General features: G+C 71.4%; 50 protein-coding genes and 1 tRNA gene. 14 read left to right on the forward strand and 37 right to left on the reverse strand.

Going from position 1 to position 52,483, the window contains the following annotated elements:
* Nucleotides 1-244 precede the first annotated feature (244 nt).
* The gene (locus CF8_RS23245) at nt 245-355 is read right to left on the reverse strand and encodes a DUF1905 domain-containing protein (protein ID WP_232211522.1); all 111 of its coding nucleotides are present in this window, start codon (nt 353-355) and stop codon (nt 245-247) included.
* Between the two features lie 222 nt (nt 356-577).
* On the opposite strand from CF8_RS23245, the gene CF8_RS15105 reads away from it, so the two are divergent.
* Nucleotides 578-1,897: an ABC1 kinase family protein gene (locus tag CF8_RS15105; protein ID WP_010833975.1), complete on the forward strand. Its 1,320-nt coding sequence runs from the start codon at nt 578-580 to the stop codon at nt 1,895-1,897.
* Nucleotides 1,898-2,033: 136 nt separating this feature from the next.
* Here the strand turns inward: CF8_RS15105 and CF8_RS15110 are convergent, their stop codons facing one another.
* Both CF8_RS15110 and CF8_RS15115 read right to left on the reverse strand, forming a co-directional pair.
* Nucleotides 2,034-4,067, reverse strand: coding sequence for a vWA domain-containing protein (locus CF8_RS15110; RefSeq protein ID WP_010833976.1), 2,034 nt, complete (start codon nt 4,065-4,067; stop codon nt 2,034-2,036).
* A 12-nt stretch (nt 4,068-4,079) separates the two neighbouring features.
* A complete protein-coding gene (locus CF8_RS15115; RefSeq protein WP_010833977.1) occupies nt 4,080-5,492 on the reverse strand; it encodes a putative magnesium chelatase subunit ChlI in 1,413 nt (470 codons plus the stop codon).
* Nucleotides 5,493-5,578: 86 nt separating this feature from the next.
* Between CF8_RS15115 and CF8_RS15120 the strand changes: the two genes are divergently transcribed.
* Nucleotides 5,579-6,988, forward strand: a complete 1,410-nt coding sequence (locus tag CF8_RS15120) for a WS/DGAT/MGAT family O-acyltransferase (RefSeq protein WP_010833978.1) — start codon at nt 5,579-5,581, stop codon at nt 6,986-6,988.
* Nucleotides 6,989-6,999: 11 nt separating this feature from the next.
* Here CF8_RS15120 and CF8_RS15125 read toward each other — a convergent pair whose 3' ends face one another.
* Nucleotides 7,000-7,896, reverse strand: coding sequence for a hypothetical protein (locus tag CF8_RS15125; protein WP_156887233.1), 897 nt, complete (start codon nt 7,894-7,896; stop codon nt 7,000-7,002).
* Nucleotides 7,897-8,047: 151 nt separating this feature from the next.
* Between CF8_RS15125 and CF8_RS15130 the strand changes: the two genes are divergently transcribed.
* A complete protein-coding gene (locus CF8_RS15130) occupies nt 8,048-8,305 on the forward strand; it encodes a hypothetical protein (RefSeq protein ID WP_010833980.1) in 258 nt (85 codons plus the stop codon).
* Nucleotides 8,306-8,365: 60 nt separating this feature from the next.
* Here CF8_RS15130 and CF8_RS15135 read toward each other — a convergent pair whose 3' ends face one another.
* Entirely contained in the window at nt 8,366-9,064 is a 699-nt protein-coding gene (locus tag CF8_RS15135; RefSeq protein WP_010833981.1) for an Ig-like domain repeat protein, read from the reverse strand.
* Between the two features lie 85 nt (nt 9,065-9,149).
* On the opposite strand from CF8_RS15135, the gene CF8_RS15140 reads away from it, so the two are divergent.
* Entirely contained in the window at nt 9,150-9,536 is a 387-nt protein-coding gene (locus CF8_RS15140; RefSeq protein WP_010833982.1) for a YchJ family protein, read from the forward strand.
* On the opposite strand, the gene CF8_RS15145 is transcribed toward CF8_RS15140, so the two are convergent.
* Genes CF8_RS15145 through CF8_RS15170 form a run of 6 tightly spaced genes read right to left on the reverse strand, consistent with a single transcriptional unit; the run spans nt 9,506 to nt 14,472 of the window.
* Complete coding sequence (locus CF8_RS15145; protein ID WP_036493312.1) at nt 9,506-10,213, reverse strand: VOC family protein; 708 nt, start codon at nt 10,211-10,213, stop codon at nt 9,506-9,508. The two genes, CF8_RS15140 and CF8_RS15145, sit on opposite strands and share 31 nt — an antisense overlap.
* Nucleotides 10,214-10,246: 33 nt before the next feature.
* Entirely contained in the window at nt 10,247-10,867 is a 621-nt protein-coding gene (locus CF8_RS15150; protein WP_010833984.1) for a YigZ family protein, read from the reverse strand.
* A complete protein-coding gene (locus CF8_RS15155; RefSeq protein WP_010833985.1) occupies nt 10,864-11,826 on the reverse strand; it encodes a YihY/virulence factor BrkB family protein in 963 nt (320 codons plus the stop codon). The genes CF8_RS15150 and CF8_RS15155 overlap by 4 nt, the downstream gene beginning before the upstream one ends.
* Nucleotides 11,827-11,862: 36 nt before the next feature.
* Nucleotides 11,863-12,639: a sulfite exporter TauE/SafE family protein gene (locus CF8_RS15160; protein WP_010833986.1), complete on the reverse strand. Its 777-nt coding sequence runs from the start codon at nt 12,637-12,639 to the stop codon at nt 11,863-11,865.
* A 7-nt stretch (nt 12,640-12,646) separates the two neighbouring features.
* Complete coding sequence (locus CF8_RS15165; protein WP_156887234.1) at nt 12,647-13,069, reverse strand: hypothetical protein; 423 nt, start codon at nt 13,067-13,069, stop codon at nt 12,647-12,649.
* Between the two features lie 11 nt (nt 13,070-13,080).
* Nucleotides 13,081-14,472, reverse strand: coding sequence for a cystathionine beta-synthase (locus tag CF8_RS15170; protein WP_036491161.1), 1,392 nt, complete (start codon nt 14,470-14,472; stop codon nt 13,081-13,083).
* Nucleotides 14,473-14,512: 40 nt separating this feature from the next.
* On the opposite strand from CF8_RS15170, the gene CF8_RS15175 reads away from it, so the two are divergent.
* Nucleotides 14,513-15,541 (forward strand): SGNH/GDSL hydrolase family protein, encoded by a 1,029-nt coding sequence (locus tag CF8_RS15175; RefSeq protein WP_036491163.1) that lies wholly within the window; start codon nt 14,513-14,515, stop codon nt 15,539-15,541.
* A gap of 90 nt (nt 15,542-15,631) precedes the next feature.
* Here CF8_RS15175 and CF8_RS15180 read toward each other — a convergent pair whose 3' ends face one another.
* The 7 genes from CF8_RS15180 to CF8_RS15210 all read right to left on the reverse strand — a co-directional run bounded on the left by CF8_RS15180 (nt 15,632) and on the right by CF8_RS15210 (nt 20,190).
* Nucleotides 15,632-16,522: a Bax inhibitor-1/YccA family protein gene (locus CF8_RS15180; RefSeq protein ID WP_036491166.1), complete on the reverse strand. Its 891-nt coding sequence runs from the start codon at nt 16,520-16,522 to the stop codon at nt 15,632-15,634.
* 98 nt (nt 16,523-16,620) lie between these two features.
* Nucleotides 16,621-16,693, reverse strand: a tRNA-Leu gene (locus CF8_RS15185).
* 6 nt (nt 16,694-16,699) lie between these two features.
* Nucleotides 16,700-17,254: a peptide deformylase gene (gene def / locus CF8_RS15190; protein ID WP_010833991.1), complete on the reverse strand. Its 555-nt coding sequence runs from the start codon at nt 17,252-17,254 to the stop codon at nt 16,700-16,702.
* The gene (locus CF8_RS15195; protein WP_156887235.1) at nt 17,251-17,769 is read right to left on the reverse strand and encodes a glycine cleavage system protein R; all 519 of its coding nucleotides are present in this window, start codon (nt 17,767-17,769) and stop codon (nt 17,251-17,253) included. The genes def and CF8_RS15195 overlap by 4 nt, the downstream gene beginning before the upstream one ends.
* Before the next feature lie 13 nt (nt 17,770-17,782).
* Entirely contained in the window at nt 17,783-18,412 is a 630-nt protein-coding gene (locus CF8_RS15200; protein WP_010833993.1) for a hypothetical protein, read from the reverse strand.
* Between the two features lie 36 nt (nt 18,413-18,448).
* The gene (locus CF8_RS15205; RefSeq protein WP_010833994.1) at nt 18,449-19,279 is read right to left on the reverse strand and encodes a uracil-DNA glycosylase; all 831 of its coding nucleotides are present in this window, start codon (nt 19,277-19,279) and stop codon (nt 18,449-18,451) included.
* On the reverse strand, nt 19,276-20,190 hold the full coding sequence (locus CF8_RS15210) for a Ppx/GppA phosphatase family protein (RefSeq protein ID WP_036491170.1): 915 nt from the start codon (nt 20,188-20,190) through the stop codon (nt 19,276-19,278). The genes CF8_RS15205 and CF8_RS15210 overlap by 4 nt, the downstream gene beginning before the upstream one ends.
* Nucleotides 20,191-20,618: 428 nt before the next feature.
* Here CF8_RS15210 and CF8_RS22075 point away from each other — a divergent pair, with 428 nt between their 5' ends.
* Nucleotides 20,619-20,903 (forward strand): hypothetical protein, encoded by a 285-nt coding sequence (locus CF8_RS22075; protein ID WP_156887236.1) that lies wholly within the window; start codon nt 20,619-20,621, stop codon nt 20,901-20,903.
* 52 nt (nt 20,904-20,955) lie between these two features.
* On the opposite strand, the gene CF8_RS15220 is transcribed toward CF8_RS22075, so the two are convergent.
* The 6 genes from CF8_RS15220 to mfd all read right to left on the reverse strand — a co-directional run bounded on the left by CF8_RS15220 (nt 20,956) and on the right by mfd (nt 28,373).
* A complete protein-coding gene (locus CF8_RS15220; protein ID WP_036491172.1) occupies nt 20,956-21,492 on the reverse strand; it encodes a DUF501 domain-containing protein in 537 nt (178 codons plus the stop codon).
* Complete coding sequence (locus tag CF8_RS15225; protein ID WP_084622894.1) at nt 21,489-21,965, reverse strand: septum formation initiator family protein; 477 nt, start codon at nt 21,963-21,965, stop codon at nt 21,489-21,491. Before CF8_RS15225 ends, CF8_RS15220 begins: the two co-directional genes overlap by 4 nt.
* A 193-nt stretch (nt 21,966-22,158) precedes the next feature.
* Nucleotides 22,159-23,436, reverse strand: coding sequence for a phosphopyruvate hydratase (gene eno / locus CF8_RS15230; protein ID WP_010834000.1), 1,278 nt, complete (start codon nt 23,434-23,436; stop codon nt 22,159-22,161).
* 110 nt (nt 23,437-23,546) lie between these two features.
* A complete protein-coding gene (locus CF8_RS15235; RefSeq protein ID WP_010834001.1) occupies nt 23,547-24,155 on the reverse strand; it encodes a MazG family protein in 609 nt (202 codons plus the stop codon).
* 12 nt (nt 24,156-24,167) lie between these two features.
* A complete protein-coding gene (locus CF8_RS15240) occupies nt 24,168-24,866 on the reverse strand; it encodes a hypothetical protein (RefSeq protein WP_156887237.1) in 699 nt (232 codons plus the stop codon).
* A gap of 27 nt (nt 24,867-24,893) precedes the next feature.
* A complete protein-coding gene (mfd, locus tag CF8_RS15245; RefSeq protein WP_232211645.1) occupies nt 24,894-28,373 on the reverse strand; it encodes a transcription-repair coupling factor in 3,480 nt (1,159 codons plus the stop codon).
* Nucleotides 28,374-28,651: 278 nt separating this feature from the next.
* Between mfd and CF8_RS15250 the strand changes: the two genes are divergently transcribed.
* Both CF8_RS15250 and CF8_RS15255 read left to right on the forward strand, forming a co-directional pair.
* Nucleotides 28,652-29,305 carry a hypothetical protein gene (locus CF8_RS15250; RefSeq protein ID WP_010834004.1) on the forward strand — a complete coding sequence of 218 codons (654 nt, stop codon included), beginning with the start codon at nt 28,652-28,654 and terminating at the stop codon, nt 29,303-29,305.
* Between the two features lie 82 nt (nt 29,306-29,387).
* Entirely contained in the window at nt 29,388-30,323 is a 936-nt protein-coding gene (locus CF8_RS15255; protein ID WP_010834005.1) for a lytic transglycosylase domain-containing protein, read from the forward strand.
* Between the two features lie 6 nt (nt 30,324-30,329).
* Here the strand turns inward: CF8_RS15255 and CF8_RS15260 are convergent, their stop codons facing one another.
* Both CF8_RS15260 and CF8_RS15265 read right to left on the reverse strand, forming a co-directional pair.
* Entirely contained in the window at nt 30,330-31,115 is a 786-nt protein-coding gene (locus CF8_RS15260) for a 3'(2'),5'-bisphosphate nucleotidase CysQ (RefSeq protein ID WP_010834006.1), read from the reverse strand.
* Nucleotides 31,116-31,172: 57 nt separating this feature from the next.
* A complete protein-coding gene (locus CF8_RS15265) occupies nt 31,173-31,886 on the reverse strand; it encodes a helix-turn-helix transcriptional regulator (protein ID WP_157953096.1) in 714 nt (237 codons plus the stop codon).
* A 351-nt stretch (nt 31,887-32,237) separates the two neighbouring features.
* Here CF8_RS15265 and CF8_RS15270 point away from each other — a divergent pair, with 351 nt between their 5' ends.
* The 3 genes from CF8_RS15270 to CF8_RS15280 all read left to right on the forward strand — a co-directional run bounded on the left by CF8_RS15270 (nt 32,238) and on the right by CF8_RS15280 (nt 35,933).
* The gene (locus tag CF8_RS15270; RefSeq protein ID WP_036491177.1) at nt 32,238-33,701 is read left to right on the forward strand and encodes a sensor histidine kinase; all 1,464 of its coding nucleotides are present in this window, start codon (nt 32,238-32,240) and stop codon (nt 33,699-33,701) included.
* On the forward strand, nt 33,685-34,374 hold the full coding sequence (locus tag CF8_RS15275; RefSeq protein WP_010834009.1) for a response regulator transcription factor: 690 nt from the start codon (nt 33,685-33,687) through the stop codon (nt 34,372-34,374). The genes CF8_RS15270 and CF8_RS15275 overlap by 17 nt, the downstream gene beginning before the upstream one ends.
* 116 nt (nt 34,375-34,490) lie before the next feature.
* Nucleotides 34,491-35,933 (forward strand): exopolysaccharide biosynthesis polyprenyl glycosylphosphotransferase, encoded by a 1,443-nt coding sequence (locus tag CF8_RS15280; RefSeq protein ID WP_051204232.1) that lies wholly within the window; start codon nt 34,491-34,493, stop codon nt 35,931-35,933.
* 4 nt (nt 35,934-35,937) lie between these two features.
* Here the strand turns inward: CF8_RS15280 and CF8_RS15285 are convergent, their stop codons facing one another.
* Genes CF8_RS15285 through CF8_RS15295 form a run of 3 tightly spaced genes read right to left on the reverse strand, consistent with a single transcriptional unit; the run spans nt 35,938 to nt 38,905 of the window.
* On the reverse strand, nt 35,938-37,233 hold the full coding sequence (locus CF8_RS15285) for a DUF4910 domain-containing protein (protein WP_010834011.1): 1,296 nt from the start codon (nt 37,231-37,233) through the stop codon (nt 35,938-35,940).
* Entirely contained in the window at nt 37,230-38,249 is a 1,020-nt protein-coding gene (locus CF8_RS15290) for an NAD-dependent epimerase/dehydratase family protein (RefSeq protein WP_010834012.1), read from the reverse strand. The genes CF8_RS15285 and CF8_RS15290 overlap by 4 nt, the downstream gene beginning before the upstream one ends.
* A complete protein-coding gene (locus CF8_RS15295; protein WP_010834013.1) occupies nt 38,249-38,905 on the reverse strand; it encodes a PIG-L deacetylase family protein in 657 nt (218 codons plus the stop codon). The genes CF8_RS15290 and CF8_RS15295 overlap by 1 nt, the downstream gene beginning before the upstream one ends.
* Nucleotides 38,906-39,137: 232 nt before the next feature.
* Here CF8_RS15295 and CF8_RS15300 point away from each other — a divergent pair, with 232 nt between their 5' ends.
* Both CF8_RS15300 and asnB read left to right on the forward strand, forming a co-directional pair.
* Nucleotides 39,138-41,156 carry a glycosyltransferase gene (locus tag CF8_RS15300; RefSeq protein ID WP_010834014.1) on the forward strand — a complete coding sequence of 673 codons (2,019 nt, stop codon included), beginning with the start codon at nt 39,138-39,140 and terminating at the stop codon, nt 41,154-41,156.
* A complete protein-coding gene (asnB, locus tag CF8_RS15305; RefSeq protein WP_010834015.1) occupies nt 41,156-43,000 on the forward strand; it encodes an asparagine synthase (glutamine-hydrolyzing) in 1,845 nt (614 codons plus the stop codon). The genes CF8_RS15300 and asnB overlap by 1 nt, the downstream gene beginning before the upstream one ends.
* Here asnB and CF8_RS15310 read toward each other — a convergent pair.
* The 8 genes from CF8_RS15310 to CF8_RS15345 form a co-directional block, all read right to left on the reverse strand.
* A complete protein-coding gene (locus tag CF8_RS15310) occupies nt 42,997-44,481 on the reverse strand; it encodes an O-antigen ligase family protein (RefSeq protein ID WP_010834016.1) in 1,485 nt (494 codons plus the stop codon). The genes asnB and CF8_RS15310 overlap by 4 nt on opposite strands.
* On the reverse strand, nt 44,481-45,308 hold the full coding sequence (locus tag CF8_RS15315; RefSeq protein ID WP_010834017.1) for a hypothetical protein: 828 nt from the start codon (nt 45,306-45,308) through the stop codon (nt 44,481-44,483). The genes CF8_RS15310 and CF8_RS15315 overlap by 1 nt, the downstream gene beginning before the upstream one ends.
* Before the next feature lie 88 nt (nt 45,309-45,396).
* Nucleotides 45,397-46,269, reverse strand: a complete 873-nt coding sequence (locus CF8_RS15320; RefSeq protein WP_010834018.1) for a right-handed parallel beta-helix repeat-containing protein — start codon at nt 46,267-46,269, stop codon at nt 45,397-45,399.
* Nucleotides 46,270-46,353: 84 nt separating this feature from the next.
* Nucleotides 46,354-47,925, reverse strand: a complete 1,572-nt coding sequence (locus CF8_RS15325) for a lipopolysaccharide biosynthesis protein (RefSeq protein ID WP_084622896.1) — start codon at nt 47,923-47,925, stop codon at nt 46,354-46,356.
* Entirely contained in the window at nt 47,922-48,926 is a 1,005-nt protein-coding gene (locus CF8_RS15330) for a glycosyltransferase (protein ID WP_010834020.1), read from the reverse strand. The genes CF8_RS15325 and CF8_RS15330 overlap by 4 nt, the downstream gene beginning before the upstream one ends.
* 3 nt (nt 48,927-48,929) lie before the next feature.
* Nucleotides 48,930-49,763, reverse strand: a complete 834-nt coding sequence (locus CF8_RS15335; protein ID WP_010834021.1) for a sugar phosphate nucleotidyltransferase — start codon at nt 49,761-49,763, stop codon at nt 48,930-48,932.
* A 26-nt stretch (nt 49,764-49,789) separates the two neighbouring features.
* On the reverse strand, nt 49,790-51,019 hold the full coding sequence (locus CF8_RS15340) for a class I SAM-dependent methyltransferase (protein ID WP_036491183.1): 1,230 nt from the start codon (nt 51,017-51,019) through the stop codon (nt 49,790-49,792).
* A gap of 121 nt (nt 51,020-51,140) precedes the next feature.
* Nucleotides 51,141-51,974 carry a glycosyltransferase family 2 protein gene (locus CF8_RS15345; RefSeq protein WP_010834023.1) on the reverse strand — a complete coding sequence of 278 codons (834 nt, stop codon included), beginning with the start codon at nt 51,972-51,974 and terminating at the stop codon, nt 51,141-51,143.
* 130 nt (nt 51,975-52,104) lie between these two features.
* On the opposite strand from CF8_RS15345, the gene CF8_RS22600 reads away from it, so the two are divergent.
* A partial coding sequence (locus tag CF8_RS22600; protein ID WP_198016854.1) for a hypothetical protein occupies nt 52,105-52,483 on the forward strand: 379 nt, incomplete at its 3' end.

Consider the following 52,483-nt stretch of genomic DNA (forward strand, 5'->3'; position numbering starts at 1 on the left):
CGGCTGTCATGAACCTGTCAGCCGAGTACAACTAGCCGGGCTGCGGCTGCGCGACCGCTTCGGCGGCTGGCAGGGCGAGCCCTTCACCGCCCGCAGCGAGCGGCACATCAGCGTCTACGCCCGATGACGCCGACCTCGGCTAAGACAGCGGTATCTGACAGCCACCCCGTGGCTGGGGAATACCGCTGTCCTGGGTTCCCGGGATTTCCACCGACCGGCTGACCGCCCTCGGGCATCGACTGGCCTAGCGACCGACGCTGAGCCGGACCTCGACGACGTCGCCGGGCCCGACGCCCTCGGCTCGCCGGACGGCGTCCTTGAGCGGCAGGAAGTAGGTCCCCTCGCTCGGGAACATCGCGGTGGTGAAGGTGGTCTCCCCAGCGACGCGGTCACGGGGATCACGCCCCAGTAGGCGACCTCCGCCTTCACCTCGTCGACCAGGTCGGCCTCGTCGGGCGGGAGCGGCACGAAGTGGAAGGGCGCTGGTCCGCGCCACTCGACGACCTCACCGGCGAACTCGAGCTCCATGGCGATCACGATAGGACGCGCCAACCGGGCATCGGCGACACTGACTTCCATGACCGAACTTCCCCGCAAGGGCATCGCACGCGGCGCACGCCTGGCGGCGCTGCCCCTCGGCTATGCAGGGCGTACGGCGGTGGGTTTCGGCAGGCGCCTGGGCGGTGCGCCGGCGGAGATGGTGCTCAACGAGGTGCAGCAGCGCACGGCCGAGCAGCTGTTCAGGACGCTGGGTGAGCTCAAGGGTGGAGCGATGAAGTTCGGGCAGGCGCTGAGCGTGCTCGAGGCCGCACTGCCCGACGAGCTGGTGGCGCCGTACCGCGCCAACCTGACCAAGCTGCAGGACGATGCGCCGCCGATGCCGACCCAGACGGTGCGCGACCAGCTCGAGAACGACCTCGGGCCGACCTGGAAGAAGCAGCTCGTCTGGCTCGACGGCGGGCCGACCGCCGCGGCGAGCATCGGGCAGGTGCACAAGGGGCGGTGGTCCGACGGTCGCGACGTGGCCGTGAAGGTGCAATATCCCGGCGCCGGCGAGGCGTTGATGAGCGACCTGCGCCAGCTCGCCCGCCTGGCCAAGGGCATCGCCCCGGTCTTCCCCGGCATCGACATCAAGCCCCTCGTCGCCGAGCTGCAGGCGCGCGCCGCCGACGAGCTCGACTACTCCCTGGAGGCCGAGGCCCAGCGTGTCTTCGCCGCCGCGTTCCGCGACGACCCGGACTTCGTCATCCCCGACGTCGTGGCCAGCGGGGAGAAGGTGCTGGTCACCGAGTGGCTCGAGTCGCCGTACAGCCTCGCCCACGTCATCCGGGAGGGGACGCAGACCGAACGCGACCACTACGGCGAGCTGCTCGCCCGCTTCCTCTTCTCCGGGCCCGTCCGCACCGGCATGCTGCACGCCGACCCGCACCCGGGGAACTTCCGCCCGATGCCCGACACCGGCCAGCTCGGCGTGCTCGACTTCGGTGCCGTCGCCCGGCTGCCCGATCGCCACCTGCCGACCGCGATGGGGACGCTGATCCGGATCGCGCGCGACGCCGACGTCGACCAGCTCGTCGCCGGGCTCCGCGAGGAGGGCTTCATCAAGGACAACGTGCGCGTTGATCCGCACCTCGTCCTCGACTACCTCGCGCCCTTCATCGAGCCGGCGCGGGTCGAGCGCTTCCGCTTCAGCCGCACGTGGATGCGGGCCCAGTTCGAGCGGATCAACAACCCGCGCGACCCGGCGTTCACGGTCGCGACCAAGCTCAACCTGCCGGCCAACTACCTGCTCATCCACCGCACCTGGCTCGGGGGCCTCGGCCTGCTCAGCCAGCTCGAGGCCGAGGCACCGTTCCGCGCGATCCTGGAGGAGAACCTCCCCGGCTTCGCGGTCTGACCCGTGCCACGAGTGGCGGGCCTCCGACTCGGCCGTGCTGCAGTTCCGCACCACCGTGGGCGGCCTTGACCCGTGGTCGAGCAGATGGGCGCCGAGCTGATGCGGATGCTGGCCGGCTGAGGTCAGCGGGAGGGTCTCAGCCGACCCAGAAGCCGCGGTCGCCGCCGTACCAGCCACCGAACTGCTCCCTGTACGTCGACGCCGACCGGTCGCCGAGATAGGACCCGACGACGGCGGCGCCGAGGTCGTCGAGCTCGGGCGAGACCATCCGCCCCTCGACCCGGCGGGCCATCGACTCGATGAAGCGCGCCAGGCCCGGGTCCTCGCCGAGCCGGAAGAACGTCGTCTGCGCACCGAGCCGCCGCGAGTTGTCGAGCTCGCGCACGGTGTTGGCGATCGTCAGCGGGTGGGGCGGGTAGGAGAACCACACGTCCCCGTCCGGCTCGAGGTGGCTGGTCGGTTCGCCGTCGGTGACGATCAGCAGCACGGGCTGGGCGTTGGGGTGCTTGCGGAAGTGCCGGTTGGCGAGCAGCAGGCCGTGGTGCAGGTTGGTGCCCTTGGCCCAGCGCGCGTCGAGCGCGGTCAGCTCCTCGATCTCCATCACCTGGGCGTGCCGGCCGAAGCCGATGAGCTGCAGGTGGTCGCCGCGGAAGCGGGACTGGATCAGCTGGTGCAGCGCGAGTGCGGTGCGCTTCATCGGCACCCAGCGGCCGTCCATCGCCATCGAGAAGGAGGTGTCGACGAGCAGCGCCACCGCCGCCTGGGTGCGTTCCTCGGTCTCCTGGACCTCGATGTCCGCCATGTTCAGGCGAAGCCTCGGTTTCGACACGCTCGTGCCTCGCTGCTCAACCAGCGTCTCGGAGGCCGTCCGCAGGACCGCGTTGGTGATCGTGCGCGTGACGTCCCACGGCTCGGTGTCGCCGTACTCCCACGCGCGGGTGCCCCCGGAGAGCTCGCCGGCAGCACCGGCGTTGCGCGACTCGCGCTGTCCCTGGCGCCCGGACATCCGGGTCGCGACGTCGCGGAGCAGCGCCTTGCCGAGCTGGCGCATCGCCTTCGGTGAGAGCCGCAGCTCCCCGTCGGAGCCGCGCTGGAGGTAGCCGGAGCTGCGCAGCGCCTTCTCCAGGTCCGCCAGCGTGCGCGCGTCGACGGCGGCCTGGTCGCCGAGCTGTCGGGCGAGGGCGTCGAGGTCGACGTCCTCCATCCGCGCTCCGCCGTAGGTCTGGGAGAGCTGGTCGGCCAGCGCGTCGAGCTCCGCAAGGTCCTGGAAGGCGCCGGTGCCGTCGCCGAGGCCCAGCCCTTGTTCCCCGTCGAAGTTCGCCGAGCTGCCCCAGTCGAGATCCGGGCGCAGCGACTGGAGGTTGGCGTCCATCCGGGCGAGCTGCTGCATCAGCTCCGGGGAGCCGAACGCCTGCTGCGAGAGCTGCATCAGCTCGGCGCGCTGCTCGGGCGTCATCGAGTTGAGCATCCGCTGGGCGGCGGCCGAGCGCTCGGCCAGGGTGTCCATGAGCTCGTCGATGTCCTGCGGGTCCTCCGGGAAGAAGTCGCCGTGCTTGTCCATGAAGTCGGCGAAGTCCTCGTCGGTGTCCTCTCCACGCGAGTGCTTCTCCAGCAGGTCGTTGAGGTCGCCGAGCATCTCGTTGATGGCGGCGCGGTCCTCGTCGGTCGCGCCCTCCATCGCCTCCTTCATGCCGGCGAAGCGCTGGTCGAGCAGCTCGCGGCCGAGCAGGTCCTTGATCTCGTCGTAGGCCGCGCGAGCCTCCGACGACGTCCAGTCGTACGTCGACAACTCGGTCACCGCAGCGGCCGTGGAGTCCGGGAGGTTGTCGAGCTGGAGCTCGCGGAACGCCCGGTCGCCGTCCTCCATCACCACGTCGCGGGCGAGCTGTCCGCGCTCGGCGAGCACCGCCTGGTCGAGCAGCTCGCGCACCTGCTGCATGGTTCCGTCGAGGTTGTGGCGCTGCAGCAGGTCGCGCCGCTTCTCTGCGATCCGCCGCGCGAGGTCGTCCAGCCCCTGCTGGTCCTGCCCACCGCGGCGCAGGAACTCGCGCATCGCGCGCTCGGGCGAGTAGCCGGCCATCACCTCCTGGCCGATCGCGTCCAGCGCCTCCGCCAGGTCGACCGGCGGGGCGAGCGGGTCGCCGCCGTCGTACTTGCGATAACGGCTCATGGGGTCCGCGGCTCAGCCATAGACCGTCTCCCGGCCGTCCGTCTCCTTGCCGACCCGGCGGGCGAGGTAGAGCCCCTCGAGCGCGAGCTCGATGGCGCACGCGCGCTCGCCGTCGTTGGTCGCGTCGATGCGCGCACCGATGTCGTCGTAGACCTCTGACTCACCGAGCACGGGCAGGCCGGCGAGGAACTCGCGGGCCGTCGTGCGACCGCTCGTCGCGATGGTCGCGCCGTCCTCGATGGCCTCGACGAGCAGGCCGAGGTCGAGGCCACGGAAGTGGCCCCTGACGGCCTCGGCGATCGCCGTACGCAACAAGTGGGTCAGGACCTCGCTCTCGCGGCCCTCCTCACCGGTCTCGAACTCGATCTTGCCGCCGAGCACCTCGACGGCCGTCTCGAGGTCGACGACACGGGCGACCGCGAGGTCCTCCCCGTTGACGGTCGCGCGGTGCAGCGCCGCCGCGGCGATCGTCTCCGCGCCGGCGATGGCGAAGCGGGCACTGACACCCGAGCGCTGGTCGACGGCACTGGACTCACGCAGGTTGCGGGTGAAGCGCGCCAGGATCTCGACGAGCACGTCGGGCACCTCGGCGACGAGGTCGGCCTCCTGGCGGATCACCGCGATCTCGTCGACGACCTCGAGCGGGTAGTGGGTGCGGATCTCGGCGCCGAAGCGGTCCTTGAGCGGGGTGATGATGCGCCCGCGGTTGGTGTAGTCCTCGGGGTTGGCGGACGCGACGACGAGCACGTCGAGGGGCAGCCGCAGGACGTAGCCGCGGATCTGGATGTCGCGCTCCTCCATGACGTTGAGCATCGCGACCTGGATCCGCTCGGCGAGGTCGGGCAGCTCGTTGATCGCCACGATGCCGCGGTGGGAGCGCGGGATCAGGCCGAAGTGGATCGTCTCCGGGTCACCGAGCGAGCGGCCCTCCGCCACCTTCATCGGATCGACGTCGCCGATCAGGTCGGCGACGCTCGTGTCGGGGGTGGCGAGCTTCTCGGAGTACCGCTCGTCGCGGTGGCGCCAGGAGATGCGCAGCTCGTCGCCGTACGTCGCCAGCGACTGCTGGGAGGAGATGGTGATCGGGTCATAGGGGTGCTCCCCCAGCTCGGACCCGGAGATGACCGGCGACCACTCGTCGAGCAGGCCGACCAACGAGCGCAGCAGCCGTGTCTTGCCCTGCCCCCGCTCGCCGAGGAGGACGAGGTCGTGGCCGGCGATGAGCGCGCGCTCTAGCTGCGGGATCACGGTCTCGCCGAAGCCGTGCAGACCCGGCCACGGGTCGACCCCGTCACGCAGGCGCGCGAGCAGGTTGTCCCGGAGCTCGACGCGCAGCGGCCTGAGCTCGTGGCCGGAGGCGCGGAGCTCTCCGAGGGTGGCGATGGCGGGAGGTGTGGTGGCAGACACGGTGGTCGACGTGGTCACCCGGCCACGGTAGTCCGACGGGCAATACGTATCCGGGACGGCCCTGCGTCGTTAGTCTGCGAAAACCCCATCGCAAGGACTTCCACGTGGCTCGCAAGTTGCTCAAGATCAACGACTCCGCATGGCTCTTCGCCGAGAAGTCGAGGACGCCCATGCAGGTCGGGATGCTGGCCACCTTGAGCGTGCCGGAGGGCCAGCCCACCTTCGTGGCCGACCTGGTCAAGCGCTGGCGTGAGGTCCACCAGTTCGCCCCGCCGTTCAACTACCTGTTCAAGTCGCTGCCGGTGCCCAGCTGGGTGGAGCTCGCGGACGACGAGATCGACCTCGACTACCACCTGCGGCACTCCGCGCTGCCCGCCCCGGGGTCACAGCGCGAGCTCGGTGTCCTGATCTCGCGCCTGCACAGCGCCAAGATGGACCGCCGCTACCCGCTGTGGGAGTGCCACGTGATCGAGGGCCTGGAGGAGGGACGCTGGTCCCTCTACTTCAAGGCCCACCACTCGCAGATCGACGGCGTCGGCGGGATCCGGCTGCTCAAGCGGATGCTCTCGGCTGACCCCGAGACCCGCGACATGCTCCCCCCGTGGGCCGTGGGCACCCGCGGACCCGACCAGTCGGGCCTCCCCAACAAGCAGGGCGCGCTCGAGGTCGTGCACCGCGAGTCCCCGTCGCGCGTCGGTGGGCTCGTGGGCGCGGGCCGAGATGCCGTCGGCGTCGCGACCTCGCTGGGCCGGACCTACCTCGAGACCGCGACCGGTCTGGGCGACGGGGAGCGGGCCACGCCGTTCCGCGCCCCCAAGTCGATCTTCAACGGCCGCATCCAGGCTCCGCGCCGGTTCGCGACGCAGGTCTACTCGATCGAGCGCCTGAAGACGATCGCCAAGGCAGCCGACGGCAGCCTCAACGACGTCTTCCTGGCTGTCATCGGGGGCGCGCTGCGCCGCTACCTCCTGGAGAACGACCAGCTGCCCAACGAGACCCTGACCGCCAACGTCCCGGTGTCCGTGCGACCGGGCGACGGCGCGTCGGTCGGCAACGCGATCACGTTCCTCTACGCCATGCTCGGCACCGACATCGAGTGCCCGCTGGAGCGCATCCAGCGGATCAAGTCCTCCACGCAGCTGGGCAAGGCTCGCCTGCCGCAGGTCGGCGGGGTTGCCATGGACACCTACACCGCAGCCCTGATGCTGCCCTTCCTGTCGCAGGCGATCCTGGGCTTCGGCGGCCGGGGGCGACCGGCCTCCAACCTGGTCATCTCCAACGTGCCGGGCCCCTCGGAGACGCGCTACCTCGACGGCTCGCGACTGGAGGAGTTCTTCCCGGTCAGCCTGCTCTTCAACGGCCAGGCGCTCAACGTCACCGCCGTGTCCTACGACGGCATGTTCAACGTCGGCTACACCGGCTGCCGCTCCAGCATCCCCTCGCTCCAGCGCATCGCCGTGCACTCGGGCGAGGAGGTCGACAAGCTCGAGTCAGCGCTCGGGATCGTCGCCTGATCGCGGACCCGTCAGGCGGGGAACCGCACCCCGCCGCTGTCGGGGGCGAAGTCGGTGGCGGTGGTCCCGGAGGCGACCTGGGTCAGCGACCCGAACTCGGTCGCGACCGACCACTGGAAGCTGGTCGCTCCGCCGACGACCGACGCCGGGAAGCTCAGCACGAGCGTGTCCCCCGACGGCGTCGCCGTCACACCGCTGGCTGCACCGAACGACGCACCGTCGGGGCGACGAGCGCTGGCGCTCCACCCGTCCTCGGCGAGGTGGCCCCAGGTCTCGTAGTCGACCTGACCGTCCAGGTCGACGTCGAAGAACGCCACGATGTTCTCCACGTTGGACCCGTCCCAGACCTGCGGCAGCGCGCCCGCGACCTGGATGCGCACCTCGAAGCCGCCTGCCGTGCGCGTCACCACGGCCCCCACCGCGTCCGCATGGGCCGGGGCGCCCGTCAGGCCGCCCCGGACGTCGCCCCGCGGATCGCTCACGCTCGCTGAGCCGGCAGGAGTGGGTCCCGTCGTGGGCGTGGCTGTGGTGCTGGCGCTCTGGCCCTCGCTCGGGGCGGGCCCGGACGTCGTCGGTGCGCTCTTCGTCGGGCTGCTCGACGAGCTCTTCGACGGGCCGTTCGTCGGGGTGCTCGACGGGCTCGACGCGGCGGGCTTCGTGATGCTCTTCGTCTTCTCGCCGTCGCGGCGCTCCCCCTTCGCGTCGCGCTCGCCCTCGCGCGCCGCGGGCTTCGCCCCGCGCGCCCGGCCGTGCTCGCCGACCCGGTGCTTGCCCTTGCCCGGCTTGAAGTCCGGATCGAGGCGGGAGCCCCTCGCCGCCACGTCGTCAGCACCTGAGGGCGCACAGCCGAGCGTCGCCGTACCGACCACGAGGAGACAGGACGCGACAAGAGCCCGAGAGAAATTCACGCCTCTCAAACTCTTGCCATGCGCATTGGTTACGGCCCAGACTCTGCCCTCGTAATCAGCCGCACCGGGGAGGGTGGGCTCGCGACGCTCGTCGTGAGTTCCGTATGGGGTGTAGCAACAACTCCTCGGAAGGCATCTCATGCGTATCACCATGCTCGCAGTTCCCGCGGCCGTCGCCGCCCTCATCGCCGGCGGCACCGTCGTCGCGACCGCCGAGCCCGGCCCCAACGGTCACAACACCTTCGGCCTGTGCACGGCCTACTTCGCCGGCTCGGAGAAGGGCCAGGAGCAGAAGCGCAAGGCCCCGCCGTTCGCCGGTCTCGAGGCTGCTGCTGAGGCGGCCGACATGACCGTCGAGGAGTACTGCGCGGCCAACGGCACCCACCCGGGCAACGGCAACAAGCCCTGACCCACCCGCACCACGCACAGGAGCCCCGCCGGTCGGCGGGGCTCCTGTGTCGTTCGGCGCTCAGGACGTGATGTCGAACGAGGTCTTCGACCTCAGGAAGTTCACGCTGCCGAGGTACTTGGCGACCACCTTGTAGCGGCCCTTGCTGGAGACCTTGCGGAAGACCGCCTTGGCGGCGGCAGTGCTGGTGAGCGGGACGACCGTCGCGGCGGTCCGGCGACCGTTGCGCTTCAGGACGAACTTGACCTTGCCCGTGGGGACCTGGCCGTGCGCCGACGTGGTGGCGCTCGTGGCGACGATCTTGCGCTTGAGCTTGTTGTGCCGCGCGGCGAGCGTGGTGGCCGTCGGGGACTTGACCACCGTGACGTTCACCGGGACGGACGCCGAGGTGCTGAACGCGGTGGCGTCGGTCGGGACGAACGAGGCGGTGACGGCGTACGGCGTGCGCGAGGCATCCACGAGCGGCCAGTCGAAGTCGACCTTGCCGCTGTTGGTGACGTCGGCGACGAGGGTCTTGTCGCCGACCTCGACCTCGACCTTGCCGGCGGGCTTGGCCCCGTTGCTGGCCGCGTCGACGCTCACCGTCAGCTTGGTGGTGTCGCCGTAGACGACCGTCGGGGACTGGACGGCCACGGTCGTCGTGGTGCCCGTGGGTGCGGCCATGACGGCGGACTGGGCGGGCACGACTGAGGTCGCACCCAGGCCCAGCGTGGCGGCGAGCACGAAGGCTCCTGCCGTCGCGCGCTTGGTGGTGGTCAAGACGTGTCTCCTTGTGCTCGAGAACGGGGTGGTCGTCGCAATGTAGTGCGAAACCCCGTGCTGCGGACCCGTCTAGGCTCGACCGGTGTTCACTCGCGACTGCCCGTGCGGCTCCGCATCGACGTACGACTCATGCTGCGGGCCGCTGCACCGCGGCACGGCCCTGGCCACCACGCCCGAGCAGCTGATGCGCTCGCGGTTCGCTGCGTACGCCGTCGGCGAGACCGACTACGTCTTCCGCACCTGGCACCCGCGCACCCGCCCCGACGACCTCGCACCCGAGCCGGGCCTGACCTGGACGCGGCTCGAGGTGCTGGACGCGACGGGCGACGAGGTCGAGTTCGTCGCCCACTACGACTCCCCCTCAGGCGTTGGCTCGCTGCACGAGCGCAGCGTCTTCGCGCAGCGCGGCGGGCGCTGGGTCTACGTCGGCGTCGCCCCTCAGTCCGGAGAACGGTCCGTCAGGCAGTAGGCCATCCCGGCGGGGTCGGCCATCACGGTCCACACGTCGTGGTCGGCGACGACCCGGGCACCCAGCCCGACGTGGCGCAGCATCTCCCGCTCGCGCGACGAGCACGCCAGGTCGAGGTGCGCGCGCACCGGGCCGTCGTCCCGCACGCGCTGGAGCAGGACCCTCAGCGCCTGACCCTCAGGGCGGTCGAGGCGCTCGAACTCGGCGTACGACGAGCCGACGTGCGGCCAGTCCAGCAACGACTGCCAGAACGCGGCCTCGCCCTCGAAGCTCGCCTGCGGGATGTCGATGCACACCTGGTCGAGGATGCTGCGCGACCCGTCGGGCCAGCGCATCGGCGGCGCGACCTCGGCGGCAGGGTGGGCCACGAAGCAGAAGGTCAGTCCTCCGGGCGAGCGCATGACGACATGGCCCTCGGCGGCCACCTCGACGGCCCCGAGCGCGACCGCCCGATCGGCGGCGGCACGGGGGTCGGGCACGTGCAGGTCGAGGTGGATCCGCGGTGCCCCGTCGCCCACCCTCTGCATCCGCAGGTGGGCGTCGCCGGTCGCGGGCACGAGGGTCAGGAACTCCTCGTCCGCGCCGCGACGCGTCGACGGCGAGCAGCCGCTCACGGCCGACCAGAAGGTCACCGAGGACTCGAAGCCGGACGCCGGTACGTCGATGAAGGCGCTCATCCAGAACACGACTCCGAGCCTAGTCGCGGCGGGTCAGCCCGCGTCGACCCAGCGCTCGCCGACCTGCTCGGCCGTCGCCTCGCCCCCGGTCACCTCGGCGACGAGCGGTGCGACCGACGCCGGAGTCGTGGAGCCGACGAGGAGCGTCACGCGGTCGCCGTACGCCGATGCGAGGACGACGAGGCCACGCGCGCGCAGCTCGTTCTCGACCCGCCCGGCGGAGCCGTGGTCGAGGGAGACCTCGAACTCCGTCACGAGGTCGCGGCGCAGGGTGCCGGCGGACTCCACTGCAAGACGCACGGTATCGCCGTACGCACGGACCAGGCCGCCCGCTCCGAGCAGCGTGCCGCCGAACCACCGCGTCACGACCGCCACCACGTCGGAGACGCCCGCCTCGCGCAGCACCTCGAGCATCGGCGCCCCGGCGGTGCCGGCCGGCTCGCCGTCGTCGGAGGACCGCTGCACAGCCGCGTCCGGGCCGAGGACGAACGCCGAGCAGTGGTGCCGCGCGTCCCAGTGCTCCTTGCGCAGCGCGGCGACCAGCGCCCGAGCCTCCGCCTCGGACGGCACGCGCCGCAGCGTGCAGAGGAAGCGCGAGTGCTTCACCTCGATCTCGACGCGGGCGTCGCGGGCGAGGGTGAGGTAGGAGCTCACTCCTGCTCGTCCCAGGTGACCGAGACGCGCTCGAAGCCCTTGTGCCGCTGCATGCGGGCATACGAGGCGTAGGCGCGCCGGTCGGCAGGCGTCAGGTCGACCGCGTCGGTGAAGGGCGTGAGCAGGGCGCGGGGGTAGAGCCGGCGGGCGATGACGACGTTGATCTCCATCGACAGCACCGCCATCACCGCGCCGATGAACAGGAAGCCGATCAGGCCGAGCACCAGCCCGAAGGTCTTGGTCATCGCGGTCGTGTCGACCAGCACCTCGGAGACGTAGAGCGCGCCGAGCAGCTGGAGCAGCTGCCACAGCACGGCCAGCGTGTAGCCGCCGGGGGCCGCGCGCCGGAAGCTGTGCTGGCCGGCCGCCGCGAACCGGAACAGGATCGTGAGCATCGTGCCGACGATGAGCACCGTGACCAGCGGCAGCAGCCACTTCGTGCCGACCTCGAAGAAGGTCGTCGTCGTCGCGATCGTGGAGGCGATGGAGACCGAGAGCAGCGCGGCGCCCGCGGTGAAGAGCAGCACCAGGCTCTTGAGCCGAGCGTAGAACGGGTTGGGCCGGGAGTTGCGCGGCACCGACCACGCGACGTGCATCGTGTTCTGCAGCGACTGCGCCAGCCCCATCGAGCCGTAGAGCGCCGCCAGCGACCCGAACACCACTCCCGCGGCCGAGCCCGTCAGCCCCTCCGGCCGGCCGAGCTGGTCGCCGATGATCGGGAACTGGCTCAGGGCGGAGTTGAGGATGTCCTCCTGCCACTCCGGCCGGGCGCCGAGCACGAAGCCGAGGATCGAGGTGCCGAGCAGCATCAGCGGGAAGATCGCGACGAAGGCGTAGTAGGTCAGCATCGCGGCGAGGTAGTTGCCCTGGTCGTCGTAGAACTTGTAGATCACGCCGAGCGGGAAGCCCAGCACCGGATGCCGGCGCTGGAAGCCGTCGATAGTCCCCACCACGCCCACGTGCGCACGCTACCGGGCGGGCTCACGCTCTGCCGATCACCACACCCCGAGCACGCCACCGCCGAGTCGCACGACCAGCGCGGTGACGACGACCAGGAAGAAGATCCGCACGAAGCGTGATCCGCGGGCGACAGCGACCCGCGCACCTGCATATCCACCGGTGATGTTGGCGGCCGCCATCATCAGGCCGAGCTCCCACATGACGGCACCCTGCGGGACGAAGACGACGAGCGCGGCGAGGTTGGTCGCCCAGTTGGCGAGCTTGGCCTTGGCCGAGGCCTGGAGGAAGTCGTAGCCGAGCAGACCGACGAGCGCGAAGACGAAGAACGAGCCGGTCCCGGGACCGATCGCGCCGTCGTAGAACCCGACGGCCAGGCCGGTCACCAGCACCGCGGACAGGTGGGTGCCGCCGCTGAACCTGAGCTTCGTCAGCGAGCCGACACTGGGCTTGAACCACACGTAGGAGCCGACGAGCACCAGCACGACCAGGATGATCGGGTCGAACGCGCTGCGCGGCATCAGCGACGCGACCAGCGCACCACCGAACGAGCCGACGAACGCCGCCAGCATCAAGGGCAGGAACGTCCGTGGGTCCGGCCGGATCCTCCGGAAGTACGTCGCCGCGCTGATCGAGGTCCCGCAGAAGGACGCCAGCTTGTTGGTGGCCGCGATCTGCACCACCGACGCCCCGGGCAGCCCGATCAGCAGCGCCGGCAGCTGGATCAGCCCGCCGCCACCGACGACCGCGTCGACAAAGCCCGCCGCCAGGGCGGCGAGGACCAGGAGTGCGATCGTGCTGGTGGACAGCTCCATCGAGTGATCAGCGCGTGACTTCCTGGACCTGGATCAGGTCGTAGCCCTCGGGCACGCTCTCGAACCCGGGGCAGCCGAGGTCGGTCGTCGTGCCGGTGGGGATCTTCTCGGACGTGCAGCGGATCGTCGACTGCAGCGTCCCGTCCGCGACGAAGACGAACTCGAAGAGGGCGAACCGCGGCTCGGTGCCCTCGTTGGTGACCTCGCCGGTGATGAAGGGACGATCCTGCTCCTCCATGTTGATCATCTGGGTCGAGGAGTCGATCTTCCAGCCGTCGGCGACGGTGAAGCCGTTCCAGGTGAACTCCTCGCCGACCTCGACCTCGACGGCGGCCGTGGGGTCGTCGGCCTGGTCGGAGCCGGAGTCGGAGCAACCGACGGCGAGCAGGAGCAGGAGTGCGGCCGAGGTGCCGCGCAGCATCGTCTTCACGGGCCCCATCATCACCCGCGAGCCAAGAACGCGAGGAGGTCCTGCCGCGTGAGTACGCCGACGGGCTTGCCGTCCTCCTGCACGAGCACCGCGTCGGAGGACTCCAGCAGCGACACCGCCTCGCGGGCCCCGGAGGTCGAGCCGATGGTGGGCAGCGGCGCCGACATGTGCTGCTCGACGGGGTCGGTCAGCTTGGCCGAGCCGGCGAACAGCGCGTCGAGCAGGGTGCGCTCGGAGACCGACCCGGCGACCTCGGCGGCCACGATGGGCGGCTCCGCGCGCACGACGGGCATCTGCGAGACGCCGTACTCCTGCAGGATGTGCACCGCCTCGGCGACGGTCTCGCTGGGGTGGGTGTGCACGAGGTCGGGCAGCTGGCCGGACTTGCCGCGCAGCACCTCCCCGACCGTGCGGTCCTGCGAGTCACCGGGCGTGGCGAAGCCGTAGGTGCCCAGCCACTCGTCGTTGAAGACCTTCGTGAGGTAGCCGCGACCGGAGTCGGGCAGCAGCACGACGATGACCGCGTCGGTGCGGCCCTCGGCCGCGAGCTCCTCGGCGAGCTGCTTGGCGGCGAAGGCGGCCATGCCGGACGAGCCGCCGACGAGCAGCGCCTCCTCGCGGGCGAGCCGCCGGGTGTAGGCGAACGAGTCGGCGTCGGAGACCTCGATGATCCGGTCGGCGATCGTGCGGTCGTAGGTCTCGGGCCAGAAGTCCTCGCCGACGCCCTCGACGAGGTAGGGACGGCCGCTGCCGCCGGAGTAGACCGAGCCGGCGGGATCGGCGCCGATCACCTGGATCTCGGGGTTCTGCTCCTTGATGTAGCGACCGATGCCGGAGATCGTGCCGCCCGTGCCGACGCCCGCGACGAAGTGGGTGATCTTGCCGTCCGTCTGCTCCCAGACCTCCGGACCGGTGGTCTCGTAGTGGGAGCGCGGGTTGTGCGGGTTGGAGTACTGGTCGGGCTTCCAGGCGCCGGGCTGCGAGGCGAGGCGGTCGCTGACGTTGTAGTAGGAGTCAGGGTGCTCGGGGGCGACCGCGGTCGGGCAGACGACCACCTCGGCGCCGTACGCCTTCAAGACGTTGCGCTTGTCCTCGCTGACCTTGTCCGGGCACACGAAGATGCACTTGTAGCCCTTGGCCTGCGCGACCATCGCCAGGCCGACACCGGTGTTGCCCGACGTGGGCTCCACGATCGTGCCGCCGGGCTGCAGCTCGCCGGACGCTTCGGCGGCCTCGATCATCCGGGTCGCGATGCGGTCCTTCACCGAGCCACCCGGGTTGAGGTACTCGATCTTGGCGAGCACGAGCGGGCCTTCTGTGCCCCCGAGGTCGTCGAGAGAGGCGGACAGCCTCAGCAGCGGGGTGTTGCCGATGAGGTCGAGGAGCGAGTTCACATACTTCACCCGGCCAATGTAGTCATCTACCCGCCCGTAACATGAAGTCGTGGGGACGACAGGGGCAGCGCGCAAGCTCGCATCGGCAGCAGCCTTCGGGGGCGGCGGCCTCTCCGTGCTCGGAGCAGGCCTCTACGGCGTCCTGGTCGCTGAGGCCCGACTGGCCCGCAGGACCATCGGCGTGCTCAGCGAGCACACCCCACCCGACTCGACGGGTTGGTACGGCCGCGGCCGCCCCGGCCCCGCGATCAAGATCGCGCTCCTCGGCGATTCGAGTGCCGCCGGGTACGGCGTGGAGCGGGTCGAGGACACGCCCGGTGCCCAGCTCGCGAGCGGGATCGCGGCGCAGGCCGACCGACGGGTGCACCTGCGTGCGTCCGCCGTCGTCGGTGCCAAGTCCAGCGACCTGCTGGCCCAGGTCGAAGCGGCCCTGGGGACCGACCCCGACCTCGCCGTCATCCTGATCGGCGCCAACGACGTGACCCACACCGTCATGCCGTCGCAGTCGGTGCAGCACCTCGCCGAGGGCGTCCGCCGCCTGCGCGACGACGGCGTCGCCGTCGTCGTCGGCACCTGCCCCGACCTCGGCACCATCAAGCCCATCGCTCCCCCGCTCAAGCAGGTGGCGCGCTCCTGGTCACGCCGGCTGGCTGCCGCGCAGTCCATCGCCGTCCTCGAGGAGGGTGGGCGCACCGTGGCGCTCGCCTCGATCCTGGGGCCGGAGTTCGCCGCCGCCCCGGCGCTGCTGTTCGGCCCGGACCAGTTCCATCCCTCCGCCGACGGCTACAAGCAGCTCGCGTCGGTGCTCATCCCGTCGTGCCTGGCCGCGCTGGGCCTGGTGCCCGAGGACGAGGCGCTGCCCGAGCCCTATCGCGGCGAGGGGGTCCTGCCGGTCGCGGCAGCCGCCGTACGCGCCGTCAAGACGCCGGGCACCGAGCTCGGCGGCACCGAGGTCTCGGGCTCCCAGCGCGGGCTGCGCGGTCGCTGGGTCGAGCTGCGGCACCGCCGTCGCCACCCGAGCCCCGACGTCGAGTCGCCCGAGCAGTCGGAAGCCGACGCTGCCGCGACCGAGCTCTGACATGCCACCGGCCCGTCGTCCTGAGGACGACGAGCCGGCGGAGGTGCTGCAGGCCGACCCGGCAGAAGGTGCCGGGTCGGCCGTGGTTGATCAGTCCTGCTGGAAGATCGCGAGGATCCGGAGCAGGTTGGTGTAGATCCAGACGAGGCTGACCGTGAGCCCGAAGGCCGCACGCCACGAGTCGCGCTCGGGGAGTCCGGCAGCGATGCCCTTCTCGACGAAGTCGAAGTCGAGGATCAGCATGAACACGCCGAGCACCAGGCCGCCGATGGCGAACAGCAGACCGATGCCGCCGAAGCCGAAGAAGCCGATCTGGTTGCCGAAGAAGCCCAGCACCATCTCCATCAGACCGAGCGCCACCATGCCGAACATGGCCGCGACCACGAACGTGCGGAACTTGGTGCCGACCTGGATGTTGAAGAACTTGTAGGCCGCGAGCGTGCCGGCGAAGGCCGCGAAGGTGCCGATGACGGCCTGCAGCACGATGTCGGTGCTGACGCCGGCAACCGCCGGGATGACCTTCGAGAAGGCGCCGAGAGCGACGCCCTCGAGCGCGGCGAAGGCGATGACCAGCGCAGGGCTGACGACCTTCTTGAACGAGTTGACCATCGACAGCGCGAAGGCACCGAAGGAGCCGACCATCAGCGCGAGGTAGAGCTTGCCGACGGCGTCGGGGTTGGTGGTGCCGGCCTCGGTGATGGAGTCACCGGTCCAGAACCAGGTGAGCGCCGCGAACGCGATCACGATCGCCAGGGAGATCGAGGTCTTCTGGACGACCGAGTCGATCGTCATCCGGCCCTGGTCGACCTGACCCGGGGTGCCGGTGCCGTAGGCGGACGGGTCGCCGTATTCCGGGGCGGACGGCGCCTGGCCGTAGCCGGGGTAGGGCTGGCCGCCGCCGGCGTAGGTCTGGTTGCCGTAGGCGTTGGCCCGTCCGTTGAATTCCTCGGAACGGGCGAAAACGGGGTTGTTGCTCTTCATGGTCTCTCCTTGGAGGCCGATGCACATGGTGCTGCCTGTACTGCCACCTTACTCGGCGGCCATTCATTCAAACGTTCGAGCGGGACCGAGTGTTCCCGTGCCCCCGCTGGGACTCGAACCCAGACTGTGCGGTTTTTAAGACCGCTTCCTCTGCCATTGGGATACGGGGGCGACTGGCTACAGGTAGGTCTTGCGAGCGTAGATGGCGTGGGCACCGGCCGCGCGGTCCAGGAACAGCAGTCCGTCGCAGTGGTCGATCTCGTGCTGCAACGCACGAGCCTCGAAGGCGGTGGCCTCCACCGTGACCGACTCGCCGGTCCCGGGCAGCTCGCCGCGTACGACGACACGCGTCGCCCGCTTCACGTCGCCGGTGAGGTCGGGGACGCTCATGCAGCCTTCCCGGGCCTTCTCGTTGCGCGAGGACTCGACGACCTCGGCGTTGCAGAGCACGAACGTGCCGTGGTGGTCACGGGTCTTGGGGTGCTCGGAGACGTCCACGCAGAACACCTTCACGCCCTCCCCCACCTGGGGCGCGGCCAGCCCGACACAGCCGGGCGAGACCCGCATCGTGGCGACGAGGTCGGCCGCCAGCTGCACGACCTCGGCGGTCGTCGGATCGACCCGGCCACCGTCGGTCGACAGGACCGGTGCGGGCGCGCGGACGACGTCGAGCACGCGCCCCTCGACGCCGAGGTCCTCCACGCGCCACGTGGAGAGCTGCTCGTTGATCACAGGTCGTCGGCCTCGGCCTCACGCAGCGTGACGCCGACGCCGAGCCGCTGCGCGGCGTCGCGCAGCGCGTCCTCGAGCCCGGACACGTCGGTGTCGGCGGGCAGGTCGAGCTCGGCGATGAGGAGGTAGAGGTCGCCGGCCAGCCGGGTGGTGAGGTCGGTGATGTTGCCGCCCACGGCGGCGATCTCGTGGGCGACGGTGGACACGATGCCGGCGCGGTCGCCGCCGTGCACGGTCAGCACCCAGGCGGAGCCCGCGGGCCGGCCGGGCCGCTCCTCGGGCACCTCGCGAACCGTCACGGTGAGCGTGCCGTCGGCAGCGAGCGGGGCGAGCGCCTGCTCGACCGCGGCCACGGTCGTGTCGCCGGCGCAGATGAGCGTCATCGCGAAGTGCCCGCGCAACAGCGTCATCGAGGAGTCCTCGAGGTTGAGGCCGAGCGCGGCCAGCTGCTCGGTGGTCTCGGCGATGATCCCGGGACGGTCGTGGCCGAGGACGGTGATGGCGTGGAGGGTCACGCCGCTCATTGTGTCAGGCACCCGCGTCGGCGACCGGCGTGGCGCTCGCGTCGGCGGGCGGCAGGAAGTGGTCCGCCAGTGCTGGCCAGGCGGAGTCGATCAGGTCGTAGATGTTGATCCGGGTGGCGCGCTGCACGTGGGGCTTGGCCAGCTCCTCGTCGACCACCTTCACCAGGAACCGGCGCAGCTCGTCGTCGAGGCCGGCGGCCTTCTGCACCATCGACCCGACGCGGTTCCCGGGCACCAGCTCGAGGGTGACGTCCTCGGGGGCGGGTGGGGAGATCTCCCAGACCATCGTCAGCGGCGGCTCCATGAGCACCTTGATGTCCAGCGGCAGCAGGACCTCGGCCTCGAAGCTCAGCGTCTCCACCGCGAGGTCGAGGTCGAAGGCCACGTGCACCGGGACCTCGACGAGGTAGCAGCTGTCGTCGGCCAGTGCCTGGCCGCGACTGGGGCGATAGGTCGCCACGGCCGTCACCTTGGCCAGTCGTCGTGCCCCCGCTCCCGCGCTCACCGGTCCCAGCTCGAGACGCTCTCCCAGGACCCGGTCCACGCTCGCCGCGATCCGCTCGGGACGCAGCACGTCGCGCATGAACGCGCGCCGGAAGTCGTCGTCCGGGAGTGCGGTGATCTCCTCAGTCATACCGGGAGTATGACCCGTGGCACGACCCGGAACGAGTCACCGCGCCTGTTCTCGGGCCAGTTCCCGGGCCCTCAGGAACACCTCGTCGAGCATCGTCGGGGTCAGCCGACCGGTGAAGGTGTTGTGCTGGCTCGGGTGGTAGCAGCCGAGCAGGGTCAGGGATCCGATCGTCACCTCGGCGCCGTGGCCGAACCGCGGGCGAGGCCGCGGGACCTCCAGTCCAGCGCCGGCGAGGGCCCGCAGGGCGCCGTCCCAGCCGTAGGCGCCGAGCGCCACGACCGCACGCACGTGCGGGAGCAGCAGCCGGACCTCCGCGTTGATCCAGGGGGCACAGGTGTCGCGCTCGGTCGTGGTCGGCTTGTTCGCCGGTGGTGCGCACCTGACCGTGGCGACCATCCGGGCGCCGATGAGCTGCTGCCCGTCGCCCGCGTGCGCGCTGGTCGGCTGCGACGCGAGCCCGACGCGGTGCAGCGACGCGAAGAGCCAGTCGCCGCTCGAGTCGCCCGTGAAGACCCGCCCCGTGCGGTTGCCGCCGTTGGCGGCCGGGGCCAGCCCGACGATCAGGATCCCCGGCTCCGGGTCGCCCCACCCGGCGATCGGTCGGCCCCAGTAGGGCTGGTCCGCGAAAGAGGCCCGCTTGTCGCGGGCGACGTCCTCACGCCAGCGCACGAGCCTCGGGCACGCCGCGCACACGCTCACCCGGGCGTCGAGCTCGGCGAGCGGAGCAGCGCCGGCGAGGCGGCGTACACCTGCAGGCGTGCGCGCGACCGGCGTGTCCGCGGCTGCGGGGTCCTCGGGCCACCCCGTCCCGGGCCGCACGGGAGATCCGAACGGCTGGCCGGTGAGCGGGTGCGGCAGGTCGGTCATGGCCGCAGCGACCAGGCGATTCCCTCGAGGATGTCCGCCTCGCTGATGAGCATCGTGCCCACGCTCGTGCGCCGCAGCACCCTCGACGCGATCAGGGCCCCGGCGTCGATCACGTCGGCGCGACCGGGGTGCATGTAGCCCAGGGCCAGCCGCTCGGAGACCGTCATCGCGACCAGCCGGTCGACATAGGTGTGGACGTCGTCGACCGGGTGCACCGAGAGATCGACCGCTGCGGGGTCGTACGCCGCCAGGTCGAGCACCCCGGCGCCGACCGTGGTCATGGTGCCCGCGATGCCGACGACCGTCGCAGCCGCCGCGAGGTCGACCCCGCACGCGTCGAGCTGGTCGTCGATGTCGCGGACGACGGCCTCGACCTCCTCGCGGGTCGCGGGGTCGTGGCGGATGTGGCGCTCGTGCAGCCGCACCGAGCCGATGTCCATCGACCTCGCGGCCAGCACGCCGGTGTCGTCACCGAGCACCACCTCGGTGGAGCCGCCGCCGATGTCGACGACGAGGATCGGGCGCGCCACCTCGTCGCCCACGTTGCTCATCGCGCCGGCGAAGGCGACAGCCGCCTCCTCGTCACCGGAGAGGACCTCGGGCTCCACCCCGAGCCGGGCGAGCACGCCGGCGCGGAAGTCGGCGGCGTTGCTCGCGTCCCGGGTCGCGGAGGTCGCACAGAACCTGATCTGCTCGACGCCTTCCTCGGTGATCAGCTCGGCGTACGCGTCGATCGCCGCGAAGGCGCGGACCAGCGCCTCCTCCGAGAGCCGGCCGGTCGCGTCGACGCCCTGCCCGAGGCGGACCATCCGGGACTCGCGCACACGCACGTCGAGACCCTCAGCGGTGTGGCTGCCGATCAGGAGCTTGATGGTGTTGGTGCCGCAGTCGATGGCTGCCACGCGCGTCATGTCGCCATTGTGGCCGGTCCCGAGGCTGTGGATGACGCGAGCGCGCTGCGTGGTCGGCGTGATGTGCTCGACCGATGCGCTTCGAGATGTCCCGAGCAGGCCCGTTCATGCGACACCTCAGTGTGCACCGCGGGGACATCGCCACGGACGGTGCGATCAGGCTGATGGCCAGGAACGGCACCGGGGGCGTGACCTTGCGGAGCCTGGCGGACGAGTTCAACTGCACACCCCAAGCTGTTCGCCAGTGGTTCGGCGGCACGGATGGCATGTGGCAGCAGATTGCGATGCGCTTCGGCCAACGGTGGTTCGTCTCTCTCACGGACGTCTTCCGCATCGACCCGGGTCGGTCGAGTCCATGGCCTCGGAGACCGCACCATCTGCTGCCGTTCGACGCCGAAGAGATCGCTGCCACCCGTGCCTGGCTTGCCATGACCCAGCTGGCACGAGACGACGAGTCCATCGGACGGATCCTCGCCGAGTGGGAGGCCAGGGAGGTCGAGGTCGTGACCGACTACGCCGAGCAGCTCGACCTGGCCCTCGATCCCATCAACGTCGACATGCTGGTCGCGGTCGTTCGGGGTCTCCGCCACGCCGTGTGCGCGATCGAGCGGCCGATGGCCCTGGCCCGGGCGCACGCCATCCTCGCCCACGCCCTCGCGCTGATGCCCCGGACTGCTTCTCCGCGGTCGGACGGCGATCTGACCCTCTTCTGAAAGTTCATTTACGTAAATGAATTTCGGAGAGGCTCACGATCAGCTGCCGGCGTCAGCCCGGGGCAGGTCGAGACGGGTCGTCGGGCGCCACGCACGGCCCGGATGCCCACCAGTCACCGAGGAGGTCGAGGACCTCGTCGCCGAGCGGGTTGACACCGCGCCCCATCGCCAGCGACTGGCCGGCGAGCACGTGCAGGCACTTGACCCGGTCCGGCATGCCGCCGGCGGAGATGCCCTCGATCTCGGGGACGTCGTGCCCGGCCGACTGCGCCACGTCGCCGCGGAAGGCGAGATAGGCCTCGTGGGCGGTGCGGTAGGCGGAGGCCAGCTCGGGATCCTCGCCGAGCCGGTCCTGCATCTCCTTCATCAGCCCCGACCCCTCGAGGGTGCCGATGCGCGACGCCGCGCGCGGGCAGGTGAGGTAGAAGGTCGTCGGGAACGGCGTGCCGTTGGGCAGCCGCGGCTCGGTCGTCACCACGTCCGGGTTGCCGCAGGGGCAGCGGTGGCCGATGTCGTGGATGGCACGGGGTTCGCGGCCGAGCTGGGCGGCGATGGCCGCCTCGTCGGCGGGCTCGATCACGGGGCTCACCGGCCGGCCACGCCGTCGATCTCCGTAGCGGGACCGTCACCAAGCGCCGGCGGGTTGCCGGCCAGCTCGACCGAGGTCCACGCATCCGACCACCACGCCGTGGGGACGGTCTTGATCACGTCGTCGGGATCGCTGAGGGCGGTCTGGCTCTCCAGGGGCTCGCCGTTCTCGTCGAGCACGAGGAAGCCGGTCTCGCCCGGCATGAGGTAGCCGAACCGGGCCCGCGCCTGCGCCTTGACGAAGGCGGGGTCCTCCCACCGCTGCTTCTCCCGCTCGAGGGCGTTGATGCTGGCCTCGCGCTCGGCGATGGCGCCCTTGAGGTCGCCGATGTGGGCACGCTGCTCGAGGTAGGCGCGGAGTGAGGAGGCATAGGACACGGTGAGTACGGCGAGCACCAGCACCAGCACGGCGGCGCGACCCGTGAACCGGGGTCGACGAGGCGCCGCCTTCGCCGAGGCGCCCACCGCCGACATCGTGCCGGAGTCACCCAGACGCGAGTCCCTGGGTCGCGACGGCGCCGGCCGAGCGCGCGCAGTGCCGCGCTCGGACCGGCTGGTGCGGGTGCCCGGCCGCGTGCTGCCGCCGGGTCCGCCCCGAGGGTTGCGACGCTGGGCAGCGCCGTTTCGAGGAGGGGGCGGGGAAGCCATGTGAAGCAGTCTGCCCCGATCAGCGCTTGAAACGAGGGAACGCGCCGACGCCGGCGTAGCGAGCCGCGTCACCCAGCTCGTCCTCGATGCGGAGGAGCTGGTTGTACTTCGCCACGCGGTCGGAGCGCGCCGGGGCACCGGTCTTGATCTGGCCACAGTTCGTCGCGACGGCGAGGTCGGCGATGGTGGTGTCCTCGGTCTCGCCGGAGCGGTGGCTCATCATGTTGCGGAAACCGGCACGGTGGGCCAGGTCGACCGCGTCGAGGGTCTCGGTGAGCGAGCCGATCTGGTTGACCTTGACCAGCATCGCGTTGCCCTGGCCGCCGTCGATGCCGCGCTGGAGGCGCTCGACGTTGGTGACGAAGAGGTCGTCGCCCACGAGCTGGGTCTTGGCGCCGAGCAGGTCGGTCATCGCCTTCCAGCCGTCCCAGTCGTCCTCGTCCAGCGGGTCCTCGATCGACACGATCGGGTAGGCCGACACGAGCTCGGCGTAGTAGTCGATCAGCTGGCCCGTCGTCTTCTTCGAACCCTCGAAGGTGTACTTGCCCTTGTCGTGGAACTCGCTCGCCGCGACGTCCATGGCCAGCGCGAAGTCCTTGCCCAGCTTGAAGCCGGCGATCTTGATCGCCTCGGCGATGAGGTCGAGCGCGGCCCGGTTGCTGTCCAGGTTGGGCGCGAAGCCGCCCTCGTCGCCCAGGCCCGTGGAGAGGCCCTTCTTCTTCAGCACCGACTTGAGCGCGTGGTAGACCTCGGCGCCCTGGCGCAGCGCCTCGGAGAACGTGGGCGCACCGATCGGCGCGATCATGAACTCCTGCACGTCGACGTTGGAGTCGGCGTGCGAGCCGCCGTTGAGGATGTTCATCATCGGCACCGGCAGCAGGTGGGCGTTGGGGCCACCGACGTAGCGGAACAGCGGCAGGCCGGCCGACTCGGCGGCGGCGCGGGCCGTCGCGAGCGAGGCGCCGAGGATCGCGTTGGCGCCGAGCTTGGCCTTGTTAGGGGTTCCGTCCAGGTCGAGCATCACCTGGTCGACGAGCCGCTGGTCGTCGGCCTCGAGGCCGACGATGGCGCCGGAGATGTCCTCGGCGACGGCCTTGACGGCCTTCTGCACGCCCTTGCCGAGGTAGCGCTTGCCACCGTCACGGAGCTCCACGGCCTCGAAGGCACCGGTGGACGCACCGCTGGGGACCGCAGCGCGACCGAACGCGCCGTCGTCGAGCAGGACCTCGACCTCGACGGTGGGGTTGCCGCGCGAGTCGAGGATTTCGCGGGCGCCGACGGCTGCGATGGATGCCATGGAGGTGCTCCTGAAGGTCGAGAACGAGTCGGCTCACCCTAGCCCCGCTCGCCCGGGTGACTGTCAGCCCCCGACCTGCATGAGAATCGGCACAGACGGACGCGACAGGCTCAGTCCTGTTCCGCGGCGATCTCTCGCCGTACGGCGTCGCGCAGAGCCTGCTCCGGATCGATGCCCTCGCTGCGCGCCTCCCGGACCAGGTCGAGCAGCCGCTCCCCCAGCTCGTCGGACTGGCCGCTCGGGCGTGCAAATGGACGCTCGAGCCGCGACAGGCGATCGAGGACCTTGTCGGCGTACAACAACGCCGGCAAGCCGGGCGGCAGCCCGTCGGTGACCGACGAGCGCTGCTTCTCGTCGGCCTTGGCCCGCTGCCACTGGTCGTTGACCTGCTCGGCCGTCAGGTCGGACGCCTCGTCCTCGAAGACGTGCGGGTTGCGACGCCGCATCTTCTCGGTCAGGCCGGCGGCCACGTCGTCGATGGTGAACTCGCCCGCCTCGCTGGCGATCGCCGCGTGGAAGTAGATCTGGAGCAGCAGGTCGCCCAGCTCCTCGCGGAGGTGGTCGGCGTCGCCGGTGTCGATCGCCTCGAGCGTCTCGTGGCTCTCCTCGAGGATGTAGCGCGCCAAGGAGCGGTGGGTCTGCTCGGCCTTCCACGGGCACTCGGCCCGCAGCCTGCCCATGACCTCGACGAACTCGACGAGGTGCTGGCCCTCGGTCATGGCACGACCGGGTCAGCCGCCGCAGCGCTGGTTGCTGGGCAGCGAGCTGACGTAGGCGGCGTCGGGCTCGGCCGACATGCCCGCCCGCGACCCGTCGCTGAGCGCGAAGGAGAGGTTGGTGTCGGCCGGAGCGAGCTGGCCGTTGGTGAGCTCGACGCCGTACTTCGGGTCCACCTCGATCCCGTTGACGTCGGGCCAGACCTTGAAGACGTCGGCGCCGGCCTGGGTGACCTGCTCGACGGTCGGCTCCGTGAAGCCCTCGGCGGCGAGCTCGGCCCTGCCGACCTGCTCGAGGATGTCGTTGGCGAGCGCCTGCGTGCTCATGACCTCGATGTAGTCGGCGCGTGCCTCTTCGGGCATGACGGAGGCCGCGCGCTCGCGCTCGGCGACGTCGCGCTCGTAGTTGACCGACGGGGCGACGGCGTACTGCTCGGCGATCTGCTCCGCCTGCGATCCGAGCGCGAGGAGCTGGATCACGCCCTGGCGGATGACGCCCATCGGCACGATGGTGCCCGAGCTCGTGAACTGAGCCGACAGGGCCGTGCACATGTTGGCGGTCGCCTCGTCCACGCGCGAGGCGCTGATCGTCTCGTCGCCGATCTTGGCCGCGACTCCGGGCGAGGCGCTGCCGGCACAGCCGCTGAGCAAGACGGAGGCCAAGACTCCACTGACAAGCGGGGCGAGGGCAGGCAGCAGACGGGGGTTGCTCACGATTTCACTCCAGGAGACATGACGGATTCACGACGTGGTCGGCGGATCGATGATGTCGTCGATCACATGCCGCGCCCATTCAAGCAGGGCGATCCCATCGATGGGCTTCCCCCCGATCACTGCGGTCTGCGGCCGCGGCACGAGGATCGTCTGCGTGGGTGCCTTGACGATGCTCTTGGGGTAGACCCGGCCGAGCCGGACCACCCGCGAATCGGGTAGGTCGACCGGCGCGAACCGGACGAACTTGCCCGCGAGGGTGATCTCCTTGACCCCGGCCTGACGGGCGCGAGCGCGGAAGCGGGCGACGATCAGCAGCGACTCCACCTCGATCGGCGGCTGGCCGTAGCGGTCGACCATCTCCTCACGCAGCTGATCGACGTCCTCGTCGGCGCGGACCTCGGCGAGCCGCTTGTACATCTCGAGCCGCAGCCGCTCCGAGGAGATGTAGTCGTGGGGCAGGTGGGCATCGACCGGCAGCTCGATGCGGACCTCGCCGAGCTCCTCGGCGCCCTCGCCCTTGAAGTCGTTGACCGCCTCGCCGACGAGCCGGACGTACAGGTCGAAGCCGACGTCGGCGATGTGGCCGGACTGCTCGCCGCCGAGCAGGTTGCCCGCTCCGCGGATCTCGAGGTCCTTCATCGCGATCGCCATCCCGCCGCCGAGGTCGGAGTGCTGGGCCAGCGTCGCCAGGCGCTCGTGGGCGGTCTCGGTGAGCGGCTTCTCGGCCGGGTAGAGGAAGTAGGCGTAGGCGCGCTCGCGCGAGCGGCCGACGCGACCGCGCAGCTGGTGCAGCTGGGAGAGGCCGAGGGTGTCGGCGCGCTCGATGATCATGGTGTTGGCGTTGGAGACGTCGAGGCCGGACTCCACGATCGTCGTGCAGACCAGCACGTCGAAGCGCTTCTCCCAGAAGTCGAGCATCACCTGCTCGAGCTGGTGCTCGCCCATCTGCCCGTGCGCCGTCGCGACGCGCGCCTCGGGCACGAGCTCGCGGATGTGGGCCGCGGCCTTCTCGATCGAGTTGACCCGGTTGTGGATGAAGAAGACCTGTCCCTCGCGCAGCAGCTCGCGGCGTACGGCAGCGATGACCTGGCGGTCCTCGTAGGCCCCGACGTAGGTCAGCACGGGGTGCCGCTCCTCCGGCGGCGTGGTGATCGTGGACATCTCGCGAATGCCGGTGACGGCCATCTCGAGCGTGCGCGGGATCGGCGTGGCGCTCATGGAGAGCACGTCGACCGAGGTCCGCAGCCGCTTCATCTGCTCCTTGTGCTCGACGCCGAAGCGCTGCTCCTCGTCGACGATGATCAGCCCGAGGTCCTTCATCTTGATGTTCGGGCTGAGCAGCCGGTGGGTGCCGACGACGATGTCGATCGAGCCGTCCTCGAGCCCGGCGACCACCTCGCGGGCCTCCTTGTCGGTCTGGAAGCGCGAGAGCCCCTTGAGCACGACCGGGAAGCCGCTCATCCGCTCGGTGAAGGTCGAGAGGTGCTGGGTCACGAGCAGCGTCGTCGGCACGAGCACGGCGACCTGCTTGCCGTCCTGCACGGCCTTGAACGCCGCCCGGACCGCGATCTCCGTCTTGCCGTAGCCGACGTCGCCGCACACGAGCCGGTCCATCGGGACGGTCCGGCGCATGTCGGCCTTGACCTCGTCGACGGTCGTCAGCTGGTCGGGGGTCTCGTGGAACGGGAACGCGTCCTCGAGCTCGCGCTGCCACGGGGTGTCGGGACCGAAGGCGTGTCCCTTCGTGGCCTGCCGCGCGGCGTACAGCTTGATCAGCTCGGCCGCGATCTCGCGGACGGCCTTGCGGGCGCGGTTCTTGCGCTTGGTCCAGTCGCCGCCGCCGAGGCGGTCGAGGCTGGGCTGCTCGCCGCCGACGTAGCGGGTGATCTGGTCGAGCGTGTCGGCCGGCACGAACAGCCGGTCGGCGGGGGCGCCGCGCTTGGAGGAGCCGTACTCGAGGACGAGGTATTCACGCGTCGCGCCCTGCATCTCGCGCTGCTGCATGGCCACGAACCGGCCGACCCCGTGCTGCTCGTGCACGACGTAGTCGCCGGCCTTGAGCTCGAGCGGGTCGATCTGCTTCTTGCGGCGCGCGGGCATCTTGCGCATGTCGCGCGTCGAGCCCTTCTGGCCCGAGATGTCCTCACCGGTGAGCACCGCGACCTTGGTCTCGGGGTCGATGAAGCCGCTGACCAGGCAGCCGGTGGTGACGGTGACGACGCTGGCGTCGGGCGACACGGCCCCGTCGATCAGGGCGGCCGGCACGTCGTGCTCCCCCAGCACCTCGACCATCCGCTCCGCAGGGCCGTGGCCCTGGTGCACGACGGTCACGCGATAGCCCTGCGCGAGCCAGCCGCGGATGTCGGCGATCGCCTTCTCGAGGTCTCCGCGGTAGGCCTCGGCACCCTGGACCGAGAGCGCCCGGGAGGGTACGGCGCCGGCGATCACCTCGACGTCGAGCTCCTGCGAGTCGATGCCGAAGGGGCTGACCGTCCACCAGCCGAGGCTGCGCTCGATGACGCTGCCGCGCACGTCGGCGACCTCGCGGTAGGACGCGGCACCGAGGTCGATCGGGGACTGGCCACCGCTCGCGGCCGCGGCCCAGCTCGCGCCGAGGAACTCCTCGCTGGTCGCGACCAGGTCGTGGGCGCGGGTGCGGGCGCGCTCGGGGTCCAGCACCAGCACGGTCGTGGTGTCGGGGAGCAGGTCGACGAGGAGCTCCATCTCGTCGACCAGCACGGGTGCGAGCGACTCCATGCCCTCGACCGCGATGCCTGCGGCGATCTTGTCCGTGAGCTCCAGCAGCTGCGGGTGGGCCTGTCCGAGGGCGGCCGCGCGGCGGCGTACGTCCTCGGTCAGCAGCAGCTCGCGGCACGGCGGCGCCCAGAGCCGGTCGAGGGTCTCGACGGTGCGCTGGTCGGCGACGGAGAAGGAACGGATCTCCTCGACCTCGTCGCCCCAGAACTCCACGCGCAGCGGGTGCTCCTCGGTCGGCGGGAAGACGTCGACGATGCCGCCTCGGACCGCGAACTCGCCGCGCTTCTCGACCATGTCGACCCGGGAGTAGGCCGCGTCGGCGAGGCCGCGGACGACGTCGTCGAGGGCAGCGGTCGAGCCCTTGGTGAGCTCGACCGGCTCGAGGTCGGCGAGGCCCTTGACCTGCGGCTGCAGGATCGAGCGGACGGGCGCGACGATGACGCGCAGCGGTCCGTTGCTGGCGTCGGTGCCGGGGTGCTTGAGGCGACGGAGCACGGCCAGCCGGCGACCGACGGTGTCGCTGCGCGGGCTCAGCCGCTCGTGCGGCAGCGTCTCCCAGGACGGGTAGTAGGCGATGGTCGCGGGGTCGAGCAGGTCGGCCAGCTCAACGACCAGGTCCTCGGCCTCGCGGGCCGTCGCGGTGACCGCGAGCACCGTGCGACCGGCGTCGGCCAGGCCCTTGACCACGAGTGGCCGGACGGCCGCCGGACCGGTGAGGTCGAGCGCGCGCACCTGGCTCGCCTCGGCCATCGCCTCGGCGAGCACCGGGCCCGCGAGCACGGCATCGGCCACCGCGGTCAGCGGAGTCTTGTGGTCCTGCACGACGACCTCCATCACAGCATCGACATCCGCGTGCACACGCGGAGAGACCCCCAGCCGGGTGCGGATGGGGGGTCGTGGCAAGTCTACGGACAACCTGTGGTTTGACCCCCCTGACGGCTGGGTAGCGTGCTCGCCAGCGGGTCGGCTGCCGGCCCCTGACACGACACAGCGGGTGCCACGCACCCATCGAGAGGGGACTCGGAGCTATGCGCTTCACACGAATCATCGCGGGGACGATCACGGCCGGTCTGGTCGGCCTGGTGCCGGTGGCGATCAGCTCGCCGGCCAGTGCGGCCACGACCTACACCACTGCGGTCACCATCACCGCGAGCGCGCCCGGCGTCGAGTACGGCGACGACATCACCATCAACGGCGCCGTGACCGACACCAGTGGCGGCAGCGTCTTCTACGGCACCGCGTCGCTGCAGGTCTACACGACCAAGACGCCGGTGTGGACCACGATCCAGACCGACGACACCGCGGGCAGCTTCTTCTTCTTCGACGTGAAGCCCGAGTCGAACGCGCAGTACAAGGTCGTCTACAGCGGCTTCAACGCCAGCAACGGCGACGTCTACACCCCGAGCGAGTCGGCTCCGGCGACCGTCGGCGTCCAGCGCACCGACACCCTCAAGACGAAGGGCCTGGTCATCCTCGGCAAGATCAAGCCCGACTTCGCCAACAAGAAGGTCGTCATCAAGCGCAAGAAGGGCAAGAAGTACGTCGCCTGGAAGAAGATCAAGACCAACAACAAGGGCGCCTTCCGCTTCAAGGCCCCCAACCAGCGCGGCTTCAAGTTCAGCGTCACGGTGCCGAGCGACACGCACTACTTCGGTTTCACCAAGAAGTACTACGTCTACTGATCACGAGCTGATCACCGACCGACCCCCGGAGCCCGGCTCCGGGGGTCGTGCTCGTTCGCAAGGCAGTCCGTACGCTGGCCGGGTGACCCGTGCCGCAGGGCTCCTCGCCGTACTCCTCGTGCTGGCCGGTGCGCCCGCGTGCGCGCAGGACCGTGCCCCTTCGTCGCCGGCCGATCCATCAGCGCGTACGCCGCTCGCCACCCCGACCACGGACCCGCTGGCCGACGGCCCCCGCCGCCCGACCGGTGCGGCCGACGCCGCCCGGCTGCTCGCGGCCGCCCTCGACGTGATCACCGACCCCGAGGCGACGCCTGACCGGGTCGAGGTCGCCGGGCACGCCGAGCAGCTGGCGGTCCGGGAGGTCAGCACGCACCCGCGCTGGACGGAGCGGGTGCTCGAGCGCCTCCCCCGCCGGTTCCGCGCGCAGACCCGCACCAACCTCGAGGCCCGCCTGGCCTTCAGGTCGATGCATCCCACGACCGCCGCCGACCTCGCCGACGAGCTTCCTGCCTGGCGCATCGTGCGACCGGCTCCGGCGGGGGAGCTGAAGCGCCACTACCGCGACGCCGAGCGGCGCTACGGCGTCGAGTGGGAGTACCTCGCCGCGATCAACTTCGTGGAGACGGCGTTCGGCCGGATCCGCGGCACCTCGGTCGCGGGCGCGCAGGGGCCCATGCAGTTCCTGCCGAGCACGTGGGACATCTACGGCGAGGGTGGCGACATCCACGACCCGCGCGACGCGTTCATGGCCGCCGCCCGGCTGCTGCAGGCCAACGGCTTCGGTCGTGACAAGGCGGGTGCCCTGCGGCGCTACAACAACTCAGCGGCGTACGTCCGGGGCGTGAGCCTGCACGCCCGCGTCATGCAGCAGAGGCCGCGCGCACTCGACGGCTATCACGCCTGGCAGGTCTACTACCTCACCGAGCGCGGCAGCGTGTGGCTCGAGGAGGGCTATGCCGCCCGCCGGCCGGTCCCGGTCGACGACTACCTGGAGCAGCACCCGGAGGCGCTGCCGTAGGTCAGCTCAGTCGGTGCCGTGGCGCTTGACGAAGTCGATGATCTGCTCGGCGAGCTCGGGCCGGCACACGATCAGGTCGGGCAGCGAGGTGTCGTCCTCGTTGTAGACGAGCGGGGAGCCGTCGACGCGCGAGCAGTGCAGTCCCGCCGCGCGGGCGACCGCCACCGGAGCGGCGTTGTCCCACTGGTACTGCCCGCCGGCGTGGACGTAGGCGTCGGCGAGGTCGCGCACGACGCTCATGACCTTCACGCCGGCCGAGCCCATCGGGACGAGCTCGGCGTCGATCTCGGCGGCGAGCGCCTCGACGAAGGCGGGCGGGCGGGTGCGGGAGACGGCGATGCGCGGACGCGTGGACGTGCGGGCGGGTACGGCGCTGGGCGCACCGGTGTTGAAGGTCTCCCCCAGCGCGGGCTGGGCCACGGCGCCGGCGGTGAGGCCGTCGCCGCCGGCAGACGCCTCCCAGAGCGCGACGTGGACGGCCCAGTCGTCGCGCGGCGGCTCGGAGAACTCGCGGGTGCCGTCGAGGGGGTCGATGATCCAGACGCGGTCGGCACTCAGCCGCGCCTTGTCGTCGGTCGCCTCCTCGCTCAGCACGGCGTCGTCCGGGCGGTGCTCGGCGAGCAGCCGTGCCAACAGCTCCTGGGCCGCGGCGTCGCCGGCGTCCTTGAGCTCCTTGCCCTCGAGACCGCTCTCGGCGCGGACCCGGAGCAGGACCTCTCCGGCAGCCTCCGCCGCCCAGACTGCAAAGGCGTGGTCGTCGAGGGTGGTGGGGTCGGGAGTCGCGTCAATCACGGGGCCAGCCTAGGGGTTGACCGCCTCCGGGCTGCGCGCGCGGCCCGCGGTGGTCGGCTACGGTGCCGAGCGCCGGGGCCCGGGCAGGACGGGTCGGGGGCCGTCCATCGTCCGGACGCTGCCGCCCATCCGGTGCACCACCGCGACGGCCGCCAGCTGGGACCCCACGTGGAGCTTGCGGCGGATGGAGCGGATGTGGCTGCGCACCGTCGTCTCCGCGACCCCGAGCTCGACGACGATGTCGCTCACGCGGCGTCCCTCGGCCAGCAGGTCGAGGGTCTCGCGTTCGCGGGGCGAGAGGCTCGCCAGCCGGATGCGCAGGGCGTTGTCCTCGGCCAACCAGCGGAACCACTCACGCATCAGGCGCGTGCGGTGCACGTCGCCCAGGGGCGAGCCGCCGGCGCGCACGGACGCGAGCGCCGCGTTGACGTCGACCAGGGACGACCCGGTGGGCATCACCCCCGCCGCTCCGCTGGCGAGCACGGCTCCCCAGGCCGCACCTTCGGCGCGGTGGGTGAGCACCAGGAACTGGGCGGAGGACTGGCTGATCAGGGCCTGCGCGGCCAGCACCGCATCGCGATCCTCCAGGTCGTCGAACAACAGCACCACGTCGTCCTCGCCCAGCTCGGTCGTGGCGCGCTGGATCCCCTCGGCCCAGGACGCTGCCGCGGCCTCGATGCCGCGCCCCCGCAGCGCCGCACCGACCGCCTGCGAGATGAGCAGCAGCCGGGACAGGACCAGCACGACACCTGCTGGGGCCGTGGAACTCATCGGCTCTGCCTCCACCAGACTTGCGCGCATCTTCGCTCTCCCGCGGCACGAGGACGTGCCGTCACGCCCATGGCTGGCACGATGCACGAGCCGTTGCCCGCGCAAGGCCGGAGGTGCCCGACGTCCACCGATTTGGGGATGCGGGAGCGCTCGCGATCGAGGCGCCACGCCCGTCTAGCCCACCATTGCCCAGAATTGGGTATCAGTTGATCATCGAATGGGTCCTAGCAAGATGAGACCTACATTTCGTTGAGCGGCCCTCGGGGGAACGCACCGTTGACGGTGGTCCGGTGATCACCCGAAGAGGGAGTCTTGGCAAGGCGGGGAAGGCCTTGTCTCGGCACTAGGGGCATGGGGCGTGAATTCGTGCATGACAAGGGACAGACGAACAAGATCATCGAGAGCTGGCAGGAGGGGCTGCTGGCCGCGGGGCTCGCAGGAGCCCCCGTCGTCGTGGTGCTGTCGACCGCACGCGACTCGCAGCGGGTGCACTCAGCGGCACTCATCGCCTCCGTGGTGGCCGGAGTGCTGCTGCTGCTCGCGGCGCTGCTCCTCTACTTCCACTGGCTCACGACGCCGAGTCGGCGACACAGCTGGACGGTGACGGCCGCCGTGGTGATGTCGGTGCAGGTGCTCGTCTCGACGAGCCACGACCTGGCCGAGCCCATCTCGGGTTCGCGCAACCTCGCGATGAGCAGTGCGATCGACCTGCTGGCGGCGGTCCTGGTGCTCGTCCTCCTGCTCCTCGGCTGGCGGGCCGTTCGGAACCCTCAGCCGCTGCTGCTGGGGATCGGGCTGGCGATCGGGCTCATGTTCCTGCACGCACTCGTGCACGTCGAACCGCCGCTGGTCGTGTCGGCGACGCCCGCGTGGGGCCTGGCGGCCGCCATCGTGGCCGGCCACCTGGCCATCGCCGGACTGGTGCTGCACGACCACAACCAGATCGCCTGGGCCCGCCACCGCCTCGCGTCGACGGTGCTCCTGATCGGCATCGCCCACGCGGTCCGCTCCGGCGCCGTCGAGGGCTGGGCCACCGACCTGGCGGCGGCGACCGCCCTGGTCGGCGCGGCCGCGCTGTGGGCCAGCGCCAGCTTCTTCCTGCTCCGCGACGCGCTGGCCACCCAGCACCGACGCGCGATCGTGCTGGAGGGCTCGCTGCTGGAGATCGAGACCAACCTGCGCGGGAGCCGCGAGCAGCTCCACGAGATCCGCAGCACCGTCGCCGGTGCCGCCAGTGCCGCGCGGCTGCTCGACGACCGCGCGATCAGCCCCCTGACCCACGACCGGCTCGAGCGGGCCATCCGCACCGAGCTCGATCGGCTCGAGCGGCTGGTGGTGCCGCAGGCGCCACAGACACCGGGCCCGGTGGACCTCGACTCCACCCTCGACGTGCTCCTCCAGTCGCAGCGCGCCCAGGGCCGCACCGTCGAGTGGGAGCCCAGCGGAGGTACCGCCGTGCACGCGCGGCCCGACGACGTCGCCGAGGCCCTCGGCATCCTGCTCGACAACGCGGCCACGCACGGCGGCACCGCGAGCAGGGTCTCCGTGACCGCCGAGCAGGACCTCGTGGAGATCGCCGTCATCGACGCCGGCCCCGGCGTCCCGCTCGAGGCCCGCGACGGCATCTTCGACTGGGGGGTCCACCGCAGCGACTCCCCCGGTCAGGGCATCGGCCTCAGCGTGGCCCGCCGCCTGGTGAGCGAGCACGGCGGCACGTTGACCCTGGCCGAGCCCGATGAAGCGCCCGGGTCGTCCTTCATCATCCGCCTGCCCGCGGCCCGCCGTTCCGAGGAAGCCGATGTCCGCGGCGCTTGACACCAGGCCCAGCACGCGGGTCCTGATCATCGAGGACCACATGCTGTTCGCCGAGTCCCTGGAGCTTGCGCTCTCCCTGGAGGGATATGACGTACGTCGACTGGCCCTGCCCGAGGTCGGTGGCTCGATGGCCACGCTGCGATCGACGGCGCTGCGCAGCAACGCGCGGATCGTGCTGCTCGACCTCGACCTCGGCCGCTTCGGGGACGGGATGGGGCTGATCTCACCCTTGGCCCGGTCCGGTGCCAACGTCGTCGTGGTGACGGCGTCGACCGACCGGGGCCGCTGGGGAGCCTGCGTCCGCCAGGGTGCGCGCAAGATCCTCTCCAAGGGCCGCCCGCTGCAGGAGACCCTCGGCACCGTCCGTCGCCTCCACCAGGGCCTGCCGGTGATGACCTCCGACGAGCTCGAGCGACTGCTCGACGCCTGGCGCAGCGAGCGCATGGTCACCGAGGACATGCGGCGCCGGCTCGAGCTGCTGACGCCGCGCGAGAAGCAGGTCCTGGCCGCGCTGATCGCGGGGCACAACGTGCGCGAGATCGCCCGCGAGAGCGTGGTGTCGGAGGCGACCGTGCGCACGCAGGTGAAGTCGATCCTCGGCAAGCTCGAGGTCTCCTCGCAGCTCGCGGCGGTCGGGCTCGCCCACCACGTCGGCTGGCAGCACAGCGACTGAATCCGACGTGTCGCGGCCGATCCGGCAGGCCTATGCCGCATTTGCGGCATGCCGGACCTGACCGCGATACCTAGGCTCGACCCACTGCTCACGCGTGGTCAGGAAAGGGGGGACAGATGGCGCAAGTCACTGTGCCCCCAGTCGGCGATCTGGTCAGCGGCCTGCCGTTGCCCCCCACTCAGCGGGTCGCGCTCCACGACCAGGTCGTCGACGCCACCAGCTCACGCAGCCGCAGCAATCGGTGGCTCCGTCCGACCGCGGACCTCGCCGCCAGCCTCCTGGCCGTGGTCATCGCGACGCGGGGCGGAGCCACTGTCCAACGTGAGGTCCTGGCCGCCGTCGCGCTGTCCTGGCCGCTGTTCCTCGCCGTCAACGGCTGGTTCACCCGGCGCCCGCTCGGCGAGCCCGCCGGCAGCCACGCGGGTCGCGTCCTGCGGTCGGGAGCCGGTCTCGGCGTCGCCTGCTGGCTGGCGAGCGCGGTGGTCGGTGAGGCTGCGGCTCCCCAGGCGCTGGTCCCGGTCGTCGCGGCACTGACCCTCGCCGTACTCGTCAGCGGCTTGGTGCGGCTGCCCGGCAGCACGACGCGGGTCGTCCTCGCCGGCCACCCCGACGACGTGCGTGCCGCCGTCGCCGAGCTCGCGCACTCACCTCGGTTCGTCGTCTCCGCGGCCTGCCTCTCCGCCGCACCGGACGAGCCGCTGGCCGAGCTCCCGGTGCGGGTCGGGGTGTCCTACGCCGCCGACGTCACCGTCCAGACCGGCAGCGACGCCCTGCTGGTGCTGCCCGGGCCGGGCATCACGCACGCCACGATGCGCCGCCTGCAGTGGCACGCCCACGGCGCCGCCGTGCCCTTCTACATCGGCACCGGACTGCTCGACGTCGCACCGACGCGGGTCTCGGTCGTGCAGGGCGCCGGCCTCGACGTGATGCAGATCCGCCCCGCCGCCAGCCATGGCCCGCGCCGGCTCGCGAAGGAGGTCGTCGAGCGGCTGCTCGCCGCCGTGGCGCTCCTCGTGCTCGCGCCGGTCCTGGCGCTGGTCTGGTTGCTCGTACGCCGCGAGACCCCCGGTCCCGGCCTCTTCCGGCAGCAGCGGGTCGGTCGCGACGGGGCGGAGTTCACGATGCTGAAGTTCCGCACCATGTCCTGCACCGCGACCGAGGAGCGGGCCGGTCTCAGCGACCTCAACCAGGTCGACGGCGGCGTGCTGTTCAAGCTGCGCAGCGATCCCCGGGTCACCCGGCTCGGCACGATCCTGCGCCGCTACTCGATCGACGAGCTGCCACAGCTGTGGAACGTCGTGACCGGCGAGATGTCCCTCGTCGGGCCGCGTCCGGCGCTGCCCAGCGAGGTCGAGCTCTATGACCTCGATCCGCGCCGGCGGCTCGCCGTGAAGCCCGGCCTGACCGGGCTGTGGCAGGTGTCGGGTCGCTCGGACCTGAGCTGGGCGGAGTCGGTCCGCCTCGACGTGAAGTACGTCGACAACTGGTCGCTCGCACTCGACCTCTCGATCCTGCTCAGGACCGTCAGGGCAGTGCTCGACCACCGCGGCGCCTACTGAGCGCTCAGTCGGGGACCCGGGCCAGCAGCTCGACGTGCTCGAGGTCCGCGGCGGCCTGCGCCACGGTGGCGAAGTCGAGCCCGGCGCGCTGGGCGACGTCCAGCAGGGACGTCTGGCCGTCGGAGCAGGCCAGCGCCCACAGCCTCGCCATCATCGCGTCGGTGGCCGCCTGGCCACCTGTGTCGGGGTAGAGGCCGCGCTTGCCGAGCTGCGGCTCGCCGTACGGACTGAGGTTGAGGTAGGAGGCGTCGCGCTCGAGCACGTCGATGATCTCGGTGAGCGCGGCGTAGGCCCCGAGGAGCTCGTCGTCCTTGACGTAGCCCAGGTCATCGGCCGAGGTGTGGTACTCCGGGTATTCGCCGTGCGGGGTGCGCGTGAGCCGGCCTACCGGGAGGTCGAATCCGAGCGAGTTGTACTGCCGCTCGTCATAACCGTACGGCGAGTAGTCGCGCACCTCCCCGCCGCGCCGGCCGACGACGTGGGCCGCGGCCCGGTCGATGCCGCGGTCCGCGCGCCGGGTGCGCTTGTAGACCAGGGGCCCGGGGCCGCCGAGCCCGGCGAGGACCAGGCCGTGCCGGATCCGCGGCAGCGTCTGCTCGTGCAGGCTCAGCCAGGTGATGGACCCGATGACGCCCGGGGCGAACACGAAGCGATAGCTCCACCGCCGGCGCGGCAGCGCCGCGAGCGCGGCCGCGAGCTCGGTCGCGACGACGATGCCGGACAGGTTGTCGTTGGCCAGCGAGGGATGGCAGGTGTGCGCGCTGACCAGCACCTCGTCCTGGGAGTCCCCGGGCACGAGCACCTCGCCGTAGGTCAGGGCTCCCGGCTCGACCGTGGAGTCGATGACGACGTCGTAGGGCCCCTCGTCCATCGCGTCCAGCTGCCGCTGGGTGAGACAGAAGCCCCAGGTGCGGTGGTAGTAGGAGGTCCGGTAGGGGATCCAGTCGGGGTGCTCGGGCAGCGTGAACAGGTGGGGGCGCAGCTCCTCGAGCGTCATCCGCCGCCGCACCGGCACGCTGTAGCCGACCAGGTGCAGCGTGTGCTCGCGGAAGTCGATGACCCGGCGACCGCCGAGGTCGGCGACGTAGGCGTCGCGGACGTTCCACTCGTCGTTGACGGTCCAGTCGTGGCAGGTCGTGCCGGTCGGGATCTCGACGCTGCGCAGCGAGACGTCCTCCCCCATGACCGCGAGCGTCTCGCGCACGCCGTCGCCGGTCATGCTCCGGCAGAGCGGGTAGAGCCGCTCGAGCCGCGCCCGCATCCGCTGCGCGCGCAGCGGGTCCGGGGAGAGCAGGCTCATCGCAGCACGAGGCGGTCGTCGAGGCGCCCGGCGCCCATCAACTCCTGGATCCTCTTGAGCCGGACGTAGCGGGGACCCTCGAAGGCGTCTGCGGTCAGGCTCTGGCGAGCCATGTCCTCGGCCAGCTCGTCGATGCCGGTCGCCACCGTCCACTCGGGCCGGAAGCCCGGCAGGTCGCGGGCCAGCTTGGCGAAGTCGACGCGGTAGTCGCGCAGGTCTGCGGTCGCTCCCTCGGCGAAGGTGACCGGGGCCCCGAAGCGCTCGGCGACGGCCAGCGCGATCTCGCGCACCTGGACGACGTCCTCGTCGCGCCCCACGTTGAAGGCCTGGTCGTGCACGACCTCGCGGGGCGCCTCCAGGACGGCGAGGAAGGCGCGCGCGATGTCCTCGGCGTGCACGAGCGGACGCCACGGTGTGCCGTCGCTCTGCAGCCGCACCTCGCCGCGCGTGAAGGCCGCGCCGCACAGGTTGTTCACCACGATGTCGGCGCGCAGCCTGGGAGACGAGCCGTAGGCGGTGGCGTTGCGGAGGTAGGTCGGGCTGAAGTCGTCGTCAGCGAGGCGGGAGATGGCTCGCTCTGCGCGGATCTTGCTCTCGCCGTACGGCGTCACCGGGTTCATCTCGCCGTCCTCGGCCACCCGGGTGTCGCCCGCCGCGCCGTAGAGCGAGCACGAGGAGGAGAAGAGGAAGCGCTGGACACCGGCCGCCTTGGCCACCTCGGCCATGTGGAACGCACCGTCGGAGTTCACCGAGAACGTCGCCTCGGGGTTGAGGTGGCCGATCGGGTCGTTGGAGATCGCCGCGAGGTGGATCACCGCATCGAAGCCGGCGAGGTCGTCGGGCGACTGGTCGCGGATGTCGCCGGTCCTGGACTCGTAGCCGGACGGCGCGGGTCCGAAGTCGCAGCCGTCGTACCAGCCGGCATCGAGGCCGGTCACCTCGTGTCCCGCCTCCTGCAGCAGGGGCACCATCACCGCACCGAGGTAGCCCCGGTCACCATCCACCAGCAATCGCATCAGTCGTCTCCTCGTCGGGTCGCGCCGAGGTCCAGCAGGACCTTGCGGCTGTGGAAGCCTTCGGCGTACGGCGCCCGGCACTCGACGCCGCGCAGGCGCAGCAGCCCCCGGAAGACCTCGTGGTCCCACCAGTCCCGCCCGACCTGCGAGGGGAAGCCCTCGTCGAGCAGCCGCAGCTTCGCCGCCACGACGTCCGCGTCCAGGGCGACGTAGTGATTGGGGGTGGTCAGGTCGCCGTCCCACTTCGGGATCTCGTAGTGCAGCACGAGGGCGTCTCGCCACACCGTCGCAGCGAGCCGGCCCACGACACGGTGGTCCTGGTGGGCGTCGTCGGCGCGGGGTGCGAGGACGAGGTCGGGTGCATGCCGGCGGGCCGCCTCCTCCAGCACGTCCTTGGCCGCGTCCCAGTCGGCAGGCAGCCGACCGTCACGCAGGCCGCCGGTCTCCACGACCGCACCGGGCGCGAACCGGGCCAGGGAGGCGCGCGCCTCGTCCTGCCGCTCCTGGGTGCCGGTGAGCACCAGGCCGGCGACCGTGACGTCGTCTCGCCCTGCCAGCGTCAGCAACGTGCCCCCGCAGCCGATCTCGATGTCGTCGGGATGGGCGCCGAGGCACAGGACGGACAACGGGCCGTGCTGCGCGATCAACGACAGCATGGACCCACCCCCTCAGCACTCCCTGTCCTCCCCCCGAGGACGTGCCCGCACGCTAGTCCGGGGCGATGAGTGCTGACGGTCCGTGCGCACGGAAGTACCCGGTTCTCGGGACACGCCCACGGCCTCGCGTCAGTAGCCTCGACAGGGACACGGGGCCAGGTCTCGCAGCACCGATCCGCGAGCGCCGGTGCCCCGCCGAGTCGGAGGGGGAAGCGTCATCCTGACTGTCGTCGTGGTCACGCATGACAGCCGTGCGTACCTGCCACGGCTGGCCGGCTCGCTCCCGGCCGGGCTGGCGGGCGTCGAGCAGTGGCGGGTCCACGTCGTCGACAACGAGTCGCGCGACGGGACCCCGGAGCTGGCGCAGCGGCTGCTGCCGGACGCCCGGGTGACGCGGGCCGGCGGCAATCTCGGCTACGCCGCTGCCATCAACCTCGCGGCGGCCGACGCCGGGGACGACGACCTCCTCGTGCTCAACCCCGACGTGCGCCTGCACCACGGCTGTGTCGCCCGGCTGCTCGGCGCGCTCGCCGCTCCCGGGGTGGGCATCGCCGTACCCCGTCACCTCGACGACGACGGCCACCTCGCGCCGTCACTGCGCCGGGAGCCGACGGTCGTGTCCGCCTGGGCCGAGGCCGTGATCGGCGGGCGTCGCGCCGCCCGACTGGGGCTGTCCGAGACGATCACGGACGCGGGTCGCTATGCCGAGGCCGGCGACGTCGACTGGGCGACGGGGGCCGTGCTGGCCATCTCGGCCTCCTGCCGGCGCGCCGTGGGGGCGTGGGACGAGTCGTTCTTCCTCTACTCCGAGGAGGTCGACTACTGCCGCCGAGCACGCGGTGCGGGCTTCTCCGTGCGCTACGAACCGAGCGCGGTCGCCTCCCACACCAGCGGCGCCTACGGCACCGATGCCGCCTTGTGGAGCCGGCTCGTCCACAACCGGGTCCTGGACCACTCGCGCCACCACGGCCGGGTCCGGTCGGCCCTCTTCCGCAGCGGCGTGGTCACCGGCGAGGCACTCCGGTCCCGGTCCCCCGCCCATCGGGCGGGCCTGCGCACGGCGCTAGGGGCTGCGCCCGGTCCGCGAGCCGAGCAGACGGGCGTCATCTGGTTCGCGGCGCAGGACTGGTGGTACCACAACCAGGCCCACTCGGACTTCCAGCTGATGCGCGAGGTGGCCCGGCACCGCCCGGTGCTGGTCGTGAACAGCCTGGGGCTCCGCCTCCCCCGCAAGGGGACGAGCACCGGCTCCGGCAAGCGCATCCTGCGCAAGCTGCGCAGCATGACCAAGCTGGTACGGCGCCCGCTGCCGGCCGTCCCCGGGTTCCACGTGCTCACGCCCCTCATGCTCCCGCTCTACGGCGACACCCGGGGTGCGCGGGTCAACGCCTGGTTGATCCGTCAGCAGGTGCGTGTGGTGGCGCGGGCGATCGGCGTCGGGGACCGTCCGGCGGTCGGCGTCACGATCCCGACGGCCTGGCCCGTGGTGCGGCCGATGAGGAGGTCGGCGCTCGTGTTCAACCGCTCCGACCTCCACTCGGCCTTCCCCGAGGCCGACGGCGCGTGGGTCGCCTCGCTGGAGCGGGCCCTGCTCGAGGAGGCGGACCGCGTGCTCTACGTCAGCCACGAGCTGATGCGCCACGACGCGGACGTCGTGGGCGGGCGCGCCCACTTCCTTGACCACGGCGTCGACATCGAGCACTTCCGCAGCGACCCGCTCACGATCGACCCGGAGGTCGCCCGCCTCCCCCGGCCACGCGTGGGCTTCTTCGGTGGCCTGGACGACTACGTCGTCGACGTGGACCTGCTGCGGCGGACCGCGCAGGCCAACCCGGACCACAGCCTGGTGCTGATCGGCGACGCGACCTTCCCGATGGACGACCTGGTCTCCCTGCCCAACGTCCACTGGCTCGGGTTCCGGCCCTACGCCGACATCCCCGCGCTGGGGCGCGGCTTCGACGTGGCGCTGATGCCCTGGCTCGACAACGACTGGATCCGCTACGCCAACCCGATCAAGCTCAAGGAGTACCTCGCCCTGGGGCTGCCCGTCGTGACGACGGACTATCCCGAGGTCGAGGACTACCGGGACCGGGTGCTGGTCGCCGGGCGCGACGACTTCCCCGCCGCCGTGCGCCGCCTCCTCGCCGACCCGCCCGACGGAGAGCGGCTCCGTGCGTCGGTCCTGCACTGCGCCTGGGCGGCGCGGGGCGCCGACCTGATGGGGCTGTTCGACGAGGTCCGGGCCCGCTGATGTGCGGCATCGCCGGCATCCGCCGCTTCGACGACAACGCCGTCAGCGAGGACACGCTGTGGGCGATGGCGACCGTGCTGCACCACCGCGGCCCCGACGAGTCGGCGACCTGGCGCGGCGACGGGGTCGGGCTGGCCCACACCCGGCTGTCCATCATCGACCTGGCCGGCTCCCACCAGCCCATGACGTCGGCCGACGGGCGCTGGGTCCTGGTCTTCAACGGCGAGATCTTCAACTACCAGGAGCTCCAGCTCACCCTGGACTACCCGTTCACCACCCACGGGGACACGGAGGTGGTGCTCGCGGGGTTGACGGTCGTCGGACCCGCGTTCGTCGAACGCCTGCGCGGGCAATTCGCCTACGCGGCCTTCGACACCCGCACCGGGGAGACACACCTGGCGCGCGACCGCCTCGGTGTCCTGCCCCTGCACTACTCCCTCGACCACCGGGCGCTGGTGTTCGGCTCCGAGATCAAGGCGCTGCACGCGGCCGGGGTTCCCCGGCGCGTGGACGAGGACAGCCTCGACGCCTACCTCACGGCGCGCGCCGTCCCGGCGCCGTACACGCTCTTCGCTGGGGTGCGGAAGCTGCCGCCGGGTCACCGCGCGCGCGTCAGCAGGACCGGGGAGCTGCAGGTGGAGCGCTACTGGGCACCGCCGCCCTCGGACCCCGGTCACCTGTGGACCCCGCAGTCGGCGGTGGCCGCAGTCGACGCCGCAGTCACCGATGCCGTCGCGGCCGCGCAGGTGGCCGACGTCCCGATCGGGTGCTACCTCAGCGGTGGCGTCGACAGCAGCCTCATCGCCGCGGTCATGCAGCGGCTGCGGGGCGGCGCCCCGGTCACGACGTTCGCCGCGGGCTTCGGCGATCCCCGGCTGGACGAGCTGCCGTGGGCCCGGCGCGTCAGCGAGCACGTCGGCACCGACCACCACGAGGTGCACCTGCGGGCCGACGACTTCGAGGACCTCTGGCCCCGGCTGAGCTGGCACCGTGACGCCCCCATCTCCGAGCCGGCCGACATCGCCGTATTCGGGCTGGCCCGCGCGGCCCGCGAGCAGGTCCGGGTGGTGCTGTCGGGCGAGGGCGGCGACGAGCTCTTCGGCGGCTATCCCAAGCACCGCTTCGCGCGGGCGCTCGCCGTGGCCTCGGTGGCCCCGGCCTCCCTGCGCCGGGTCGCCGTGGATGCGCTCGAGCCCCGGCTCGGGCCCCGGTTCGCGCGGGCCCGCATCGCCGTACGCGCCGCTGGTGCGGGTGACGAGCGCGAGCAGCTCTCGACGTGGTTCGCCCCCTTCACCACCGCCGAGCGACGTCAGCTGCTGGGCGGTCGGCCGGCGGCCCGCTGCCGACCCGACGTGCTCGGCGGCGACGCCCTCGACCGGATGCTGCGCCACGACCTGGGCGGCTGGCTCCCTGACAACCTGCTCGAGCGCGGGGACCGGATGTCGATGGCCGCCTCGCTCGAGCTCCGCCCGCCGCTGCTGGACCACCACCTCGTCGAGCTGGCGTTCCGCCTGCCCTCGTCCGTCAAGGTCCGCAGGGGCGTCGGCAAGTGGGTGCTCAAGGAGGTCGCGCGCCGCTACCTGCCGGCGGAGGTGGTGGACCGGCGCAAGGTCGGCTTCAAGGTGCCCCTGGACCTGTGGTTCCGCACCGACCTGCGCGACTCGATGTGGGAGCGGCTCACCGGCACCGACTCGTTCGTGGGCCAGACCCTCGACCGCCGGGCCGTGCACCGCTTGCTGGAGCGGCACGACCGGGGCGTGGCGAGCGAGGAGAGCCGCATCTGGACGCTGATGTGCCTGGAGGTCTGGCACGAGAGCTTCTTCCGGTCGACGACGGACGCCTAGGTCCGGGCCGGGACCGGGCCGCCGGCCGGGACCTCCGCGGGCGCGGCCGTGCGCTTCGGGCGGTCCCGGACCAGGCTCCAGTGCGCGCCGGCGCACCCGATGACGAGGAAGAGCAGGAATGCACTCTGGCGGAAGCTGAGGGCGTCGTAGGTGAGGGCCGCGAAGGAGAGGGCCGCGAGGGTGGCGGCCATGGCCTGGCCCTCGCTGCGCAGCGCGGGATCGTCGCTGCGATGGCGGACCCCCCGGGCCACTCCCATCCCCACGACACCGAGCGCGACGAACGCCACGAGGCCCACGACCCCTCCCTGGAGGAGGGACGCGAGGTACTGGTTGTCGAGGAAGAAGTAGACGTCCGGCACGAACGTGCCGAGCCCGCGCCCGAACCACCAGTGGCCCTGCATCAGGGCGGGGATCGCCTGGTAGTCGTCGGTCCGGCCGGCGATGCTCGGGTCGGTGCTGACGTCGAGGAACAGGCTGCGCACCGTGCCGAGCAGCCCGGGGACGGCTGCCCGGAAGAGGCCCAGGCCGATCAGCCCGAGCACGAGCGCGTTGAAGCGTCCGCGACGGGAGAGGGCCACCGCGTAGACGGCAAGCCCCACTGCCAGGGTCAGGAACCCCGACCGGGACACGCTCATCGGCACCGCCACCAGCAGCGCGACCAGCGCGACGACGAAGCGCCATCGCCGTCCACCCGCCGGGTGCAGGCAGAAGTGCAGGGCCAGCGGCACGAGGGCGGCGGTCACGACCGAGAACTCGATGGGGTGCGAGGCGCCCGCGGTGACCCGGTCGAAGCCGGACCTGGTGTCGGACACAAGATCGACGTTGGCCGTCAGCCCCGGCAGGCGCATCAGCTCTCGGAAGTCGAAGCCGGAGAACGCGAACTCGAGGATCCCGACGAACGCGGCCACCCCGCCCACCAGGACGAGGCGCTGCAGGAGCCGGGTGATGCGCTCGCGGCCTCCGAGCGCGTCGACGGCGAGCAGGGCCACGCCGAGCATCCCGAGGAGCGGGAAGACGACCCGGTCCGCGCTCGCCTGCTCGGCGGGCGTCAGGTCCCGGGCCATCGCCGCGGCGTAGGACATCAGGGCCGCGATCGTGAAGGCGAGCAGCACCCACCGCACCGGGTGCAGCTCGGCCACCTCGCTGAGGTTGAGGATGCGCGACGCGGCCCAGATGGCCAGCGCCGCCATCGCGACCAGGACCGCCGGGCTGCCCACCGACTTCAGCGGTCCGACCAGCACGTAGTCCTGCGGCAGGAGCAGGAGCAGCACGACCAGCAAGGTCAGCACCGAGCACCCGTCGCGGGCCGAGAGCGCGAGCATCCCGATGATGGCTCCGAGGATCAGCAGCGCTGCGACCGCGGCACCACCCAGCGGTCCCGTGAGCGGGACGATCGCGACGACCAGCAGGAGGGCGGCGCACGCCACGGCACCCGCGCCGAGGAGCACCCGGCGCAGTGGCAGGCCGCGGCCCGGGAGCACTACCGACCGCCGGTACGGCGACGCTGGCGCGTTCCTCGGTCGGGCTGCCCTGCCAGCGGCCGCTGGGCACGGGCCTGCCCGTTCGAGGCGTTGACCGTCGGTGGCGACTCCGTCGCCGGGAGCGCCTCGAGGGGGCTCATCGAGTGCGTCGTGCCGCGGCCGGCCTGCGGTTCGGCGACCGCGCGCTGGCGGCGCAGCTGGCGCAGGACGCGGTCGGCGACGACGGACCACGCAGCCCCCATCAGCAGCCCGATACCCATCACGGCCACCACCAGCTTCATGCCCGAGGTGGAGGGCAGTGCGTCCACCTGCGTCGGGGCGAGGATGAACGGCTGGTAACGGCCCGCCCGGGGTGCACCCGCCCGGGTCTGGAGCGTGTCGGCGATGCCGGGAGCGGCCTCGATGACCCGGTCCACGACGGCTCGGACCGCCTGCTCGTCCTCTCCCCAGGCCCGGACCTCGTAGGTCGTCTCGAACTGGGGGATCTTCACCGAGTAGGACGAACCGTTCTCGACCTCCCCGGCACCCCAGCCACGGGTGCCCTCGCCGCCGAGCTCCTCCTGGGTGGCGCGCGAGTTGAGCTGGGCCTCGAGCGCCGCTCCGATCAGGGCACCGCCGTTGGCGCCGAGCGGGTTGGGCGCCGCCTCAGTCCCGCTGGCGTCGCTGGGCGGAGGATCGGTCTGGACGAGCCCGTAGGAGGCGGCTGCCGTGAAGGTGGTCTCCTGCGCCTGGACCAGCTGGAAGCTGACGCCCGCGGCTCCGAGCAGGATCGGGAGCATGATGTACCAGCGGCGCAGACAGACCTTCAGGATGTCGACGGCATCCATGTGACCACCCCCCGCGTGCGCTCGGTTGTGGTCCCGATCCTAGGTGGCCCGGACCACGCTTTTCGGGCGAATGGCGTGGTCCACGGCGTCACCCCTGCTTGCAGAGGTCGACCGGTCGCCCGGTCTTGGCCCAGGTGTTGCCCGAGCTCGTGAACCCCGCGTTCCCGGAGGCGCCGAGGAGCAGGCAGGGCCCCCACTTGATGTCCCCGCCGATCTTGTTGCGCGTGAAGGTCGCGTTGGTGGCGTCGACCATGACCGAGAAGGCGAAGCCGAACAGCCAGTTGTCGCGCACCTCGACGTTCGAGGTGCCGCCGTTGGCGTGCTCGAGGAAGACGGCGGCGTTGAAGTTCTCGTGGTAGCGGCCGGCCCGGTAGGTGGAGCAGGTGATCGACAGGCCGTCCACGCCACGGACCTGGGTGCCGTCGTAGTGGTTCTCGGAGGGGGTCTGCGGCTGGTGGACGAGGTTGTGTCGCAGAGTGATGTCGCGGACCAGGGCCTCGCGGTCGGAGGTGATGTGGATGCCGTCGTCGGGGCTGGCCGCGATCCGGGACCGCACGACCGACACGTCGGAGGCGCTCGAGATGCCGATGCCCTGCGTCGTCACCCGCCGGATCCTGACCCGGTCGCCCAGCACCATGATCGAGCCGGCGACGCTCACGTTGCGGATCGTCACGTCGGACCCGACGACCTCGAGGCTCTGGACGCTCGCGTCCTCCAGCCTCTGGCCCGAGTCGAGCGTCGTCACGGCCGACGGCTTGAGGTCGCCCCGGGCGCCGGTGGTGGACCTCGACGGCCGGAACTTGCACGGCGACGAGGGCGCGGACGAGTCGCGGGCGCCGTACGCCGATGACGAGGCGCCCTGCGGGGGCGGGGCGGCTGCGCCCGTGAAGGCGAACGAGGCGACGGCGAGGACCAGCAGCCGGGCGAGCGAGCGACGATGAGCGAGGTGAGGACGGAGCACGGAGACCTTTCTCAGGCTGACTGACGCGGGACCCCCCTGTGCGTCCTCCCAGTGTCACTCCGTCGCCTCGACGGGTCAATCGGCTCATCGGCTCGACCTGACGGCCCAGCGGCCCGCCACCCGTCGGGCGTCGTCCATCGCCGGCAGCCGGGCCCGCCACATCAGGGCGACGTGGACCGCGCCCCCCGTCGCGACGCCGGCCAGCAGCTGGAGCGCCGACCCTGTGCCGAGGTGGTCGGCCAGCGCGGCAGCGAGCCACGCCGCGGTCGCCATCACCGCCGAGATCACCGCGTGCGGGAGCAGCGGGCGGAGGTAGGTGCTGAGCCGCATCTCGATGAGGCCGAGCGCCATCATCATCTCGAACGGGGTCAGCACGACCACGACGACGGCCAGGCCCAGGCTGACGCCGACCAGGCCCCACTGCGACGACGCCACCATGACGGCCGCTCCGGCCAGGCAGTAGGCCAGCGCCCACCGGTAGAGCCAGTCGCTGCGCCCCATCGCCAGCATGACCGACGCGGTGACCCGCGAGATCGCCTGCAGCGCCGCCAGCGGGGCGAGCACCTGGATGACCGGGATCGCTGCCTCCCAGCCGGGGCCGTAGACGACGGCCACCGCGTCCTCGGCCAGGACGGCCAGGCCCAACATCGACGGCAGCACGATCAGCGCGACCACGCCCGCGGCCCGGCTTGCGCCGGACCGCAGCGCCTCGACGTTGTTCTGGTCGCGCGCGAAGGCTGAGAAGCTGACGGTCGAGACCGCCTCGCTCACCGTGTTGATCGGCGACGTCACCGTGCGCTGGGCGACGGTGTAGGTGCCCAGTGCCGTGCCGCCGAGCAGCCGGCTGATGATCACCTTGTCCAGCTGGGCGAAGCCGACCGCGAGGGCGCTGGAGTAGAAGAAATGGATGCTGAAGCGCGCGACCGCGCGGAGCCGTCGCGGGCTGAAGGTGGCCGAGGGGCGCCACGGCTGGTAGGCCCAGGCGGCGACCGTCGACACCGCCACGCCGGCGACCGTGCCGGCGACCAACGCCCAGATGCCCGCGCCCGCCACCGCGAGCGAGATCCCGACGAGTCCGGTGACGAGGGCGTTCGCGATGTTGATGGCGGCCAGACGGCCGAACTGCATGGTCCGCCGCAGCAGTGCGTGGTGCATGTTGCCCAGGGCTCCGAGGAGGCCGACGCTGGCCAGCACCTGGATGGCCGGCGCCGCCGCCGGCTGTCCCAGCAGGGCCGCGAGCGGCCCTGCGCCGGTGATCATGGCCGCGCACAGACCGGCGCCGAGCAGGACGTTGGCGTAGAACAGCGAGCTCACCAGCACGTCGTCGATGACGTCGCGCTGGATGATCACCGCCGACGTCCCGAGGTCCGTGAGCTGCCACACGACGACCATGACCACCATCGCCGCGGCGACGACGCCGAAGTCGCTCGGAGTGAGCAGCCTCGCCAGGATGACGTTGACCGCGAGTCGCGAGGTCTGCGTGGCGAGCTGGGCCAGCACGGTGTGGCGCGAGGCCCGAGCCACTCCGTCGGTGTCGACGACCGCGTCGAAGGACACGCTCCCCGCACCGCCCGACCCGGCTGCCTCTCCCCCCTGACGAGGTCCGTCCAGGACGTCGGGTCCGCGGCGCCGTACGTCGGGGCCCGAGCGACTCACGGCCCCGAGGCCCCGGTCCGGTGCCGGCCGACCACCGCTCCCGCGAGGGCAGGCCTGACGGGGTCGTGGGCGATCAGCAGGCGTGGGAGATCCGCCTTGCGCACCACGCTCCGGGCGGCAGCGAGCAGCAGGTCCTCGTGCTTGAGGTGCGCGACCTCGCGCACGATGGCCAGGTCCCGCAGCGCGAAGTCGAGCGCGATCTGGAGCTGGTGGTCGTCGACGTGCTCCTGGCGCATCGACCGGCGTGGCACGAGCACCGGGCACCGCCCCGCCTCGAGGGCCGCGAGCGCGGCACCGGTGCCGGCGTGCGCGATGACGACGTCGGCGCGTTCGATCGCCGCCCGGAGCTCGGCCGCGGCCACCTTCGCGCGCGCCTCGATCCCGAGTCCGGACACGTCGGTGACGCCGGTCTGCCAGAGCACGTGGGCGGTCGGCGGGATGATGCTGATCAGGTGCTCGACCAGCAGCCGGAAGTCGTAGGGAGAGGTCCCGAGGCTCACCACCACCGAGCACAGCTGGGGCACCTCGCGGTCCTTCCGGGTCTCGTAGACGTCCCACGGGGAGGCCAGGAAGCGCCACCCGCGCGAGGTCAGGGCGGTGGACTGGCTGAAGGTCCGGATGCCCGGGAACCGCGACAGCAGTGCACCCGAGAGCGACGGGCCGCTCACCCGGGTCGCGCTCTCGATGTAGACGCAGCGGACCCCGTGCAGCCGCGCCTGCGGCAGCACGGCCAGAGCCAGCGCGGCACCGGTGCTCACGACGAGGCTGAGGTCGTGGCGGGAGAACACGTCGCGCGCCTCCCACGTGTTGCGCACCAGCGCACCGAGGTCCCTGGTCGGGCAGGGCCGCGTCCACCGCACCCGCTCACCTGCCAGCAACGACTCCGTCTGCGGTGTCCGTGGAGTCATCCACAGCAGGTCGTCGCCGATGTCCAGGCGACGGCGCAGCGTGTGCAGCTGCATGATGTGGCCGCCGTCGTTGGCCACCAGGAGAGTGGTCATCGATCAACCGCAGACAGGCGTGGTGTCGTGGACCGGGGTCGCTGCCCGGGCGACGTCGTGGGTCCCGCGCCACAACGTCCAGGGACTGAGGCCGCGGGCATACATTCCCTCGAGGCGGGCCCGCTCCTTCAGGGTGTCCATCGGAGCCCAGAAGCCGGGATACCGGACGGCCCGGAGCTTCCCGTCCCGAGCCGCGCGGACGCAGCCGTCCATGACCAGGTCGTCGCCCTCTTCCAGGTAGTCGAAGATGCCCTGGCGCAGCACGAAGTAGCCCCCGTTGATGCACATCGACATGTCGGCGACCGGGGTGAGCCCGGAGACCCGGCCGCCCTCGTCGAAGTCGACGACGTGGAACGAGTCCTGCGGCTTCACGGCGAGGAACTGGGCGACACAGGCGGAGTCGGCGAACTCCTCCACCAGCAGGTCCATGGGGGCGTCGGTCAGCACGTCTCCGTAGTTGGCGAGGAAGAACTCGTCCCCCTCCAGGTAGGGACGCACGCGGCGCAGCCGCTCGCCGATGGCGGTGTCCATCCCGGTGTCGATGAAGCTGATGGTCCAGTCGCTGATGTCGGTGCCCAGCACCTCGACGTGCTGGCCGCCCTTGGTCAGCACGAAGTCGTTCGAGGCCGTCTCGCGGTAGTTGAGGAAGTAGTCCTTGACCGCCTCGGCGCCGTGGCCCAGGCACAGGATGAACTCGGTGTGTCCGAAGTGCGCGTAGTAGCGCATGACGTGCCACAGCACGGGCCGGCTCCCGATCGGCATCATCGGCTTCGGCAGCGACTGGTTGTCCGCACGCATCCGCATGCCGAGCCCGCCGCAGAACAGCACCACCTTCATGACTGTCTCCCTTCTCCGTCCGGTGCTCAGAACGTCTCGAGGTGCGGCAGCGCCACCACCAGCTCGGCGCCCCACGCACGCGTGTGCGCGAGCTGTGCGGTGATCTCGGCCCGCAGGTTCCACGGCATGATCACGATCGTGTCCGGCCGTTCCTCGACCAGCCGCTCCACGGGGCTGATCGGGATGTGGGTCCCCGGCAGGAACCGGCCGTGCTTGTGGGGGCTGCGGTCGACCGCGAAGGAGATGAGGTCCGAGCGGATGCCGCAGTGGTTGAGCAGGGTGTTGCCCTTCCCGGGGGCGCCGTAGGCCGCGACCTTCTTGCCCGCGCGCCGGCACTCGACGAGGAGCTCGACGAAGTCGTCGCGCACCCGGCTCACCTGCTCCGCGAACCCCGCATGCCCCTCGACGGTGTCCAGGCCGGCCGCAGCCTCGTCCGCGAGCACCCGCGCGACGCTCGCGCTCGGCGTCCCCGCGCGCTCGGTCGGGGTCGACCAGGTCCGCAGTGATCCGCCGTGGCTGGCCAGCTCCTGCACGTCGACCACGGTCAGTCCGGCCGTGGCCAGCACGCGCTGCGTCGTCAGCAGGGACAGGTAGGAGTAGTGCTCGTGGTAGATCGTGTCGTACTCGTTGCCCTCGATCAGCCGCAGCAGGTGCGGGATCTCGATGCTCACGTGCCCGTCGTCGGCGACGAGCTCGCGCAGGCCCTTGCTGAAGTCGACGATGTCGGGGACGTGCGCGAACACGTTGTTGGCGACGACCAGGTCCGCCCGGCCGTGGATGTCCGCGACCTTGCGTCCGGTCTCCTCGCCCAGGAACATCACCTCCGTCGGCACGCCCCGCGCGATTGCGGCGTCCGCGACGTTCGCGGCCGGCTCGATGCCCAGCGAGCGGATGCCCTTGGCAATGCTGTGCTGCAAGAGGTAGCCGTCGTTGCTCGCCACCTCGACGACGAAGGACTCCGCTCCGAGTCCGAGCCTGCTCGCCGCCAGGTCGACGAAGTCGCGTGCGTGCCGGACCCACGAGTCGGAGTAGGACGAGAAGTAGGCGTAGTCGCTGAAGATGTCCTCCGCCGCGATGTAGGCCGGCAGCTGGACCAGCAGGCACTCCGCGCAGATCCGGACGTGCAACGGGTAGAAGGTCTCGCCCCGGTCGAGCTGGTCGGCCGCGAGGTAGCTCTCGCACGGCGGCGACATCCCGAGATCGACAAACGTGTGGTCCAGCTCCGCTGAGCAGAGACGGCACTGCGGTGCGCTCACGAACTTCCCCCTCGTGTGGGCAGATCCTGCCGGTGATGGCGCCACCGTGCCTGCCGAGGAAGGCCCGCCGCGGAGGGTCAGCCCTAGAGTCGCCAGAAGTGGGTACGGCGACCTGCGGCGCCTAACGAGGGTGCGGTGGCTCCGGCTCCTCGGTCCCCCACCGGGTGTAGTAGCTGTCCGGATTGACGACGTAGCGCACCGTCGTCTCCGGCACGTGCACCGTCCGCAGTCGCCGGCTCAGGCGCCAGGCGAGCTCCCAGTCCTCCTTGGGCAGGGTCGCCGACGACCGGGCCAGACGGCTGAACCGCACACCCCTCCCCCGGCGTACGACGATGCTGTTGGTGTCGACGAAGGACTCCTCGGCGAGCGCCCTGCGCTCGAAGGGCCGCGACAGCACGTCGAGCCGGCTGCCGTCGGGGCGCACGCGCTCGACGCCCGTGTAGACGAGGTCGGCACCTCGTTCCAGGGCATCGACGCACGCGGCGAGGTGGTGGGGCTGCCACTCGTTGTCGTCGTCGAGGAAGGCGAGGAAGGTCGAGCCGGACAGCGCGATGCCGACGTTGCGCACGACACCGGCCACACCGGTGTTGTGGGTGAGCGAGACCGCCACGAGGCGCTCGTCGGCGGGCAGCGGCGGCAGGCCGGCACCGTCGTCGACCACGACCACGACGTGGTCGCGGACCGTCTGTGCCAGGGCGCTGTGCACGGCGCGGACGAGCGACTCCGGCCTGTTGCAGGTCGCGATCACGGTGGTGACGAGAGCCGGCGGCACCACCACCGTCCTGCCCAGCCGCTGCGCCTCGCGGCGCTCCGTGCGCATCGCCCGCACCGCACCCGGCCACCCCACCGCCTTGTTCCGGGCCTCGAACAACGGCCAGATCCCGAACGTACGGCGCAGCCCGGCGCGCACGGCGAGCACCGCTCGACCTCGCGACCTGGGTTGCCCGGGCTCCATGTGCGGCACGCTACCGCCGACCCGGCCGTCCCTGGGGCGATCGGTCGTCGCCGTACGACCCATCCCCAAAATGGAACGCATTTGCGTCGTAGGGCACCGGGCTCCGCGAAGCTCGGCTCATCATCCGTCCATGACGACAGCCTTGACCGGGACCAGCGGCACCGTCGTGCCGGGAACGCTCCGAGCCGGCGACCGCGTGCGACTGCGCCCACTGGCCGACATTCTCGCGACGCTCGACGACACCGGGTCCTACCAAGGCGTGCCGTTCATGTCCGAGATGGCGGCCTACGCAGGTCGGACGATGACGGTCTACCGACGGCTCGAGAAGATCTGCGACTACATGGGCGAGGAGTCCCGGAGCCGGCGGATGACCGACGCCGTCCTGCTGCGGGAGACGCGCTGCGACGGATCCGGCCACGGGGGCTGCCAGGCGGAGTGTCGCATCTTCTGGAAGGAGGTCTGGCTCGAGCGCGCGACCGGGCCCGATCCCGCTCCCGAGGAGCTGCGGG

The sequence above is a fragment of the Nocardioides sp. CF8 genome (assembly GCF_000389985.1).
Classification (GTDB): Bacteria; Actinomycetota; Actinomycetes; order Propionibacteriales; family Nocardioidaceae; genus Nocardioides; species Nocardioides allogilvus.

Coding starts and splice junctions, on each gene's coding strand:
- CF8_RS15270 (WP_036491177.1), top strand. CDS start 32,238: ATGGGGCGTGAATTCGTGCATGACAAGGGACAGACGAACAAGATCATC.
- CF8_RS15225 (WP_084622894.1), bottom strand. CDS start 21,965: ATGTCGGCGGTGGGCGCCTCGGCGAAGGCGGCGCCTCGTCGACCCCGG.
- CF8_RS15295 (WP_010834013.1), bottom strand. CDS start 38,905: ATGCTGTCGTTGATCGCGCAGCACGGCCCGTTGTCCGTCCTGTGCCTC.
- CF8_RS15315 (WP_010834017.1), bottom strand. CDS start 45,308: ATGGATGCCGTCGACATCCTGAAGGTCTGTCTGCGCCGCTGGTACATC.
- CF8_RS15285 (WP_010834011.1), bottom strand. CDS start 37,233: ATGAGCCTGCTCTCCCCGGACCCGCTGCGCGCGCAGCGGATGCGGGCG.
- CF8_RS15345 (WP_010834023.1), bottom strand. CDS start 51,974: ATGGAGCCCGGGCAACCCAGGTCGCGAGGTCGAGCGGTGCTCGCCGTG.
- CF8_RS15200 (WP_010833993.1), bottom strand. CDS start 18,412: ATGACTGAGGAGATCACCGCACTCCCGGACGACGACTTCCGGCGCGCG.
- CF8_RS22075 (WP_156887236.1), top strand. CDS start 20,619: ATGACCCAGCTGGCACGAGACGACGAGTCCATCGGACGGATCCTCGCC.
- CF8_RS15275 (WP_010834009.1), top strand. CDS start 33,685: ATGTCCGCGGCGCTTGACACCAGGCCCAGCACGCGGGTCCTGATCATC.
- CF8_RS15335 (WP_010834021.1), bottom strand. CDS start 49,763: ATGAAGGTGGTGCTGTTCTGCGGCGGGCTCGGCATGCGGATGCGTGCG.
- CF8_RS15145 (WP_036493312.1), bottom strand. CDS start 10,213: ATGAGCGCCTTCATCGACGTACCGGCGTCCGGCTTCGAGTCCTCGGTG.
- mfd (WP_232211645.1), bottom strand. CDS start 28,373: ATGGCCGAGGCGAGCCAGGTGCGCGCGCTCGACCTCACCGGTCCGGCG.
- CF8_RS15105 (WP_010833975.1), top strand. CDS start 578: ATGACCGAACTTCCCCGCAAGGGCATCGCACGCGGCGCACGCCTGGCG.
- CF8_RS15180 (WP_036491166.1), bottom strand. CDS start 16,522: ATGAAGAGCAACAACCCCGTTTTCGCCCGTTCCGAGGAATTCAACGGA.
- CF8_RS15330 (WP_010834020.1), bottom strand. CDS start 48,926: ATGACCACTCTCCTGGTGGCCAACGACGGCGGCCACATCATGCAGCTG.
- CF8_RS15210 (WP_036491170.1), bottom strand. CDS start 20,190: ATGACGCGCGTGGCAGCCATCGACTGCGGCACCAACACCATCAAGCTC.
- CF8_RS15265 (WP_157953096.1), bottom strand. CDS start 31,886: ATGAGTTCCACGGCCCCAGCAGGTGTCGTGCTGGTCCTGTCCCGGCTG.
- CF8_RS15280 (WP_051204232.1), top strand. CDS start 34,491: ATGGCGCAAGTCACTGTGCCCCCAGTCGGCGATCTGGTCAGCGGCCTG.
- eno (WP_010834000.1), bottom strand. CDS start 23,436: ATGGCATCCATCGCAGCCGTCGGCGCCCGCGAAATCCTCGACTCGCGC.
- CF8_RS15235 (WP_010834001.1), bottom strand. CDS start 24,155: ATGACCGAGGGCCAGCACCTCGTCGAGTTCGTCGAGGTCATGGGCAGG.
- CF8_RS15110 (WP_010833976.1), bottom strand. CDS start 4,067: ATGAGCCGTTATCGCAAGTACGACGGCGGCGACCCGCTCGCCCCGCCG.
- CF8_RS15130 (WP_010833980.1), top strand. CDS start 8,048: ATGCTCGCAGTTCCCGCGGCCGTCGCCGCCCTCATCGCCGGCGGCACC.
- CF8_RS15205 (WP_010833994.1), bottom strand. CDS start 19,279: ATGACCGACCTGCCGCACCCGCTCACCGGCCAGCCGTTCGGATCTCCC.
- CF8_RS15290 (WP_010834012.1), bottom strand. CDS start 38,249: ATGCGATTGCTGGTGGATGGTGACCGGGGCTACCTCGGTGCGGTGATG.
- CF8_RS15160 (WP_010833986.1), bottom strand. CDS start 12,639: ATGGAGCTGTCCACCAGCACGATCGCACTCCTGGTCCTCGCCGCCCTG.
- asnB (WP_010834015.1), top strand. CDS start 41,156: ATGTGCGGCATCGCCGGCATCCGCCGCTTCGACGACAACGCCGTCAGC.
- CF8_RS15250 (WP_010834004.1), top strand. CDS start 28,652: ATGCGCTTCACACGAATCATCGCGGGGACGATCACGGCCGGTCTGGTC.
- CF8_RS23245 (WP_232211522.1), bottom strand. CDS start 355: ATGTTCCCGAGCGAGGGGACCTACTTCCTGCCGCTCAAGGACGCCGTC.